Annotated in this window: 45 protein-coding genes and 1 tRNA gene (2 of these 46 running past the window's edge); 23 read left to right on the top strand and 23 right to left on the bottom strand. The window is 60.6% G+C overall.

Annotation, left to right across the window (positions count from 1 at the left end; all coding sequences use genetic code 11):
* Positions 1–620, bottom strand: partial view of an RNA polymerase sigma factor RpoH gene (gene rpoH / locus HPY65_14870; GenBank protein ID NPU85756.1) — the 5' portion only. The gene continues 241 nt to the left of window position 1, outside the view; 620 of the gene's 861 nt are visible here — the first part of the coding sequence; the start codon lies at positions 618–620; the stop codon falls past the left edge of the window.
* Between the two features lie 142 nt (positions 621–762).
* Between rpoH and HPY65_14865 the strand changes: the two genes are divergently transcribed.
* The 10 genes from HPY65_14865 to HPY65_14820 all read left to right on the top strand — a co-directional run bounded on the left by HPY65_14865 (position 763) and on the right by HPY65_14820 (position 11,472).
* Positions 763–1,632, top strand: a complete 870-nt coding sequence (locus HPY65_14865; protein ID NPU85755.1) for a hypothetical protein — start codon at positions 763–765, stop codon at positions 1,630–1,632.
* A 143-nt stretch (positions 1,633–1,775) separates the two neighbouring features.
* Positions 1,776–4,388 carry an ATP-dependent chaperone ClpB gene (gene clpB / locus HPY65_14860; protein NPU85754.1) on the top strand — a complete coding sequence of 871 codons (2,613 nt, stop codon included), beginning with the start codon at positions 1,776–1,778 and terminating at the stop codon, positions 4,386–4,388.
* Complete coding sequence (gene htpX, locus HPY65_14855; GenBank protein ID NPU85753.1) at positions 4,385–5,233, top strand: zinc metalloprotease HtpX; 849 nt, start codon at positions 4,385–4,387, stop codon at positions 5,231–5,233. Before clpB ends, htpX begins: the two co-directional genes overlap by 4 nt.
* A 78-nt stretch (positions 5,234–5,311) precedes the next feature.
* Positions 5,312–5,773: a DUF1844 domain-containing protein gene (locus tag HPY65_14850; protein NPU85752.1), complete on the top strand. Its 462-nt coding sequence runs from the start codon at positions 5,312–5,314 to the stop codon at positions 5,771–5,773.
* The gene (gene ispE, locus HPY65_14845) at positions 5,770–6,606 is read left to right on the top strand and encodes a 4-(cytidine 5'-diphospho)-2-C-methyl-D-erythritol kinase (protein ID NPU85751.1); all 837 of its coding nucleotides are present in this window, start codon (positions 5,770–5,772) and stop codon (positions 6,604–6,606) included. The genes HPY65_14850 and ispE overlap by 4 nt, the downstream gene beginning before the upstream one ends.
* A 77-nt stretch (positions 6,607–6,683) precedes the next feature.
* Positions 6,684–6,758, top strand: a tRNA-Gln gene (locus HPY65_14840).
* A gap of 56 nt (positions 6,759–6,814) precedes the next feature.
* Positions 6,815–7,756 carry a ribose-phosphate pyrophosphokinase gene (locus HPY65_14835; protein NPU85750.1) on the top strand — a complete coding sequence of 314 codons (942 nt, stop codon included), beginning with the start codon at positions 6,815–6,817 and terminating at the stop codon, positions 7,754–7,756.
* A gap of 12 nt (positions 7,757–7,768) precedes the next feature.
* Positions 7,769–8,413, top strand: coding sequence for a 50S ribosomal protein L25/general stress protein Ctc (locus HPY65_14830; GenBank protein ID NPU85749.1), 645 nt, complete (start codon positions 7,769–7,771; stop codon positions 8,411–8,413).
* Positions 8,414–8,428: 15 nt separating this feature from the next.
* A complete protein-coding gene (locus HPY65_14825) occupies positions 8,429–9,022 on the top strand; it encodes an aminoacyl-tRNA hydrolase (protein NPU85748.1) in 594 nt (197 codons plus the stop codon).
* A complete protein-coding gene (locus tag HPY65_14820; GenBank protein ID NPU85747.1) occupies positions 9,022–11,472 on the top strand; it encodes a sodium-translocating pyrophosphatase in 2,451 nt (816 codons plus the stop codon). Before HPY65_14825 ends, HPY65_14820 begins: the two co-directional genes overlap by 1 nt.
* Positions 11,473–11,778: 306 nt before the next feature.
* Here the strand turns inward: HPY65_14820 and HPY65_14815 are convergent, their stop codons facing one another.
* Entirely contained in the window at positions 11,779–14,640 is a 2,862-nt protein-coding gene (locus HPY65_14815) for a PAS domain S-box protein (GenBank protein ID NPU85746.1), read from the bottom strand.
* 320 nt (positions 14,641–14,960) lie between these two features.
* Between HPY65_14815 and HPY65_14810 the strand changes: the two genes are divergently transcribed.
* Together HPY65_14810 and HPY65_14805 are read left to right on the top strand one after the other, a co-directional pair.
* Positions 14,961–15,938, top strand: a complete 978-nt coding sequence (locus HPY65_14810; protein ID NPU85745.1) for an HD-GYP domain-containing protein — start codon at positions 14,961–14,963, stop codon at positions 15,936–15,938.
* 116 nt (positions 15,939–16,054) lie between these two features.
* Positions 16,055–17,941, top strand: coding sequence for a hypothetical protein (locus HPY65_14805; GenBank protein NPU85744.1), 1,887 nt, complete (start codon positions 16,055–16,057; stop codon positions 17,939–17,941).
* 35 nt (positions 17,942–17,976) lie between these two features.
* On the opposite strand, the gene hemW is transcribed toward HPY65_14805, so the two are convergent.
* The 5 genes from hemW to HPY65_14780 form a co-directional block, all read right to left on the bottom strand.
* Positions 17,977–19,098: a radical SAM family heme chaperone HemW gene (hemW, locus tag HPY65_14800; GenBank protein NPU85743.1), complete on the bottom strand. Its 1,122-nt coding sequence runs from the start codon at positions 19,096–19,098 to the stop codon at positions 17,977–17,979.
* A 15-nt stretch (positions 19,099–19,113) separates the two neighbouring features.
* Positions 19,114–20,910, bottom strand: coding sequence for an elongation factor 4 (gene lepA / locus HPY65_14795; GenBank protein ID NPU85742.1), 1,797 nt, complete (start codon positions 20,908–20,910; stop codon positions 19,114–19,116).
* Between the two features lie 275 nt (positions 20,911–21,185).
* A complete protein-coding gene (locus HPY65_14790) occupies positions 21,186–22,100 on the bottom strand; it encodes a hypothetical protein (GenBank protein NPU85741.1) in 915 nt (304 codons plus the stop codon).
* A 181-nt stretch (positions 22,101–22,281) separates the two neighbouring features.
* On the bottom strand, positions 22,282–22,956 hold the full coding sequence (locus HPY65_14785) for an adenylate kinase (GenBank protein ID NPU85740.1): 675 nt from the start codon (positions 22,954–22,956) through the stop codon (positions 22,282–22,284).
* Positions 22,957–23,134: 178 nt separating this feature from the next.
* A complete protein-coding gene (locus HPY65_14780; protein ID NPU85739.1) occupies positions 23,135–23,326 on the bottom strand; it encodes a zinc ribbon domain-containing protein in 192 nt (63 codons plus the stop codon).
* Positions 23,327–23,604: 278 nt separating this feature from the next.
* Here HPY65_14780 and HPY65_14775 point away from each other — a divergent pair, with 278 nt between their 5' ends.
* The 4 genes from HPY65_14775 to HPY65_14760 all read left to right on the top strand — a co-directional run bounded on the left by HPY65_14775 (position 23,605) and on the right by HPY65_14760 (position 29,590).
* Positions 23,605–24,786 carry a pyridoxal phosphate-dependent aminotransferase gene (locus tag HPY65_14775; GenBank protein NPU85738.1) on the top strand — a complete coding sequence of 394 codons (1,182 nt, stop codon included), beginning with the start codon at positions 23,605–23,607 and terminating at the stop codon, positions 24,784–24,786.
* Between the two features lie 232 nt (positions 24,787–25,018).
* Positions 25,019–27,109: a ribonucleoside triphosphate reductase gene (locus tag HPY65_14770; GenBank protein NPU85737.1), complete on the top strand. Its 2,091-nt coding sequence runs from the start codon at positions 25,019–25,021 to the stop codon at positions 27,107–27,109.
* Between the two features lie 31 nt (positions 27,110–27,140).
* Complete coding sequence (locus HPY65_14765) at positions 27,141–27,827, top strand: anaerobic ribonucleoside-triphosphate reductase activating protein (protein NPU85736.1); 687 nt, start codon at positions 27,141–27,143, stop codon at positions 27,825–27,827.
* Between the two features lie 68 nt (positions 27,828–27,895).
* Positions 27,896–29,590 (top strand): HD domain-containing protein, encoded by a 1,695-nt coding sequence (locus tag HPY65_14760; protein NPU85735.1) that lies wholly within the window; start codon positions 27,896–27,898, stop codon positions 29,588–29,590.
* Here HPY65_14760 and HPY65_14755 read toward each other — a convergent pair.
* From HPY65_14755 to HPY65_14680, 16 genes are all read right to left on the bottom strand, one after another.
* On the bottom strand, positions 29,524–30,978 hold the full coding sequence (locus tag HPY65_14755; GenBank protein ID NPU85734.1) for a M48 family metalloprotease: 1,455 nt from the start codon (positions 30,976–30,978) through the stop codon (positions 29,524–29,526). The two genes, HPY65_14760 and HPY65_14755, sit on opposite strands and share 67 nt — an antisense overlap.
* Positions 30,979–31,025: 47 nt before the next feature.
* Entirely contained in the window at positions 31,026–32,183 is a 1,158-nt protein-coding gene (locus HPY65_14750) for a hypothetical protein (GenBank protein ID NPU85733.1), read from the bottom strand.
* A complete protein-coding gene (locus HPY65_14745) occupies positions 32,180–32,572 on the bottom strand; it encodes a hypothetical protein (protein NPU85732.1) in 393 nt (130 codons plus the stop codon). Before HPY65_14745 ends, HPY65_14750 begins: the two co-directional genes overlap by 4 nt.
* A gap of 130 nt (positions 32,573–32,702) precedes the next feature.
* Positions 32,703–33,758 carry a [FeFe] hydrogenase H-cluster radical SAM maturase HydE gene (hydE, locus tag HPY65_14740; protein ID NPU85731.1) on the bottom strand — a complete coding sequence of 352 codons (1,056 nt, stop codon included), beginning with the start codon at positions 33,756–33,758 and terminating at the stop codon, positions 32,703–32,705.
* Positions 33,751–35,148 carry a [FeFe] hydrogenase H-cluster radical SAM maturase HydG gene (hydG, locus tag HPY65_14735; protein ID NPU85730.1) on the bottom strand — a complete coding sequence of 466 codons (1,398 nt, stop codon included), beginning with the start codon at positions 35,146–35,148 and terminating at the stop codon, positions 33,751–33,753. Before hydG ends, hydE begins: the two co-directional genes overlap by 8 nt.
* A gap of 14 nt (positions 35,149–35,162) precedes the next feature.
* Complete coding sequence (locus HPY65_14730) at positions 35,163–35,411, bottom strand: CopG family transcriptional regulator (protein ID NPU85729.1); 249 nt, start codon at positions 35,409–35,411, stop codon at positions 35,163–35,165.
* 208 nt (positions 35,412–35,619) lie between these two features.
* Complete coding sequence (locus HPY65_14725) at positions 35,620–37,428, bottom strand: PAS domain S-box protein (protein ID NPU85728.1); 1,809 nt, start codon at positions 37,426–37,428, stop codon at positions 35,620–35,622.
* A gap of 165 nt (positions 37,429–37,593) precedes the next feature.
* Complete coding sequence (hydF, locus tag HPY65_14720) at positions 37,594–38,862, bottom strand: [FeFe] hydrogenase H-cluster maturation GTPase HydF (protein ID NPU85727.1); 1,269 nt, start codon at positions 38,860–38,862, stop codon at positions 37,594–37,596.
* Positions 38,863–38,864: 2 nt separating this feature from the next.
* Positions 38,865–40,265, bottom strand: a complete 1,401-nt coding sequence (locus HPY65_14715; GenBank protein NPU85726.1) for an aspartate ammonia-lyase — start codon at positions 40,263–40,265, stop codon at positions 38,865–38,867.
* Positions 40,266–40,475: 210 nt separating this feature from the next.
* Positions 40,476–42,506: a DUF4387 family protein gene (locus tag HPY65_14710; GenBank protein NPU85725.1), complete on the bottom strand. Its 2,031-nt coding sequence runs from the start codon at positions 42,504–42,506 to the stop codon at positions 40,476–40,478.
* Between the two features lie 221 nt (positions 42,507–42,727).
* Positions 42,728–43,711, bottom strand: coding sequence for a UDP-glucose 4-epimerase GalE (gene galE / locus HPY65_14705; protein NPU85724.1), 984 nt, complete (start codon positions 43,709–43,711; stop codon positions 42,728–42,730).
* The gene (locus HPY65_14700; GenBank protein ID NPU85723.1) at positions 43,651–44,769 is read right to left on the bottom strand and encodes a UDP-glucose--hexose-1-phosphate uridylyltransferase; all 1,119 of its coding nucleotides are present in this window, start codon (positions 44,767–44,769) and stop codon (positions 43,651–43,653) included. The genes galE and HPY65_14700 overlap by 61 nt, the downstream gene beginning before the upstream one ends.
* Positions 44,769–45,932 (bottom strand): galactokinase, encoded by a 1,164-nt coding sequence (gene galK / locus HPY65_14695; GenBank protein NPU85722.1) that lies wholly within the window; start codon positions 45,930–45,932, stop codon positions 44,769–44,771. Before galK ends, HPY65_14700 begins: the two co-directional genes overlap by 1 nt.
* A gap of 38 nt (positions 45,933–45,970) precedes the next feature.
* A complete protein-coding gene (gene araH / locus HPY65_14690; GenBank protein NPU85721.1) occupies positions 45,971–46,990 on the bottom strand; it encodes an L-arabinose ABC transporter permease AraH in 1,020 nt (339 codons plus the stop codon).
* A gap of 17 nt (positions 46,991–47,007) precedes the next feature.
* Positions 47,008–48,498, bottom strand: coding sequence for an L-arabinose ABC transporter ATP-binding protein AraG (gene araG, locus HPY65_14685; protein ID NPU85720.1), 1,491 nt, complete (start codon positions 48,496–48,498; stop codon positions 47,008–47,010).
* 88 nt (positions 48,499–48,586) lie between these two features.
* On the bottom strand, positions 48,587–49,561 hold the full coding sequence (locus HPY65_14680; protein NPU85719.1) for an arabinose ABC transporter substrate-binding protein: 975 nt from the start codon (positions 49,559–49,561) through the stop codon (positions 48,587–48,589).
* A 475-nt stretch (positions 49,562–50,036) separates the two neighbouring features.
* On the opposite strand from HPY65_14680, the gene HPY65_14675 reads away from it, so the two are divergent.
* The 7 genes from HPY65_14675 to HPY65_14645 form a co-directional block, all read left to right on the top strand.
* Positions 50,037–50,636, top strand: a complete 600-nt coding sequence (locus tag HPY65_14675) for an NAD(P)H-dependent oxidoreductase (protein ID NPU85718.1) — start codon at positions 50,037–50,039, stop codon at positions 50,634–50,636.
* Positions 50,637–50,725: 89 nt separating this feature from the next.
* Positions 50,726–51,367, top strand: a complete 642-nt coding sequence (locus tag HPY65_14670; protein ID NPU85717.1) for a DUF2238 domain-containing protein — start codon at positions 50,726–50,728, stop codon at positions 51,365–51,367.
* A gap of 120 nt (positions 51,368–51,487) precedes the next feature.
* Positions 51,488–52,564, top strand: a complete 1,077-nt coding sequence (locus tag HPY65_14665) for an acyltransferase (GenBank protein NPU85716.1) — start codon at positions 51,488–51,490, stop codon at positions 52,562–52,564.
* A gap of 107 nt (positions 52,565–52,671) precedes the next feature.
* Positions 52,672–54,054, top strand: coding sequence for a 2-methylcitrate dehydratase (locus tag HPY65_14660; protein ID NPU85715.1), 1,383 nt, complete (start codon positions 52,672–52,674; stop codon positions 54,052–54,054).
* Positions 54,051–54,449: a nuclear transport factor 2 family protein gene (locus HPY65_14655; protein ID NPU85714.1), complete on the top strand. Its 399-nt coding sequence runs from the start codon at positions 54,051–54,053 to the stop codon at positions 54,447–54,449. The genes HPY65_14660 and HPY65_14655 overlap by 4 nt, the downstream gene beginning before the upstream one ends.
* Before the next feature lie 213 nt (positions 54,450–54,662).
* A complete protein-coding gene (locus HPY65_14650) occupies positions 54,663–57,116 on the top strand; it encodes a PAS domain S-box protein (protein ID NPU85713.1) in 2,454 nt (817 codons plus the stop codon).
* A 54-nt stretch (positions 57,117–57,170) separates the two neighbouring features.
* A protein-coding gene (locus HPY65_14645) for a hypothetical protein (GenBank protein NPU85712.1) crosses the window boundary here: on the top strand, positions 57,171–57,671 show its 5' portion. Its footprint extends 354 nt past the window's final position; the window shows 501 of its 855 coding nt (coding positions 1–501); it begins with the start codon at positions 57,171–57,173; the stop codon falls past the right edge of the window.

Raw genomic sequence — 57,671 nt, 5'->3', positions numbered from 1 at the left:
TTGATCAGTGAAATCTCCTGGTCATCCCCGTCATAGGTCAGGTAATCCAGGTGCGACACCTCCCCGTCGTCGCTGATCGTCGCGTCCAGGGAGAGGTCGCGGTGACTCAGCCGCAGGTCCATCTGCTCGATGTCGATCTCCTTCACCCCAAGGGATTCGGCGATTTCCGCAAACTCCGGGTTTTTCTGGGAGAGAGCTTCGAGCTTCTTCTTTGCCTGGCCAAGTTTGAAGAACAGTTTGCGCTGGGCCTGAGTCGTTCCGATTTTGACGACGCTCCAGGTCTTGATGATGTAATTCTGGATGTAGGCGCGGATCCACCAGACGGCATAAGAGATGAGGCGGTATCCCCGATACGGATCGAATTTCTTGACGGCATGCATCAGGCCGATGTTTCCCTCCTGGATGAGGTCGGCCAGTTTCATGCCGTAATTCCTGTATTCATGAGCGATTTTGACAACGAACCGAAGATTGGACACGACCAGATGCTGGGCCGCCTCCATGTCGTTGTATTTTCGGAAACGGACGGCCAGCCGGAATTCCTCTTCCGGAGTCAGGAGCTCAAACTGATTGATCTCCGAGATGTATCGATCAAGGGTTCCCGTCAGGGTGGGAAGTTCCAAGTGTCCTCCTGCAAAACATTGATATCATGTTAAAATATCCTGTAGATGGGACCCCTGTCAAGCGTTTTGTATCCGGTCGCGTCCTTGACAGGAAGAGGCTTTGTGCTTAATTTAACGCCGATTTTGGATGAAAGGTGATGCCATGAATTCAATCAGCCAGATTATTCTCGAAGCAGCCTGCAAGATAGCCAAAGAGGCGGAAGCGAAAGCGATGCTTCTGTATTCCGACCTGGTGGACCACATGCCTATTTCCGAAAAAGGAGAGTGCTGTTACGACCTGATCGTCGTTACCCGGGGGGATGAAGAGATCCCCGAGCACATCCGGAACAGGAGCATCCTGATCAACGTGCCCGACGTCAAGCTGACCCGCCTCGGCCAGATCAAGATCGCCATCACCAAAGGGATCGCCATGGGCATTTTCCAGAAGGGGGACAAGGTTGTGTGCCTCAGCGGGGTATCCCGCTTCGGGTATGCCGACAGCCTGTTCGTCATCGACGTGGGGAAGGAATTCGAGATCCTCACCTCCGAAAACATGACGGGACTAACCGAAACGGTTTATCCGGAAGTCTTCGGCACCGTTCTGAATCTGGCTCTGGAACTGGCCGCCCAGGGAAGGGAAGGCCGGAAAGTGGGAACCATCTTTATCCTGGGGGATCACGAGCGGGTGCTCCAGCTTTCCCGGCAGATGATCATCAACCCCTTCATGGGCTATGCCGAGGAACAGAGGAATATCCTGAATCCGGACCTCAAAGAGACGATCAAGGAATTTTCGGCCATCGACGGGGCGTTTGTGATCCAGGACAACGGTGTTCTCGTCACGGCGGGGAGACACCTGAGCGCGGCTCTGGAAGGCAAAGATTTTCCTCATGGACTCGGAAGTCGCCATATCGCGGCGGCCGGCATCACGAGCATTACCGATGCGATTGCCATCGTTCTGTCCGAATCATCGGGCAACGTGACGATTTTCAAAAGAGGCAAGATCCTCGTTAGCATTGAAAAGCCCACAGAATAGGAAAGGCAGTATCGCCGGGGGCTTCGGGAAGCCGCCGGCCTGTCCGGTCAATTGGAAAAAGGGAACCCGGATACGAAGGATGTTTCCCGGCTGCTTCCCGCGCGGATAAAGCGATCGGTTGAATAAGCATAGCGGAGGTTGTCATGCGTTTCGACAAATTCACCCTGAAAGCCCAGGAGGCCCTGCAGGACGCGCAGACCCTGGCCCAGAAGAGCGGCCACCAGGCCGTGGAAGTGGAGCATCTCCTCCTGACTTTGCTCCGGCAGACGGAGGGAGTCGTCGGGGAGATCCTGGGCAAGCTCGGCGCCGATGCCGGGAAACTGGAGAAGGATCTCGACCGGGCTCTGCAGAAGATCCCAAGAGTGGAGGGGGCGGGAAGAGGACAGACGTACCTTTCCCCCCGGCTGGGCCGGGTTCTGGATCAGGCGGTGTCCGAAGCGGCGCGCCTGTCCGACGAATACGTGAGCGCCGAGCACATCCTGGTCGCCATGACGGAGGAAAAGGAAGGGGCAACGGCGGGTATATTGAAGGATCAGGGGATCTCGCGGGACAGCATCTTTAAAGTCCTTGTGAATATCCGGGGAAACCAGCGCATCACCGATCCCAATCCGGAGGAAAAATACCAGGCCCTGAAGCGCTACGCCCGAGATTTCAACGAGCTGGCCAGAAAGGGGTCCTTCGATCCGGTCATCGGCCGGGACGACGAGATCCGTCGCATCATGCAGGTCCTGTCCCGCCGGACGAAGAACAACCCGGTCCTCATCGGAGAGCCCGGGGTCGGCAAGACGGCCATCGTCGAAGGCTTGGCCCAGCGGATCGTCAACGGCGACGTTCCGGAAAACCTGAAGGACAAGCGCGTTGTCGGCCTCGACATCGGAGCCCTCGTCGCCGGCGCGAAGTACCGCGGCGAGTTCGAGGAGCGCCTCAAGGCCGTACTGAAGGAAGTCATCGCGGCTGAAGGGGAGATCATCCTTTTTATCGACGAGATCCATACGGTGGTCGGCGCGGGGGCGGCGGAGGGGTCCGTGGACGCTTCCAACATGCTCAAGCCCGCCCTGGCCCGGGGCGAGCTCCGCTGCGTCGGCGCCACGACCCTCAACGAGTACCGGAAATACATCGAAAAGGACCCGGCCCTGGAGCGCCGCTTCCAGCCCATTCTGGTGAAGGAGCCTACCGTGGAGGACACCATCGCCATCCTCCGGGGACTGAAGGAGCGCTATGAAGTCCATCACGGGGTCCGGATCAAGGACGATGCCCTCATCGCCGCGGCGACCCTGTCGAACCGCTACATCAGCGACCGGTTTCTGCCCGACAAGGCGGTGGACCTGGTCGACGAGGCGGCCTCACGCCTGCGGATCGAGCTGGACAGCATGCCCGCCGAGATAGACGCCATCGACCGCCGGGTCATCCAGCTCGAGATTGAGCGTCAGTCCCTGAAGAACGAGACGGATCCGACGGCGGTGGAGCGAAGGGAAAAGATCGACCGGGAACTGGCGGACCTGAATGAGTCCATGGACCGGATGAAGCTCCACTGGAGCGCCGAGAAGGAGGCGATCAAGCAGATCCAGACGATCAAGAGCCAGATCGAACAGCTCAAGCTGGAAGAGGCGGATGCCCAGCGGTCGGGAGACCTGGCGAAGGCGGCAGAGATCCGCTACGGCCGCCTGGTCGAGCTCAACGGCGAGATTCAGAAGGAGCAGACACGGCTGGAAGAGGCCCAGAAGGGCGAGCGGATGCTGAAGGAGGAGGTGGACGCGGAGGACGTGGCCGAGGTCGTGGCCAACTGGACGGGGATTCCCGTGTCCAAGATGCTCGAGACGGATGTCCACAAGCTGGTCCACATGGAAGAGCGGTTGCGTCTCCGGGTCGTCGGCCAGGACGAAGGCGTTGCCGCCGTTTCCAGCGCCCTGCGGCGTGCCCGTTCGGGCCTTCAGGATCCGAACCGGCCCATCGGCTCCTTCATCTTCCTCGGTCCTACCGGCGTTGGCAAGACCGAGCTGGCCCGGGCCTTGGCAGAGTTCATGTTCGACAGCGAGCAGGCCATGATCCGGATCGACATGTCGGAGTATATGGAAAAACATTCCGTGGCCCGACTGATCGGGTCGCCGCCCGGATATGTCGGCTATGACGAAGGAGGGCAGCTGACCGAGGCGGTCCGGCGCCGTCCCTACGCCGTTCTCCTGTTCGACGAGATCGAGAAGGCGCACCCGGACGTATTCAACGTGCTGCTCCAGATTCTCGATGACGGGCGTTTGACCGACGGTCACGGCCGGACGGTCGATTTCAAGAATACGGTCGTGATCCTGACGTCCAACGTGGGGAGCCAGTGGATCCAGGACCCGAACATGAGCGAGGAGGACAAGAGGGCTCAGGCCATGGATGCGCTCCGGGCTACGTTCCGTCCCGAGTTCCTCAACCGGGTGGACGACATTATCATGTTCCGCGGGCTGGCTCTCGAGGACATCCGCCGGATCATCCTGATTCAGATCGGGCTGATCGTAAAGCGGCTGGAGGAGCGCAAGCTGACCCTCGAATTGACAGACCGGGCGAAAGATACTATAGCCGAGGCCGGATACAGCCCCGTATACGGCGCGAGACCGCTGAAGCGGGCGCTTCAGAAACTGTTGCTGGATCCGCTGGCCATGAAGATTCTGGAGGGGACGTTCCGGGAGGGCGACACCATCCGGGTGGACGCGTCCGAGGCCGGCGAGATCACCATGCAGAAACCGGAGACGAAAAAAAGGAGGTCCATATGAACTCGTTCCGAACAGCCCTCCTGCTGGGGGCGCTGACGGGACTCCTGATGCTCATCGGGGGATATTTCGGAGGGCGGGGCGGGGTTGTCCTGGCCTTCGTCTTTGCGATGGTCATGAACTTCGGAAGCTACTGGTTCTCCGACAAGATCGTCCTGAGAATGTACCGTGCTCAGGAGGTTACGGAAGCCCAGGCCCCGGAGCTCTATCACATGGTGAAGAACCTGGCCCTGAAAGCGTCCCTTCCCATGCCGCGGGTCTACATCATCCCGGGGGATACGCCCAACGCGTTCGCCACGGGCCGCAACGAGCAGCATGCCGTAGTGGCCGTGACGGAAGGGATCCTCCGGATTCTGAACAGGGATGAGTTGGAAGGGGTCATCGCCCACGAGCTGACCCATATCAAAAACAAGGACATTCTCGTCGGTTCCATCGCCGCGACACTGGCAGGGGCCATTGTCATGCTGGCCAACATGGCCCAGTGGGCGGCCATATTCGGCGGCGCCAGCCGGGACGACGACGAAGGGGGAGGGGGTATTCTCGGCCTGATCGCGATGGCCATCCTGGCCCCCATCGCCGCGACGATCATCCAGATGGCCATCTCCCGATCCCGGGAGTACCTGGCGGATGAAGGAGGAGCCAAGGTGTCCGGTAAACCGTACGGACTTGCGGGAGCCCTCGAGAAGCTCTCCCGGGCATCCCAGGCCGTTCCGATGGACGCCAATCCGTCAACGGCCCACATGTTCATTGTCAACCCCCTGACGGGGCGGTCCCTCATGAGCCTGTTCAGCACCCATCCGCCGATTGAAGAGCGGATTGCCAGGCTCCGCAGCATGAGGATTTCCTGAATTCGGTAGAGGACTTCCGGCGGGGCGGATATTTTACCGGGCCTCGCCGGAAGTCCTTTCCTATCGGAGGCATTCGCCATGACGGAAGAAAAGGAAGGAAAAGGTTTTGTGGTCCGGGATCGGCGCCTTTTCGACGAATCGGGAGCGCCGAAAGAAGAGACGGCCCCTCCGGAGGCTGCTCCCGCCTCCTCGGATGAACGGGCGGCCGCCGGTGACGAGTCTCCTCCCCGGCAGGAAACTCCCCGCGAAGAGCCCACTGCGGCCGATTCCCAAGGGGGGGAGGCCTCGTACCCGGAAGTCTCGTTTGCCGGCTTCGTCGTTTCCCTGAGCACGTCGGTTCTCTATCATTTCGGTGACATTCCCGACCCCGTGACCAACCGCACGGAGCGGAACCTGCCGGCGGCCAAGCAGTCCATCGACATCCTGGGGATGCTGCAGCGGAAAACGGAGGGCAACCTGGATGAGGGAGAAAAGGCCCTTCTGGACAGCGCGCTGTTTGAACTGCGGATGCGGTATGTGAAAGAGAGCGGCAGCCGATGATCCGGAGACTGTCTCCGGCCAAGGTGAATCTCGTTCTCCGGGTCCTGGGAAAAAGAGGGGATGGTTATCATGAGATTGCCTCCCTGATGCAGGCCATCAGTCTCCATGATGAACTGATCTTCCAGCAGAAGCCACAGGGCATCAAACTCCGCTGTCCCGGGAGCGACCTGCCGGAGGATGAGCGGAACCTGGTCTACCGGGCCGCCCGGGCCTTTTATTCCCGATCCGGCATCTCCGGGGGGGTGGAGATCGAGCTTCACAAACGGATTCCCATGGCCGCCGGATTGGGCGGCGGCAGTTCCAACGCCGCCGTCACCCTGTCCGTCCTGAATGAGCTTTATGGATATCCTCTCCCGGCAGATGAATTGAGCCGCCAGGCGGCTTCCCTGGGGGCGGATGTTCCTTTCTTCCTGTCAGGAAACCGTGCCTGGGCCTTTGGAATCGGCGAACGGCTCGAGCCGGCGGATCCCCTTCCTCCCTTTGACCTGGTTCTCCTTCATCCTCCCCTCGAAGTACCCACCGGACCGGTCTATCAGGGACTGAATTTGAGATTGACAAACAACCCTATCCATTATAGCATCCCGCGATTTTATACGATCTGTGACGTGGCGCAGGGTCTTTGGAACGATCTGGAGAGTGTGACCCTGAAGCGTCATCCGGAGCTTCGGGAACTTAAGAATCTCCTGCTTCGAAGAGGCGCTTTGGGTGCCCTGATGTCCGGCAGCGGTCCCACCGTCTTCGGCATTTTCGAAAAGGGAGAAGATGCCCGGAGAGCCGCGGCGGCCCTGACGGGATCCGGGAAATGGGACGTGTACACGGCCTGTTCACTGTGACTTCCTGTTGCCTTGTTGTCGTCCGCCGGTTCGACAGATCCCGGGTCCGGACATGCATGAAGGTCTGGATGGTATACTGGGGCGTCGTCAAGCGGTAAGACACAAGAATTTGGATCTTGCATACGGAGGTTCGAATCCTCCCGCCCCAGCCATGTTCATAACCGGTTAACCCATCGGGGAGCGATTCCCCGCCGATTGAGAGTCTATCATGCTGGAAAGAATCAGGGTTTTCTCCGGGAATGCCAATCCGGAGCTTTCCCAAAAAATCTGCAATCATTTGGGAGTTCCCCTCGGCAAGGCCCATGTCTCCACATTCAGCGATGGTGAGACGCGGGTGGAAATTGATGAAAATGTCCGTGGAATGGATGTTTTTATCATCCAGTCTACCTGTCCGCCGGTAAATCTAACCTGCATGGAACTGCTGATCATGATCGATGCCATGAAGCGGGCCTCGGCGGACCGGATCACAGCAGTCATCCCGTATTACGGATATGCCAGACAGGACCGGAAGGTGGCTCCCAGAGCCCCCATATCGGCAAAACTGCTGGCCGATCTCATTACGACGGCCGGCGCCAGCCGTGTCCTTTCCATGGACCTTCACGCCGGCCAGATCCAGGGTTTCTTCAATATCCCCGTCGACAACCTCTTCGCCACCCCCATTCTTCTCGATTATTTCAAAGAGCGCTATACGGATAACACCGTTGTTGTTTCGCCTGACACGGGGGGCGTCGAAAGGGCGAGGGCTTTTGCCAAGCGCCTCGGGGCGAGCCTGGCCATCATCGACAAGCGGCGGGACGGTCCCAATGAAGCGCAGGTAATGAACATCATCGGAAACGTTGAAGGAAAACGCGTCATCATCCTGGATGATATGATCGATACGGCAGGAACGGTTGTCCAGGGCTGCAACGCCCTGAAGGATGCCGGTGCCCTCGAAGTGGCGGTTTGCTGCACCCATCCCGTTCTTTCGGGTCCGGCCATCGAGCGAATCGAAAGCTCGTCGCTCAAGGAAGTGGTCGTCACCGACACGATCCCGCTTCATGAACGGGCGAGGGGATGCAGCCGGGTCCAGGTGCTTTCCGTGGCCAGGCTGTTAAGCGAAGCGGTGCGGCGGATTTACTATAACGATTCCATCAGTTCACTATTCATATAGCAGGAGGAAGTCATGGAAGTCATGGAGTTGAGGGCCGAGGCCCGGACAGGATCGGGAAAGGGGCCGGCCCGGCGTCTGCGCAGCCAGGGGAAGATTCCGGCCGTATTTTACGGCGGCGGGGCCGACTCCGTGCCTATCTCCGTCAATTCCCGCGATCTGCTGAAACTTTTGAAGACCGCGGAAGAGAATATCTTCGTGAAGCTGGTCATCCATGAAGCGGGGAATAAAGCGGAAAAACTGTCCCTGATCAAGGATCTTCAGATCGATCCATCCAGCCGGAAGCTATTCCACGCCGATTTCTGTGAAGTCAGCATGGACCACAAGATGACCTTTGACGTTTCTCTTCACTTCACGGGAACGCCAGTCGGCATTCAGGATGGCGGTGAGATGCTCCATCTCAAAAGAGAGGTGCGCGTCAGTTGCTTGCCCGGTTTGCTTCCTCAGTTCATCGAGGTGGACGTGACCGGTCTCAAGATCGGTGACTCCCTGAAGATTGCTGACCTCAAGGTCCCGGAAGGGCTCGTGCTGGTCGACGGCGAGGATACGGCCATTGTAACCGTTATGGCCCCGAGAGTCGCCGCAGCGGCCGAGACGGAGGCCGGCGAAGAAGGTACGAAAGAACCGGAAGTCCTGAAGCAGAAGGCGCGCGAGGAGTAAGGATCGGGGAATCCGATGAAGCTCATCGTGGGGCTGGGCAACCCGGGGGAGAGATACCGGTTCAGCCGGCACAACATGGGATTTCTGGTGATCGATGGGCTGGCCGACAGCGAGGAGATAACCCTCTCCCAGAAACGGTTCGAGGCGATTTACGGAAAGGGATTCATCGGTCCGTCGCCCGCCCTTCTCGCCAAGCCCCAGACGTATATGAACCTCAGCGGAATGTCTGTCCGCAGGCTCTTTGACTTTTTTAAAATCGACCTGGAAAACCTCATCGTCGTCCATGACGATCTTGACCTGCCCTTCGGAACCCTCCGCCTGAAAAAAGGGGGAGGTTCCGGCGGGCACAAAGGTTTGATCTCCGTCATACAATCCCTTGGGGAGGACGATTTTATCCGTGTTCGCATGGGGATTGGCAAGCCACCCCATAAAGGAATGGTGGAAGACTATGTTCTCCAGATTCTCCCCCGGGAGGAGGCGGAGAGATTGTCCGAGGTCATTACTGAAGCGGCGGAAGCCATTGGCTTGCTCGTGACGTCCGGACTTCCGGCGGCTATGAACAGGTACAATGGCAGAGCCAAGAAAAATTTTGAGGAAGAGGAGGTTTAATGATGCGTAAAGGTAAACGAAGTATTTTTTCCCTTACCTTGGCCATTGCGCTCATGCTTTTGTGCATGGCGCCTGCGGCCTTTGCCGGTGAGGCGGACATCAAGCTGCCTGACCTGAGCCAGGTTTCCTTCATGGCCGGCTCGCTGAGCGGCATGCTGATCCTGAACCTGGGTCTCGTTGTTTGCGTGATCGGTTTGATTTTCGGCTGGATGCAGTACGCCCAGACGAAGAATCTGCCGGCCCATCAGGCCATGCTGGATGTTTCCCAGACAATCTGGGAGACCTGCAAGACGTATGTTCTTCAGCAGGGTAAATTCTTGGCGGCGCTGTGGGTCCTGATCGGCGCCTGTATGGTTTATTATTTCGGCGTTCTGTCGCATATGGGCGCAATGGAAGTGATCGTCATTCTAGCTGCTTCCGTCCTGGGAATCCTGGGTTCCTATGGTGTGGCCTGGTTCGGCATCCGGATCAATACGGTGGCCAACTCCCGGGCTGCTTTCGCCTCCCTGAGCGGCGATCCCCTCAGCATCGTCAACATCTGTCTCCGGTCGGGCATGAGCGTGGGCCTGCTCCTGGTCAGCATCGAGCTCTTTTTCATGATCATCATCCTGGCCTACATCCCGGGCGAACTGGCCGGTCCCTGCTTCATCGGCTTCGCCATCGGTGAGTCCCTCGGCGCCTCCGCTCTCCGCATCTGCGGCGGTATCTTCACGAAGATCGCCGACATCGGCTCCGACCTCATGAAGATCATCTTCCACCTGCCGGAAGACGATCCGAAGAACCCCGGCGTCATCGCCGACTGCACCGGCGACAACGCGGGTGACAGCGTCGGTCCAACGGCGGACGGCTTCGAGACCTACGGCGTCACGGGCGTGGCCCTGATCGCGTTTTTGGCCCTGGCCCTGGCAGACAACCCCGCCATGGGCGGCAAGCTGGTCGTCTGGATCTTCGCCATGCGTATCCTCATGATCCTGACGTCCCTGGCCTCCTACTTTGTGAACGACGTCGTCAGCAAATCCGCCTTCAGCGGCAAGAAGGACTTCAATTTCGAGCACCCCCTGACCAACCTGGTCTGGATCACCTCGATCGTGTCGATCATCGTGACCTTCGGCGCCAGCTATCTCCTGCTGGCGGAACTCCCCCCGGTGGGTGACTCCATGGCTCTCTGGCTGGCCCTGTCCATCATCATCAGCTGCGGGACCATCGCCGGCGCGCTGATTCCCGAATTCACCAAGGTCTTCACCAGCACGAGTTCCCGTCACTGCGAGGAGTGCGTCAACGCCTCCCGCCAGGGCGGTGCTTCGCTGAACATCCTCTCCGGTCTGGTTGCCGGTAATTTCTCCGCCTTCTGGGAAGGCCTGACGATCCTGCTCCTCATGCTTGTTGCCTATCTCGTGTCCCAGGCACCCGCGGTCATGGCCATCCTGCCGGATGCATTCAAGTTTGCGGCCCCGGTCTTCGCGTTCGGTCTGGTGGCTTTCGGCTTCCTCGGCATGGGTCCCGTGACGATTGCCGTGGACAGCTTCGGCCCCGTTTCCGATAATGCCCAGTCCATCTACGAATTGTCCATGATCGAGTCCCGTCCCGACGCCAAGGAAGTAGTGAAGAAGCACTTCGGCGTCACCCCCGACTTCGAGCAGTCCAAGCACTTCCTCGAGTCCGGTGACGGCGCGGGCAACACCTTCAAGGCAACCGCCAAGCCGGTGCTCATCGGAACGGCCGTCGTCGGCGCCACCACCATGGTCTTCGGGATCATCATCCTCCTGGAGAAGATGTTCGGGAACGTCATCGCGAAACTCAGCCTCGTCCAGCCGGAGATCATCCTCGGTCTTCTCATGGGCGGCTGCGTGATCTACTGGTTCACCGGCGCCTCGATCCAGGCCGTCGTGACGGGTTCCTACCGGGCCGTTGTCTACATCAAGGAAAATATCGACCTCAGCAAGGCCGAGGCCTCCATCGAGGACAGCAAGGAAGTCGTCCGGATCTGCACGGTCTATGCACAGAAGGGGATGATCAACATCTTCATCGTCGTCTTCTTCATGGCCCTGGGTCTGGCCTTCTTTGATCCCTACTTCTTCATCGGCTACCTCATCGGGATCGCGTTCTTCGGGCTCTTCCAGGCCATCTTCATGGCCAATGCCGGCGGTTGCTGGGATAACGCCAAGAAGATCGTCGAAGTCGATCTCAAGATGAAGAATACGCCCCTCCACGAAGCGACCGTTGTCGGCGACACCGTCGGCGACCCCTACAAGGACACTTCGTCGGTCTCCATGAACCCCATCATCAAGTTCACGACCCTGTTCGGTCTGCTGGCGACGGAAATCGCCGTCACGATGACCAGCAAGGGAATGAAGCTTGGTCTAGCCTCGCTGTTTGTCGTCATCGCCCTGATTTTCGTCTACCGGTCCTTCTACGGAATGCGGATCTCGGCGGAGAAACTGGCCGATTGATGAGGGTTTAAGAGAATCCTGAGCAGATTCGGCAAGGCGCCCCGGATTCCGGGGCGCCTTTTTTATCGATATTGCGGGCAGAGTCTCAATTACAGTACCTCTTCGCCAGGGAGGCACCGATACTACACGTCAACTTGGTGATGGGGGCCCTTTCCGGCAAGGATTGTGTGGAAGCGGAGTGCGCCCCGTCTCGCGGGAGACGGACGGTTGAATGTCTGGAAGGAGAAACGTGAAACCGGTGTGAAGCAACGCAACGAGGCGGTCCTTCTTCTTCCGGTATCGGGTGCGGCCGGCCGGGGACAGATGTCAGGATGATACGGTTTCGTGGGGGTGGAGGATTCGCTCGATTTCCCGATTCAGTCTGTCAAAGCTGTACGGCTTTTCGACATATCCGGCGGCTCCCTTCTCAATGGTCGACGCCAGGGCGGCATCGGGAAGGCAGCCGCTGGAAATGACGATCTTCGCATCCGGTTTGAGATTCAGTAGTTCGATCATGCATTTGGCCCCTCCCATTCCGGGCATGATCAGATCCAGGACGACCAGGCCGATCCGGTCGCTGTGATCCCGGAAGATGTCGAGCGCTTTTTCCCCGCTGTCGGCTGTCAGCACATCATATCCGTAGTATTGAAGCATGTCCTGACCGATTTCGCGAAGGTTCTGATCGTCGTCGACGAACAGGAGCGTCGTTCCGGTTCCGGCAATGACCGAGGTCCCGGATTCTTCCCGTTGTTTGTACTCCGCCGCCTCTGTACAGTAGGGAAGATAAACCTGGAAGGTGGATCCCTTCCCGGGCTCACTGCTGCAAAGGATCGAACCTTCGTGATGCTTTACGATGCCGTACACGACGGACAGGCCGAGTCCCGTTCCCTTGCCCGCTTCTTTCGTGGTGAAAAAGGGCTCAAAAATGTGGTCCAGCGTCGTCTGGTCCATGCCAAAACCGCTGTCCTGAATGCTCATCCATACATACATGCCGGGTTTCAGGAATTTCATATCCGCTTCGTGAGGATCCTCCAGACGGACTACATCCGTACGGATTTTGATTGTTCCGCCCTCCGGCATGGCGTCCCGTGCATTGACGATAAGGTTCATGATGACCTGTGAAATCTGGACGGGATCCGCATGAACGGTACAGGGGCGCTCGGAAGGCACGAACTCGACGGCGATCATCTTCGGTATGGTTCGGTAAAGCAATTCGCAAAGGGAATGAATTTCTCCGTTCAGGTCGATCCGTTCCGGCCGGCTTTCCACCCGGCGGCTGAAGAACAGGAGCTGCCGAATCAGGTCTGCCGCCCGCTCTGTCAATTCGTGAATGCTTTCCAGGTGTTTCCAGTCTCCAGAGATTCCGTGGTTCCGCATGAGGATCTGGTTGTAGCCGCTCATGGCATGGATGATATTGTTGAAATCGTGGGCGATTCCGCCGGTCAGCGTGCCGATGGCTTCCATTTTCGACGCGTGATTGAGCTGCTCTTCCAGGCGGCGCTGTTCCGTAATGTCCTTCAGGGATCCGACGATTCCCTTTACGTTTCCTTCGGAGTTGAAATCCGGTGCGACGTTGGCAATGAACAGGCGCCCCCTTCCGGAGCGGTCCAGGATTTTGCCCGTGGCATCCCGCATGATGTACAGTCCGTCCCGGATTCTCTTGAACTGTTCGATGTAAAGCCGGTGATCCGCATCGCTCACAAAGTCCAGAAAAAATCTTCCCAGCACCTCCTCCGCCCGATGACCGAGGATCTTTTCCCAGGCGGGGTTAACATAGTTGATCCGCCCGTCCGAATCGAGGGTGAAGATGATATCCGGTGAGTTTTCACTGAGGTTGCGGAATCGTTCCTCGCTCTCCTTGAGGGATTGGTAGACCCGGCTGAGCCGGACGCTGAACGCGATGGAGGGGGCGATCCCCAGGAGGAGGTTCAGGTCGCTCTGGGTCAGGTTCCGCTTTGTCCGTTTGTTGTCTACGGCAAGAATTCCCTCCACCTCTCCCTCGTAGGCGATGGGGACACAGATGAACGATTGCACGCCCATTTCCCGTGCATATTCCATGCTTTTGGGAGAGAGATCTTTCCGGATCGAGTCGATGTCGTTGACGAGCAGCGGTTTCTGTTCCCGGAAACAGACCACGAAAGGTCCCCGGGAGGAGGGGCTGTTGGTAAAGAACGATTGTCCCATGAAAAAAAACTGCTGTTCCTCCGGAGTGTATCCGTAACCGTCTGCAAAAACGAGCTTGGTCTTGTTATCATCGGCGAGCAGGATGAGCCCCCGGTCGAAATCAAGCAACCCTTCCATGCTTTCCATGATTGTTCGCAGGAACTGGTTGGTCTGGAGCGTCTGAGAGGTTCCTTCGCCGATCTTCTGTACCAGAAGCAGACTCTTGTATGTCATGTTGATCCGGTCCATCAGATCGCCGGCGGTCTCTCCCTGTTTTTGCAGGCGATTCCGAAGTTCCCTGTTTTCCAGGTGCTTGACGAGCAGGGACAGGATGGATACGGCGGCGGCAAAAGTGAGGGACAGATTCAGCCAGCCCGGTGGCTCTGTTGCGGGGATCAGGGCTGCGACGATAATGAAGCCGATCAGAATGGCCCAGTTGCGGACCTGCTTCCAGAAGATGGCGGGCGGTCTTTTCCACGAGACAATGTAACGGCAAACAGGATCGCCCCGGTGAATGCAGGATGTGTGGTCGATCGAGGCATATTCTCCCGTGAACAACTGGCCGATCGCCTCCAGAGTGCCCATCCTGTTTGCGCACTGGTAAGGCTTTTCCCGGATGCCCTTGTTAGGACGCGCGATCACCTCGACCCGGTTCTTGTCGAGGTCTCTGGTCGAGACGGTGAACGATTTTGATGCCTGGCTGAATATTCTGCCCAGCATGCGGTAGGAACGTGCGGGGGTCATGAATCCCAGAGCCAGCCGCTGGACGTCGCCCGCCGCTGCGGACAGTGCGGTATACCGTCCGACTTTCCGCGGGAGATCATGGTCCTGCAGGATATCGAGGAGGGTTTCCTGGAATCGGTCCACCTGCTCCTGGGTAAACCAATGCCCCCGGTCTTCAATCTGTCCCGCTGTGATCCCCGCGGAATCGAGAACCGACTCGATATCTACATCCGGATTGTGCGCCTTCAGATATTCGATGTAACCTTTTGTAATCCGGCTGTTATAAAGGGGTTCGTCACTCATCGGTCCTTGAGGCTCACTTGTTGTCTCCTGCAGCATTGATGCGCGAATCTATATGATTTATTTTCGTTTTTCAACATGGAATTTTATGATGTGCTTTCGGAGGCTTGGCACGACCGGTTCGTCCGAGCCCGCGGGAGCGGAGGCGAGGGAGGTAAAATTGTAATAAGGTAATGAATACGAATATATAAAAATGTCCGACAGTCTAAAGAATTTCAGGCGGTCGTTCGATATGATATATAGAACACCAGAATTCAGGGATCTGCGATCAAAACGGTATCGACATGCATAGGACAGTTTCCACGGAAGATCTGAAAGTTGGCATGAAGATCATTCTGCCCGGGCCATGGTATAGGCATCCTTTTTTCTCCAGCAAAATCTGCCTCGAAACGGAAAAACAGATCGAAAAAATCAAGGATTATGGAATCAGGACGGTGATCTTTAACTCCGAATGCGGCCAGCCCCGGAAAGAGGGTGCCGGAGATGCGGTCGATGCCCCGGAGAAAACCGGCCAAACCATCGCTGGTTATGGGGAATCGGCGGACCCCTCGCCGGAGCAGATGGAGATCCGGCAATACATGGAAGAGGTCATCCACGATCGCACAATGCCTTCCCCGGAAAAAGCCCGGGCCGTTCAGAAGGTGTCCATGTTCATGATGAAAAACCTTCTGGAGCAGCCAACGTCCTCCAATATCGAGGAAGCGAAAAAAAGCATCGGTAACGTCGTGGACCTGATCATCCGCGACGATTCGACAACCCGACACCTGTTGCAGATTACGTCACATGACTATCAAACGTACACCCATTCGGTGACGGTCGGCTTCCTGGGAATCGCTCTTTCCAAGGTTCTCTTCAAGGGATCGGATGAACACAACCTCCATGAACTCGGTGCCGGATTCTTCCTTCATGATATCGGAAAGGTACGCATCGATACGACCATCATCAACAAGCCGGCGCGGCTTACGGCAGAAGAGATGGCGGTTATGCGCCGGCATCCGCCGTACGGGTATCAGATTCTTCGGGACACCAGGCAGCTGACCCATGAATGCAGGCAGATCGTCCTTCAGCACCACGAGCGGGATGACGGGAAAGGATATCCTCTGAAGCTCAGGGGCGATGAAATCCACCTTTATGCAAGACTCTGTTCCATCGCGGACGTATATGAGGCGTTGACTGCATTCCGGCCTTACAAGCGCCGGATGACAACCTTTGAGGCCCTTCGGTTGATGAAGGATGAAATGTTGAACCATTTCCATAAAGATCATTTCGATCAGTTCGTTCGTCTGTTTACCGATACATGAAGGCATTGTGATTGCCGGTTCCGCCTACTCACCGCGTGTCCCGTCCGGCGTGCCAGGATGTGAAAGACCCGCAGCCTGCGCATCCGGGGATTCTTTCCAGTAAGAAAGACAGAAGCATGCTGCCGAAAACATTCATTCAGAACAAGAAACAATATCTTGCCTACAATCAGTTCCGGAAATGTCTCTTTGCCGAGCTGGCCCCGAAGGACAGCGAAGCCATCCTGTATCTTCTCCCGTGGATGCTGAACGAAAACAATCCCCAGGTGCCCGGATATGTCCCTCACCTGTCCCGCCCCATCTGCGTCCACAATCTGGACAACGACCCGGAGATCCGCAAACGGGAGGCCTCCTTCAGTTTTCTGTTCCACATCGACAAGGCAAGAAGGAAGGTGAAGGTCAAGCCCGATTCCTGGATGATCCAGGGCATCTACACGATCGGGAGCGTCGGCTCCGTCATGCAGACCACCTGTTCCGACTGCGACATCTGGCTGTGCGTGGACCGGGAGCGGTTCGGCGAGGAGGGCATGGCGCAGTTGCAGCAGAAGGTCAACCTGATCAAGGACTGGCTCGATGCGAACATCCGCATGCCCGTCTATTTCTTTCTCTGTGACGTGGAAGACGTTCGGAAAGGTCATTTCGGCGATGTTTCAGGCGAAAGCAGCGGCAGCACCCAGAAAAATATCCTGAAGGAGGAGTTCTACCGAACGGCGGTCCTGATCGCCGGCAAGATTCCCCTCTGGTGGCTGGCCTTCGATCCGGAAGGTGACGTCGATTACCGGAAGCTGGCCACCGATTATGAGCGGGACATCTTCGGTGACTATGACGCCATCGATCTGGGAATTCTGGAGCGGGTCGAACAGGAGGAGTACTTCGGCGCCGCCCTCTGGCAGTTCAACAAGGCGCTCACCCATCCCCTGAAATCCATCACCAAGATGCTGCTCCTGCAGATGTTCCTGGCCTTTCCGCCGGGGCATCTTCTCTGCCATCAGTTCCGGACGGAGATCCTGGGCCGAAGGGACAACCGGACGTTCCTCGACCCCGGAACCTTTACGATCCGATCCATCCTGGACTTCAACCGAGACGGCAACCGGGGGGACTTTGAATTCGTCCAGAAATGCATTTATCTCCGCTGCGACGCGAAGATGCATTCCAGGAAATCAGGACTGCGGGAAGAACTCCTCCGCGAAGCCTTCCACCAAGACCCCCTTTCGAGGGAGGAAATCCACAGCCTCAACCGATTCAAGACTTGGCATTTCCATGACCAGGTTCGCATCGGAAATAGGACGCTGTCGCTACTCTTGAAGATATACAAGGACATTACGAGGGTGCAATCGAATACCGAGCCGAGCCGGGTCAGTCCCGGGGACCTCCGGATCATTGGCCGGAAGCTTTCCTCCTGTCTGGAGAAAAAGCCCAGCAAGATTCCCGTCATTCACAAACCGACCGATTCACTGAACCAGCCGACCCTTGTTTTCCGTTTCAACGGGAAAAAATGGCAGGTTCTTCCTGCCGACGATCAGGAGACCGTAATCGTCGAGGACATTCACGTCATTCCCTGCATCGCCTATCTTGTCTGGAACGATCTCTTCCGGCCCGGGGAAATCCGTATGCTTCCGAATCCCACATCCGTAACCCTCCAGGAAATCCTGAACCTGGGCAACAAGGTGCGCGATCTGTTCGGGATCTACGATATCTCCGCAGTCGACTTCCACAATTTCAGCGTCCAGGAGCAACTGGAGAAAATGCTTGTAATCGTAAACTTCGAGGATGCATCGGGAGGAAGGAGCGGCGATGCGTACACCATTCTGTACGGGAACAACTGGGGGGAGCTTTTCCTGCAGCGGGTCGGATCTCCGGAGGCGTTCCGTGGGGCCTTCAACGGCCGGAGCAGAAAACAGCGGTCTCTCAACGTGCATTATCACGTTCAGCGAACCAGCCTGCAGTATGAGAAGATCATCGAACGGGCAAAGCGGATGGTGATCGAAACGCTTGGGGAAGGATAAGGCGGCGCGGCCGTGTGCAGCTCACGCCTTTTGCCTCAAAGCAGAGCCAGACGGTCCGCCACGGCCAGTCCCGCCCGGGTGGGACGGAGGAATCCCCGGGACATCTCCACGAGGCCCTCTTCCGCCAATTTCCGGAGAAGGGGGCCGTTCTCTCCTTTCAGATCCGTCCCGTATTTCCGTCGATAACTTTCCATGTGGAGCCCCCGGGCAGTCCGAAGGGCCAGGAATCGGGCTTCCAGGGCCATCTGCTCCCGGGACAGGGTCTCCGCTGCGGAGACGGGGGGGCGTGCCGAATCGACAGCCGCCAGGTAATCTGTCAGAGAGCGGACGTTCCACCAGCGCCGGGTTTCCCGGAACGAATGGGCAGAGGGCCCCAGGCCGAGATAGGGGACATGCCGCCAGTATTTCGAGTTGTGGCGGCTGACGTGCAGAGTTCCCCGGGCGAAATTCGACACCTCATAGTGGAGATACCCTGCTTCGGCCAGGAATCGGGATGTGGCGAGAAAAAAATCTGCGGAACGGGATTCTCCCGCCGGTTCGGGGAGTTTCTTTGCATAGCGACGGCCGAGGGTTGTGTCGGGTTCGACGGTCAGCTCATAACAGGACAGATGGGCGACGGGGAGGGCAACCGCGGCCGCCAGCGTCTCCAGCCATGTTGCCGGGTCCTGGCCGGGGATACCGTACATCAGGTCGATCCCCAGATTTCCGAAACCTACCTGCTCCGCATCCCGGACCGCCCGCAAAGCCTGCTCCGCCGTGTGCCGTCGCCCCAGGAAGGCCAGGATGCCGTCGTCCAGGGACTGGACGCCGATGTTGAGCCGGTTTACTCCGATCTCGTGGAGTTTCCGCAGGTCCGCGGCTGTCCAATCGGCGGGGTTCATTTCTATGGTGATCTCGGCGTCAGGGGCGATGCGGAAGGAATGCCGGACGTCTTCGATCGTCCGTCCGACCTGTTCCGGCGTGAGCAGGGACGGTGTCCCGCCCCCGAAATAGACCGTGTCGAAGGACCGGAAGGTGCGCCGGTGAAAGGCCATCTCGCGGCGCAGGGCCTCCAGGAACCGGGGGATTTCCCGTTCCGCCTCCGGGAGGGAGTAGAAACTGCAGTAGGCGCACTTGGAGCGGCAGAAGGGGACGTGAATGTAAAGGCCCGCGGCCATGACCCTCAGCTCCGATCAGTCCGTGTCGGACTTCAGGACCGCCAGGAAGGCGCTCTGGGGGATGCTGACGTTTCCCACCATCTTCATGCGCTTCTTGCCCTTTTTCTGCTTCTCCAGGAGCTTCCGCTTCCGCGTGATGTCGCCGCCGTAGCACTTGGCCGTAACGTCCTTCCGGAACGCGGAGATGGTGCTCCGGGAGATGATCTCGCCGCCGATGGCCCCCTGGATGGCGATTTTGAACATCTGCCGGGGGATCTCGTCCTTCAGCCGGTCGCAGGCCTGGACGCCCCGAACACGGGCCTTGTCCCGGTGGACGATCTGGGAGAGGGCATCGACCTTTTCCCCGTTTACCAGGATGTCGAGGAGGGCCAGGTTGCTCTCCCGGTAGTCGATCAGGTCGTAATCGAAGGAGCCGTATCCCTGGGTGACCGACTTGAAGCGGTCGTAGAAATCATAAATGACCTCCGCCAGGGGCATTTCGTACGTGAGTTCGGCCCGTCCCGGGGTGGGGTAGTTCAGGCTCGAATTCACGGCCCGTTTTTCCATGCAGAGCTTCATGACGGCGCCCAGGTAGCGCTCCGGGAGCATCATCATGGCCCGGATGTAGGGCTCCTCGGAGCCGTCAATGGAGATGGGGTCCGGATAGTGGGACGGGTTGTCCACGTCGACGACGGATCCGTCCCTCAAGGTAAACCGGTAGCGCACCGAGGGGACCGAAAGGATGATGGAGAGGTCGTACTCCCGCTCCAGGCGCTCCTGGACGACGTCCAAGTGGAGAAGCCCCAGGAATCCGCATCGGAATCCCTGCCCCAAGGCGACAGAGGAGTCTTTCTCGTAGACGAACGAGGCGTCGTTGAGCCGGTATTTCTCCAGTGCGACGGCCAGGTCCTCGTAATCGTCCGAGGCGATGGGATAGATGGAGGCGAAGACGACGGGTTTGACCTCCTTGAAACCGGGAAGTGGGCCGTCGCAGGGCCGGGCGTCCAGGGTGATCGTATCGCCCGTCCGGACGTCGGCGACGGTCTTCACGCCGGCGATGATATAGCCCACCTCGCCCGCCGAGAGGACGGACCGCTTTTCCCGACTCAGGAGAAAGCGCCCGACTTCTTCCACCCGGTAGGTTGTCCCGTTGTACATGAATCGGATCGTGTCGCCGCTTTTCACCGTGCCGTCGAAAATCCGGCAGTTAATGACGGTGCCCCGGAAGGGGTCGTACTTGGCGTCGAAGATCAGGGCCGCAAGGGGGGCCTCGGGATTTCCCCCGGGTGGCGGAATTCGCTCCACGACGGCCTCGAGGATCGCTTCGATGCCGATTCCCTCCTTGGCGGAGCAGCGCAGCGCGCTGTCCGAATCCAGTCCCAGCTCCGCGTCGATCTGTTCCAGAACGCGCTCCACGTCCGCCGCGGGCAGGTCGATCTTGTTGATGACCGGAATGATCTCCAGGTTGTGCTCCAGCGCCAGGTAAAGGTTGGCCAGGGTCTGGGCCTGGACCCCCTGGGCCGCGTCGATCAGGAGAAGTACCCCTTCGCAGGAAGCCAGGGAACGGGAAACTTCATAGGAGAAGTCGACGTGTCCCGGCGTGTCGATCAGGTTGAGCACGTAGTCCCGGCCGTCCTTGGCCCGGTAGGGCAGGGTGATGGCCTGGCTTTTGATCGTGATGCCCCGTTCCCGCTCGATGTCCATGTTGTCCAGGATCTGATCCTGAAAGTTCCGGTCGTCGCAGACGCCGGTATGCTGGATCAGGCGATCCGCCAGGGTGGACTTGCCGTGGTCGATGTGGGCGATGATACTGAAATTGCGTATGGTTTCCATAAACTCCCTTCGAAGCGCCCTTCCTTACTAGAGCCGCGGGGTTTTGTCAATGCGTCCGGGAGGCGGGATATCGTGCGACCCGCGAGTGCGACGGGAAGGTCCCCTGTCGGTCCGTTTCGGAAGGGAAACGGCTCTCGGGGCAGGGAACACCATGACAAGAAGACGGGCAGACGCGGCGATACCGGCAGCCGCAGTTGCGAACGCGACACTGTCGGCGGCGGTTCCGCTTCGCTGCGGAATGGAACCCGTCCGCCCGCTGTAGCCTTGCGGCGGGATCAGGGTGCCTGCTGAAAGCTCACCGTCATGGGATTCTGCAGTTCGAATTTCAGCCCGTCCACCTTGTGGAACAGAGCCTTCATGTCCGCGAAGGATTCGGGTTTCCCGGTGGTCATCTTCTGCATCAGGTCCCTGTTTCCGAGGATCTTCTCGAAATCGAGGTCCATGAGGGTGATATCCGCTCCCTGCCGCCAGGTGGCGTTGGTCTTGGAGATGGAGCCTTCGATCCGGACGGAGACGCTCATCCTCATGCCCTTGAAGAGGGTCTGCATCATCTCCAGGGTTTTGGGATCCATGGGCTGCTCCGGTGCGGCGTTTTCTTTTTCCCCGGAGTCCTTGGCTCCCTTCTCTTTGCTCTGGTCCCTGGACTTCTCCGGCAGGTGGACGGTCAGCATGGCCGGAGCGCCGGCAGCCGCCCTGGTGAACTCGAAACGAATGGCGTCGTCCGCATTCTCTTTTTCTTCCGCTTTGCCCTCCGGGGCGGATTGTTTGCCGCTTTTTTCCTTGCCGATCCGTATCTGGCGGATGTCGTCGAAGGCATAAACGGCGCGGTAACCCGCCGCGTCCCCGGTCTTCTCCGGTACGGCCGACACGAAGCGGACGCCCGTCCCGAACTGGGTCGACTTCTTCTTCGCGTCCTCCATCATCTTCGCGATTTCGTCCGGCTTCTCGGGCTTTGTCTCTTTCAGGCTGTCCTTGTTCGGGCCGCCGTCCGGCTTCTCCTCCCGGCTTTCCTTCTCTGCCGCATTCGTCATGCTCTCCATGAATTCCCTGACGGTATTGGAGATGAGAAGCTTCTCCTCGATGGTTCCGGTTCCGTCGGGACGCACGGAAACGCGGATGTCATCCTGGACGCATCCCTGCAGCAGCAGGGGCAACAGGGCAATGAAACCGGCGGCGATCAAGCGTTTCATGGAACCTCCCGGGACCTTCGGTATTTTTTAGGAATGGAATACCGCTTCTTTCATCACAAAACCATGATGCGGGCAAGAAAAGAAAAGCCCTCCCGGTTTTCGGGAGGGCCTGTGTTTCTTCGCATGAGGCCCGGGTGGCCGTGCTCCATGCCCCGGGCCGCCTGTTCTATCGGAATGCGGATTACGCCAGCTTTTTGAGCAGGTCTTCGGATACTTCCTTGACGCCGGCCGTCCCGTCCACTCCGATGACCTTCGTGCGCTCCTTGAAATAGTTAACCGCCGCCAGGGAGCCGGTCTTCGTGTCGTAGTAGATGCCGTGACGCTTGTCGATGGCGTCCTCGTCCTGGTCGTCGGCCCGGGCCGTCAGGGTCTCGCAGCCGCAGACCCGGCACACCGGCTTGCCGTCTTTTTCCGCCGGCTTGATCGCGTCGATGAAGATGTTGTTGGGATGGTTGTTGTCATTGGCGCAGAGCCTCCGGCCCATGATGCGCTGTTTGGCGATCTTCCTGTCCAAGAGGATCTCGATGACGAAGTCGAGCTTCATGCCCGCCGCCTGCAGGGCCTTCCAGAGGGCCTCCGCCTGGGCCAGGTTCCTCGGGAAGCCGTCCAGCAGCCAGCCCTTCTTGCAGTCGTCTTCCTGCAGCCGGCTCAGGATCATGGGAACGGTGATCTCGTCGGGGACCAGTTCGCCCTTGTCGATGAAGGCCTTCGCCTTCATGCCCAGTTCCGTTCCCCCCTTGATGTTCTGGCGGAAGATAACGCCCGTCTCGATGTGGGGCACGCCGAACTTCTTCTGGACGATGGCGCCCTGGGTGCCCTTGCCGCTGCCGTTGGGTCCGAAAATAAGAATGTTCATGCGGGAACTCCTTTCGTCTTTATGAGACTCCGGAACGCCGCCGGCTCCGACTCGCGGCGTCGGTTCTTTTTCGCTTTGGCTTCTCCGGAGGGACTCTGCAGTGCGCGAGCCTTATAACCAATCCGGGTCGAGTTGGCAACGGGAAAATGCGGCGGACCGCCGCATCGGCTCAGTGCCCTCAGCCGGGGCTGCAGGAGGTTGCGGCACAGGAAGAGCACCCCGATTTTCCTCCGGCGGAAGCGGACATGAGCTTATGGATCCGCTTCGACCGGCAGGACGGGCAGGCAAGATCCGCTTCCCTGTCGCTCGAACGGACCAGGAGTTCAAAGCGATCCTTGCATTTTTTGCATTCGTATTCGTAGATGGGCATGGTGGTTTCTGGTGTTCCTTCGGATTTCCCCTGTCTGCCGGTATCGGTTACAACGGGTCCGGAAGCCGGGAGATGGTGGCAATGTAGGGCAGGGCCGGCGAAATGTCAAGAATTCCAGGTTCCGGCGGGGCATGACCTCACGTTGCCTGGGAGGTGGCTGCCAGATGAGGGTGCACCCCCGCGTTGACGCCGTCCAACCCCTGTGGTACAAAGCTTCCGGCGCAGCCCGGACCACATCATACAGGCATATCGGGCAAACTCCAGCCAGGAGGTATTTCATGGCCATCTCCCGGAAGATCCAATCCTTCATTTCCCAGTCTTCCTGGATCCGCAAAATGTTCGAGGAGGGTGTCCGCCTCAGGCAGATCCATGGCGCCGAAAACGTCTTCGACTTCAGCCTCGGGAACCCGAACGTGGACCCCCCGGCGGTCTTCAAGGAAGAACTGAGGCGGCTGGCCGCCCAGGAAACAGAGGGAATGCATGGCTACATGCCCAACGCGGGCTACCCGGATACCCGCCGGGCTGTTGCAGACCATCTCTCCGGGATTCACGGCGTCGCGCTGACGGCGGATCACCTCGTCATGACCGCCGGGGCCGGCGGAGCACTCAATGTCATCCTGAAGTCGCTCCTGGATCCGGGGGACGAGGTCGTCGTCCCGACCCCCTTCTTCGTGGAATATCGTTTCTACGCGGACAACGCCGGCGGCGTCCTGAAGCTCGTCCCGACGCGGCCGGACTTTTCCCTCGACCTGGATGCCCTGTCCGAGGCCATCACCGACAAGACGAAGGTCGTCCTCATCAATTCACCCAACAACCCGACAGGGCGCGTTTATGACAAGGCCTCCATCGACGCGCTTGCAGGAATGCTGGCGGAGAAAAGCCGGCTTCTTGGAAAGACGATCTACCTGGTATCCGACGAGCCCTACCGGGAACTGGTATACGATGGCGTGAAAGTTCCCAGCATTCTGGCGGCCTACGGAAACAGTCTCGTGGCTTCCTCCTACTCGAAGAACCTGTCCCTGCCGGGGGAACGGATCGGCTACATCGCCGTCAACCCTTCCGCCGAGCCGATGGAGGATCTCCTGGGAGCCCTGGTCCTGTGCAACCGCATCCTCGGTTTCGTCAACGCGCCGGCCCTGATGCAGCGGGTGATCAGCCGCCTCCAGGGCATTCAGGTGGACGCGGACATCTACAGGAAGAAACGGGACCTCCTGTACGAGGGGCTCGTCAAGGCCGGCTATGAGGTGACGAAACCGGAGGGGGCCTTCTATCTTTTCCCCCGCAGCCCCATCGAGGACGACGTGGCCTTCGTGCGGGCCCTGCAGGCGAAGCGGATCCTGACCGTGCCCGGAAGCGGTTTCGGCGGTCCGGGGCATTTCCGCATCGCCTACTGCGTCGACGACCGGACCATCCTGGGAGCCCTTGAAGGGTTCGCCGAGGTCCGGCGCGAGTATCGCTGAAAAAATCCGGGAGCGGTTTCTTCCGCCGCTCCCGGATACAACAACCCCCTGACTTCCTTTTAAAAAAGAAACCTCCTCCGTTGTTCCTGAGGGGTGCCGTTCCTCCCCTTACCCCATTTTCCTCTTGATTGCACCAATATGTAGTGGTAAAAGGGAACCTCCACCCCAATATGTTGGGTAATTCATCGTCGTTATAATAATCGGTTCATACAAGAAAGCGGAGGGAATTTCCATGCGTGGAAAGATCAGGAAACGGGACGGGCGGCTCGTCAAGTTCAACGCCGAGAAGATTACGAACGCCATCGCCAGGGCCGGGGAGGCGACGGGGGAATTCGACGAGAAGGCAGCCCGAAAGCTCACCATCCGGGTCCTCAACCTGGCGGAAAAACTCTACAACGGCAACATCATGACCGTGGAGGACGCCCAGGACATCGTAGAGGAAGTACTCCTCGATTCCCCCTACCGCAAGACAGCCAAGGCCTACATCATCTACCGGGACCAGCACGCCCGGTTGCGGGAAATCACCCAGAAGATGGAGGTGGACCTGGTCGACCAATACCTCAAGAAGAAGGACTGGAAGATAAACGAAAACAGCAATATGGACTATTCCCTCCAGGGGCTCAACAACTACATCTCTTCGGAAGTGAGCAAGGTCTACTGGCTGAACGAGATCTATTCCCCGGAGATCCGCAAGGCCCATTCGGACGGAGATTTCCACATCCACGACCTCTCCCTCCTGTCGGTCTACTGCGTCGGCTGGGATCTCTACGACCTGCTCCTGGAAGGCTTCCGCGGCGTCTCCGGGAAGGTCGAGAGCCGGCCCGCCAAGCATCTCAGGAGTGCCCTGGGACAGATCGTCAATTTCTTCTACACCCTCCAGGGCGAGGCGGCGGGTGCCCAGGCCTTTTCCAACTTCGACACCCTGCTGGCGCCCTTCATCCGGTACGACGACCTCGAATACATCGAGATCAAGCAGGCCCTCCAGGAATTCATCTTCAACATCAACGTTCCGACCCGGGTCGGCTTCCAGACGCCCTTCACGAACGTCACCCTCGACGTGACGGTGCCCCGGTACTACGCGGATCAGTCCGTCATCATCGGCGGCCAGCCCCAGGAAGACGTCTACGGAGACTTTCAGAAGGAAATGAATCTCTTCAACCGCGCGTTCCTGGAGGTGATGGCGGAAGGGGACGCGAAGGGAAGGGTCTTCACGTTTCCCATCCCGACCTACAACGTCACCAAGAATTTCAACTGGGAAGACCCGAACCTCGCCAGTCTCTGGGAGATGACGGCCAAGTACGGCGTTCCCTACTTCTCCAACTTCATCAACTCCGACATGAATCCGGAGGATGCCCGAAGCATGTGCTGCCGGCTCCGCATCGACAACCGCGAGCTGGAAAAGCGGGGCGGCGGTCTGTTCGGCTCCAACCCCCTGACGGGCTCCATCGGCGTCATTACCATCAACATGCCCCGGATCGGTTTCCTGTCCAATTCGGAGGACGAGTACCTCCAGCGCCTGGAGCGGCTGATGAGCGTAGCCCGGGAGAGCCTGGAGACGAAGCGCAAGGTCCTGGAGAACTTTACCGACGGGAACCTTTACCCCTACACGAGGCACTATCTGCGCAAGATCAAGGAGCGCTTCGGCGAATACTGGAAGAACCACTTTTCCACCATCGGCCTGGTGGGGATGAACGAGGCCTGCCAGAACCTGCTGGGCGTAAACCTGGCCAGTCCCGAGGGCCAGCGGTTCACGAAGAAGGTCCTCGACTTCATGCGGGACCGGCTGGTCCACTTCCAGCGCCAGACGGGAAACAACTACAACCTGGAATCCACCCCCGCCGAGGGGACCAGCTACCGGCTGGCCAAGATCGACAAGGAAAAATATCCCGAGATCCTCTGTGCCAACGAGGACCGCATCCGGGAGGAGAAGGCGGAGCCCTTCTATACGAATTCGACCCAGTTGCCGGTGAATTACACCGACGACATCTTCGAGGCCCTGGACCTGCAGGACGAGATTCAGTCGAAGTACACCGGGGGCACCGTCTTCCATACGTTTGCCGGGGAGCGTGTCGATGACCCCGAAGCGGTCAAGAGCCTCGTCCGGAAGGTCTGCACCCGCTATCACCTTCCGTACATGACCTTTACACCCACCTTCAGCATCTGCCCGTCCCACGGATATCTGAAGGGGGAGATGGAGGAATGCCCGGAATGCCAGTCGCCCTGCGAGATTTACTCCCGGGTGGTGGGATACCTGCGGCCGGTCCAGCAGTGGAACAAGGGAAAACAGGCGGAGTTCCAGCTGAGAAGGGAATACGGGTTCTGAGCATGCGGGCATTGGGAGTATCGCTCTCTATATGAAAATCGGTGGTTTTCAGAAGGTTTCCCTGATCGATTATCCCGGGCGGATCAGCGCCGTCGTATTCACCCAGGGGTGCAACTTCCGCTGTCCCTTCTGCCACAACCCGGAGCTGGTCGATCCCGGACGGTTTGAACCGCTCCTGGACGAGGCGGAGATCCTCGGTTTCCTGGCAAAGCGGCGGGGTAAGCTCGACGGAGTGTCCATCACCGGCGGCGAGCCGACCCTCCAGCCGGACCTTGCGGCGTTTGCCGGGTGCCTGAAAGAAATGGACTTCCTGGTGAAGATCGACACCAACGGCTCCCGGCCGGAGGTCCTGAAGGAGCTGGTCGAACGGCGGCTGATCGATTTCCTGGCCATGGACGTCAAGGGCCCCCTGAAAAAATATGACGCCCTGACGGGCGTCGGTGACAGCAGCCGGGGGATCCGGGAAAGCATCGCCCTCATCGTGGCCTCCGGTCTTCCCTGCGAATTCCGCACCACCGTCGTTCCCTCTCTCCTCGCTGAGCGGGATTTCCGGGAGATCGGGAAACTCGTGGAGAACGCCCCCCGTTTTGTGCTACAGAGATACGCGCGAACGAAACAGCTCGATCCCGCTGTTCCTCCCCCCGGAGCCGAACCGCCGGACCTGGAGAAATGTGCGGAGATCCTGAAACAGCATGTATCCCGGGTCCGGATCCGTTGAGCTCCGGTTCTGTCCCGCCGGGCCAGGTCCGGCCGATAGCGCCGACAATCCCCGTTGAGGTTTTTCCCATGAACGAGACAAGCGAACGGAAGCCCGAAATCCGGTTCACTGCCTATCCCCAGTTGAACCACCTGCTGAACCATCTCGTTGCGGAAGTCCAGGACTTCACCGAGGCCCAGCTTGGCCTGATACGCCGTCTTACCCAGATCGGCTCGGCCCTCTCGGCGGAGCGGAACCTGGGGAAGCTCCTGGAGATGATCATCGACGAGGCCCGGGAGTTCACCACCGCCGACGGCGGGACGCTCTACATCATGTCCGACGACGAGAAGGAGCTCCAGTTTGCCATCGTCCAGAACGGAACGCTGGATGTCCGCATGGGTGGAACCGGGGACCGGATCACCTGGCCTGCCGTTCCGCTTCACTGCCCTGACGGATCGGAGAATTTCTCGAACGTCTCCGCCTTCGTGGCTCTGACGGGCAAGGCGGTGAACATCCCCGACGTCTACCATGCCGAGGGGTTCAACTTCGAGGGGACGAAAAAATTCGACGAGCGGACGGGGTACCGGTCCAAGTCCATGCTTGTCCTTCCCATGCGCAACCATGAGAACGACATCATCGGCGTTCTGCAGCTCCTCAACCCCCGCGACCCCGAGACGGGCGAAACGATTCCGTTCAGCAAGGAGAGCCAGGAAATGACGGAATCCCTGGCCTCTCAGGCCGCCGTGGCGCTCACCAACAACCGCCTCATCGGCGACCTGGAAGAACTCCTCGAATCCTTCATCCGGACCATCGGCAGCGCCATCGACGAAAAATCGCCCTATACGGGCGGCCACATCCGGCGCGTCGCCGAGCTGACCATGGACATCGCCGAGCGGATCAACGCAACAACGCAACCGCCATATGACAATTACCACCTGAACAGCGACGAGATGCGGGAACTTCGGCTCGCGGCGTGGCTACACGACGTGGGCAAGATCACGACGCCGGAGCATGTCGTGGACAAGGCCACGAAACTGCAGACGATCTGCGACCGGATCGATCTCCTGAAGGCCCGCGTCGAGATCATCAAGAAGAACCACATCATTGATGTTCTTCGGCGGAAGTCGCGTGGTGACGGCGCCGGAGGGAAACTGCCGGATGAGGATTACGAAGATGACTTTACCCGGAATCTTGACGAAGACCTGAAATTTCTGGAGACGACCAATCTGGGCGGAGAATTCCTGCCGGACGACAAGGTGAAGCGGCTGAAGGAACTGACGGAAACGAAGTATTGCCTCAACGGCGAGGAACTGCCGGTCCTGACGGAGGACGAGTGTGCCAACCTCAGCATCCGCCGGGGCACCCTGAACGATGCGGAGCGGGAAATCATCAACAACCACACGGTTGTGACCTTCAAAATGCTCTCCCAACTGCCGTTCCCGAAGAAGCTCAAACACGTGCCGGAATATGCATCGTCCCACCATGAGCGCCTCGACGGCACCGGCTACCCGCTGGGTCTCAAAGAGGCCGAGATACCCATCCAGGCCCGCATCCTGGCCCTGGCGGACGTCTTCGAGGCCCTGACGGCCCGGGACAGGCCCTACACAAAGGGCAAGACCCTGGCGGAAGCCCTCAAGATCGTGGGGTTCATGGTGAAGGACCGGCACATCGACGGGGATATTTTCGATCTGTTCGTGCGGGAGAAGCTTTACTCGGCTTACATCCGCCGGGAGGCTCCCCACCTCTTGGCGGAATTGGATGGCGGCGAGTCAGGGTTGTCCTGACCCTTCTTGAGGGAATCGATTGCCTTCTGGACGCGCCGGGACTTTTCCGGGTCCCGCCCAAGAAGCTTTCGGGCCTCTTCAAGGTGGTAGAGGGCGTTGTCCTTTCGGCCGTTTTTCTTCAGGAACAGGCCGTAAAAATAGTGGTAGTCCCCGGTACGGCCCGTTCTGCCATAGGCCATGGCCATATTGTAGAGGATGTCCGCTTCCTGGGGAGGATCGTTTTCCAGCCGCCGGTACAGGTCTACGGCGGCTTCATAATTTTCCATCGTCCCGTAGGCCCTTCCCAGGTAGAGCAGGGTTTCCCTGTCGTCCCGGTCAAGCTGCAGGGCCTTCCGCAGCGGTTCGATGGCCGCCTGTGTCCGTCCGGTCTTTACATAGACGATACCGGTTTCTCTCAGGATATCCGCGTCGTTCGGGGCTTCCTGCAGGATCTTGTGAAAGATCTCCAGGGCCTCGGCAACGCGGCCGGTTCTTTCCAGGGAGACCGCCAGGCCAAGCCGGTCGTCCAGGGAAGCCGGATTCTTCTTAACCCGGTCCCGGAAATAGGCGTAATTCGCCTGCGCGTCCGGCCTGGACAGGGCCATCTCGATCCTGATTCTGTCGAACCGCTTCGAGAGGTTGTCCTTACCCTGCTGCTTCCGGTAAACCGTCTGAAGCATGCCGTCGAGGTAGTGGATCCGGTCGTCCGTTCCCGGGTGGGTTTTGAAATACGAGGGGATGGTGCTCGAGTAGTATTCGTATCGCCGCATCAGGCGCAGCATTTCGACCGAACCCTGGCCATCGTATCCTGTTGAAATAAGGTATGAAAGTCCAAGGCGGTCCGCTTCTTCCTCGTGCTCCCGGCTGTATTTCAGGTTGAGGGTTGTGGCGGCGGCCAGGGAGAAGGCCATGGCCCCGGCGGCCAGGTCGCTGCCTCCGCCCAGGAACGCCCCGGCAAGAATGGCCGCCAAGGCGGCCACGTTCACCTTCGTTGATTTCTCGATGATCCTGGCGATGTGACGGGCGTTCACATGGGCGATTTCATGGGCCATGACACTGGCCAGTTGGGCCTCGTCCTCTGCGATGGCGATGAGACCCCGGGAAACGTAGACATATCCCCCGGGCGTTGCAAAAGCGTTGATGGCAGAGTCCTTGTAGACGGAGAAATGGAAGTCAAAGGGAGCCTTGTTGCTGTGCGAAAGGATGCTGTTGCCCAACTCTGTTATGTAGGACTGGACGCGCTTTTCCTTGTACAGGGCGTTGCTCTTTTCCATCTTTTCGTAGAATTCACGTCCCACTTTCCGCTCGTCCTCCAGGGTGAAGGCGGCCCGGGCGGTGCCGGCGGTCGTAATCGCAAAGCAGACGATCAGACAGATCATCGGAACGGTCAGACCGGAACGGTGTTTCATGAAAGATCTCCTCATCGCTCTTTCCTTACGCGGCGAAATGAATCCTTTCACTTGGCCGGGGGCAGCGTGATCACCTGAATCTCCACCCTCCGGTTCTCATCTCCGCTTCCTTTCGGGAACAGGGGGGCCTCTGTCCCCGCGCCGGAGGCCTCGACGGCGGAGTCGGAGATCCCGGCGTTCAAAAAGGCCTTCCGCAGCAGCTGGGCCATGGCGTCCGTACCCTTCCGGTTTTCCGTCCGGGTCGGTTTCCCGGAGCCGTGGACCGTCATGGACAGCCGCGTTCCCGGATGGGTCTTTACGATTTCTGCAAGGCGCTGAATCTGCCGCTCCGCCTGCGGGGCAAGGGAGGATCCCCTGCTCGTGGCCCGGATCAGATCGTTCCGGGGGATTACGACGACCGGCCCCTTTTCGGACGGGCGAAGCAGGTACCCCAGCCTGTCCAGGGACTTCTGGAACTCGGCCGTCCTCGTCAGGGAGCGGACCTGCCCCTCCATCTGGACAATATCGGCCCCCTTCCGGTTTTCCAGGGCCTTGAAATCATCCTTCAAGCGGCGATTTTCCGCGGACAGCTCTTCCGTCGAACGGATCTTTTCGGCCAGGTCTTTGCGGAGGCCTGCCGCCACGGCATTGAGCGCTTCCACCTGTCCGTTCAGGTTCGCCCGCTCGGTTTTAAGCTGGGCGACATCCTTCTCCAGGCCTGTCTTGGCCTTCTTCAATGCGGACAACTCTCCCGACAGACTTTTCATCTCCCCCTGGGGCTTTCCCACTTGTTCTCGAAGCCTCCGAATTTCCTCGTTCTTGTCTTCGAAGACCTTGATCTTGGCCTCGGTTTCCGGGATTGCCTTTTCCAGCCTCAGGTTTTCCCGTTCATGGGAGATCTTGTCCAGCCGGGCCATGCCGGTGGAGGCGGCGATTTCCGCCATTTCCGCCCAGTAAAGAATGTCCGGGAGGACCTCCGGCTTCAGCTTGCCCCGCCAGGAGAGATTTCCGTCCAGGGCGGCCTGGGCGTTTCCCAGGAATGCCCGGGCTTTTTGAAGCTCCCCAGCCGGGACTTTCAGCTCATCGCTTCTGGCGGTTGTCTTTTCAATGATCGTCCGTGCCTTCTGGATGGCGAACTGGCCCTGCTCTCTTTCGTCGGCCAGTGCGGGAAGGGCCAGGGCGGCGCACAGGATGGAGAACAGCAGGGAGAAGAGAAACCGTTTCATGGCTTTTCTCCTTTCCCGGCCAGGATGTCATCGAGCCGTTTCTGCAGTTTGTCCAGTCTGGCCCGGGTCACGGCGGTTTTCTCCGCCGCTTCCCGCTCCTCGGTCCGGGCCCTGGCCAGATCCATCTGGAGAACAGCTTTGTCCAGTGCCGTCTTCACGGCTCCTTCGTTTCCGCCATCGGCGGCCTCCCCGGCTTTTGCCAGGGTCTGCTGGGTGGCTTCCAGAACGTCCCTGGCATAGATGCCTGCCTTGGCCTGACGCATTTCCTCCAGTGATGCTTTGGCCTGACGGTACCGATCCATGGCGGCGGGGGACACCCCTCCGGCGCTTGCGGCAAGCGGGCAGGCCAGGATTCCCAACAACGTAAAGAAGACGATCAACGGGCGCATGGTTTCCTCCTGCTTGGGAAAACCGCCGGCGGATGGTGGCCGGCGGATGTGGCGGTGAGTTTTTTTATATGCGCGAAGGTTATACCTTTTCGGGGGGGACCGTCAACGGATTTGTCATTTACGGAGGGATTCAACGCGGGACGACGCGTCCGCCCGGCCCCTTGCCCGTGTGACGCTCCAGCAGGACCAGGTCTTCCCGCAGGCGCGCCATGAGGATGTCCCCGTCCGGCACGGTGGACTTGCCGGGATAGATGTCATACCGGGCACGGAGGGTTTCGGGGGTGAAATCGGGCATGACGATGTTGGCTCCCGCCCGGAGGGCCCGGATCCGGCCTTCCGGATGCAGAGTCCCCAGGGCCGTCGTGGCGGGGATATTCGTGTCCCGGGTCAGGAGGCGGGCCAGGGCCAGGACCCGGAGCGTCCTTTTCAGGTCGCCTCCCGGCGCGCCGGCGAGGGGCGTTCCCGGGTGGGGGATGAAGGGGCCGATCCCCAGCATGTCCGCATCGAGGGAGCGGATCAGGAGCAGGTCGTCCGCCAGGATTTCCGGCGTCTGTCCCGGGAGGCCCACCATGTTCCCCGTTCCGACCTCGTAGCCCAGGTCCCGGAGGTCCTTCAGGCAGCGGAGGCGGTCCTCCAGCATGCATCCGGGCCGGAGCCGCCGGTAGAGGTCCGGAGAGGCCGTCTCGTGCTTGAGGAGATACCGGTCCGCTCCGGCCTCGCGGAAGGCCCGGTAGTCTTCCAGGGGCCGCTCTCCCACCGAGAGCGTCACGATCAGGCCCGTCTCGTTCCTGATCCGGCCGACGATGCGGCACAGGTCGCCACGGGTGTATGCGGGATCCTCGCCGGACTGAAGGACAACCGTGCCGATGTCCCTGTCCCGGATCCGGCGGACGGCGGCGAGGACGGCGTCCTCGTCCATCCGATAGCGAATGATGTCCCGGTTGTCCCGGCGGAGGCCGCAGTAGAGGCAATTCTGCCGGCAGAAATTGGAGAACTCTACGATGCCGCGAAGATAGACGGCATCCCCGACGGCTTCCCGGCGGACGGCGTCGGCCGCCGTGCCGAGCGCCTCCAGGGACTCCTCGTCCGCCAGGTTCAGAAGGAGGGTCAGGTCTTCCCGGGAGAGAGACTCCCCCCGGCGGGCCGTCCCGATCAGCCCGGCGATCCGGTCCGGCGATTCAGACATAGAGATCCCGCTGCCCTTCCTCGATCTTCCGCAGGCGTTTCTCCAGATTTTCACGCTGGCGGCTGCTTTTCGTCTCCGCCAGGAGACGGTCGATCAGGGCGTCGCCCACGGCCTTGGTCTCCGGAGATGCGTAGTCCTGCAGGTATTCCTTGTAGGTGAGGATGGCATTGGTTCGGCAGAACTTCTGGATCAGCCCCGGTTTTGCCAGGTCCATGAAATCCGCCCCCGTCCGGCCCAGCCGGTAGCAGGCGGTGCAGAAGCTGGGAATGTGCCCGTGGGTGCTGATGTCGAGGATCACCTCGTCGAGGGTCCGCGTGTCCCCCAGGTTGAATTGGGCCGCCCGGAACCCCTCGCTGGAATCCTCCCGGTAGCCTCCCGGATTCGTCCGGGATCCCGCGCTGATCTGGGAAATCCCCAGGTCGAAAACCTCGCTCCGGAGGGCTGCTGTCTCGCGGGTGGAGAGGATCATTCCCGTGTAGGGGACGGCCATGCGGATCACCGCCACGAGTTTCTTGAATTCCTCGTCGGAGACCGGGTGGGGCGGCTTGATAGCCGCCGGCGCGTTGAGGGCCGGCTCCAGCCGTGGAATCGAGATGGTGTGGGGGCCCACGCCGCAGTCCCGCTCGAGCTGCAGGGCGTGGAAGAGGAGCCCGAGGACCTCGAACTTGTAATCGTAGAGGCCGAAGAGGGCTCCGATGCCCACGTCGTCGATGCCGCCCTCCTGGGCCCGGTGCATGGCCGTCAGCCGCCGGACGTAGTCTTTCTTGGGGCCGCTGGGGTGCATCCGGCGGTACGTCCCGTGGTGATAGGTTTCCTGGAACAGGACGTAGGTCCCGATCTTCGCCGCCTTGAGCCGCCGGAACTCCTCGACTTCCAGCGGGGCGATCTCCACATTGATTCGCCGGATCTCTCCGCCCTTCTCCGTCTTCACGGAATAGGCCGTTTCAATGGCCTCAACGAAGTAGTCCAGGCTGGATCGGCCGGGGTGCTCGCCGCAGAGCATCAGGAGCCGCTTGTGCCCCTCCCGCTCCAGGACGCTTACTTCGCTTGCAATCTGCTCCAGGGAGAGGGCCACGCGCTTGAGGTCCTTGTTGTCCTTGCGGAATCCGCAGTAGAGGCAGTTGTTGCTGCAGAAGTTCGCGATGTAGAGGGGGGCGAAAAGAACCAGGCGGTTCCCGTAGATGTCCCGCTTGATCTGCCGGGCCGTCCGACCGATTTCGGCCAGGAGCTCCGGGTCCTCCGTCTGCAGGAGAACGGCCGTCTCCTCCGGCGTCAAGCCTTGCAGCTTCTTCGCTTTTTCAATCAGTTCCTCAACCCGCCGACGGGACGGGTTCTTCGATTCGTCAAGCAGTCGCTCGATCTTTCCGTCGTCGATGAAATCTGCGGTCATTTGGTCTTTCCCTTCTATGCTTTGGTCAGGGCCGACTTCACCTGCACGCCCTCCAGGGCGCCCAGCTTTCCCGTCAGGGAGCCGATCTCGTCGGTGGTGGCGTGAACGATGAGCGAGATGATGTGAAGGCCCTTGGGCGGGTAGGGCAGCCCCATCCGGCCGATGACGGCCTCGCCGTGCTCGCTCAGGATGGCGTTGATCCGGTTGGCCTGGTCGGCCCGGTTCGTGATGATGATGGTGATGGTTCCGATGCGACGGTTCATGCATGCTCCTTCCATTGCAAAAAAAAGAGGTCCGCTCCTGAAGGGAGCAGACCTCTCGCGATGGCTCGTTGCGCTCCCCCTCGAGGTCAGACGGCGTCCTTCCTCTCAGGACCGGCCGGATTCACCAGCCGCGCGCTATTCATCACAGATCATCGGGAATGTCAACGGGTATGTCGGCAAGCGTATCGCGGCGCCTGACGGCAAACGGTTATTCCAGTCGATAGCCTTTCTCACGAAAAAGCCGGAGGCAGACGTCGACGACCTCGGAATCGTAGAAAACACCGCGGTTGGCAACGATTTCCTCCAAGGCGGACTCGATTCCCATGGATGGACGGTAGGGGCGGTGGATGGCGATGGCCTCGACTACGTCGGCCACGGCCAGGATTCGCGCTTCCATGAGAATTGCATCGCCCTTGAGGCCAAGAGGATAGCCGGATCCGTCCATCCGTTCGTGATGCTGAAGGATCATGCCTGCCAGGTCCCAGGGGAATTCGATTTCCTTGAGGATGTCGGACCCGACACGCGAATGGGTTTTGACGAGCTGAAACTCGACCTCCGACAGCTTTCCGGGCTTGCTCAGGATTTCAGAGGGGATTCCAATTTTTCCGATGTCGTGGATGGCGCCGGCCAGGCGGATGGCCTTGATTTCGTCGGGGCTCCGGTTCATCTCGACGGCGATGGCTTCGGCCAGTTCCGCGACACGTCGCTGGTGGCCCGCCGTATAGGGATCCCTCATTTCCACGACGTTGACCGTCACCTGGATGATGCCTCCGATGGCGGCCTTCAACCTGTCGAGGCTGGACCGGATCTGTTCCTCCGCCTGCTTGCGATCGGTGATGTCCCGGGCGAAGACGAGGGCACCCCGTTTTCCCTGAAACACAATGGGAACGGCGGAGATTTCCACCGTTACGGAGGATCCGTCCATCCGGAGGCAGACCTCCTCGATCCGCGGCACCGGTTCCTGTTCGACATAGAGCCGATGAACCCGCCGCCTCACGCTCTCATGGTAGTCCGGGTGAAACCGGTCGATGACGGGCCGCCCCAGGAGCTGTCCCGCCGTGTCCGCGCCGAAGAGCTTTACGGCGGCGCGGTTCAGATAGGCGAACCGCTGCTCCGTCGATACGAAAATGACGTCGGGGGCGTTGTCCACCAGGAGCCGGAAGCGCGTTTCGCTTTCCAGGAGAGAGGCTTCCACGTGCTTGCGTTCCCGAATGTCCCGGGTGTTTCCCTGGAGTCCGATCACCTCTCCATTCTCGTCCAGGAGCCAGGATGAACTGACCTCGATGTCGATGATGCTGCCGTCCTTTGCGTACTGCCGGAGCTCCAGGGTCCGGACCCGGGCCCGCTCGGAGGGCGGCTTGGCCAGCTCCGCCGCAATTTGTGCCATGACGGCATCGTAATCTTCCGGGAAGACGTATTTGCCGAAGGGGATCGCCATGGCCTCCTCCGGCGTGAATCCGGCCAGCTCCCGGATCGACGGGCTGATGTAGGTAAAACGACCGTTCAGGTCCATGGTCCAGATGACATCGGTGGAATTTTCTGTCAGGAGCCGGTATTTCCGCTCCTGTTCCTGAAGGAGCCTTTCCATGCGCTTCCGTTCCGTGATGTCTCTTGATACGCCGTGCAGTCCGACGGGCTTTCCCTCGGTATCCCGGATGCCGCTGACCAGGTTTTCCATCCACACGGTGGAGCCGTCCTTATTGATGTACTCCATCTCCACCGCCATGGTGCGGTTGCGGTCGGCGTCGCCCCTCTGTTCCCGCTCGATCTCGGCGGCCATAAGTTCCACGGCCCGGGCGTACGACTCGGGGGTCACCTGATCCCCGGCTTTCTGACGGATTCGTTCTTCCGGTGTGTATCCGTGGACCTTCAGTACCGAGGGGCTGACGTAGGTGGTCTGCAGGTTGAGATCGACCGTCCAGATGACGTCGGTCATCTGTTCCGTCAGGAAGCGGAACAGGGACTCCTGCTCGAAGGGAGGTGCGCCGGTCCCGCCTTTGGTGTCCTGGTCGTCCATGTCGAGGTCTCCTGGAGATCGGCCGCCCGTTGGGGCCGGGGCCCCGATCGGCCTTAAGTGCCGGGAAAATCTCTTCCGCCGGGGCAGAGGATTGATTTTATATGGAAGATAGCCTTTGCTGTCAAGGCAGCGGGAGTGTTGTGGAGGGGCAGAATGCAGAGCCGATCAGCTTTTCCGGCCCAGGCCTGTTCCGGCCGCCGCGGCCCGCTCGTAGGCCAGGAGTGCCGAGGGGAAGGGCGTCAGGACCCGGCGGATGACCCCCTGGGTGTAGGAGATGGCCAGGCCGTAGTTTGTGACGGGAACGCCGGCCTCGCGGGCCTTGTGGAGGCGGCTCAGCATCTCCCGGCGGTTGAGCATGCAGGCGCCGCAGTGGATGACGAGCCGGTACCGGGAGAGATCCTCCGGATAATCCCTTCCCGCCGAGACGTCCACCGCCAGCTCGCCGCCGACGTACTGCCGCAGCCAGCGGGGGATCTTCACCCGGCCGATGTCGTCCTGCAGGGGATGGTGGGAGCAGGCCTCGGCGATGAGGACCGGGTCCCCCGGGCGGAGGCGCTCGATGGCGGCGACCCCGGCGGCGGCCGTGGCCAGGTCGCCTTTCTGCCGCGCCATCAGGATGGAGAAGGTCGTCAGGGGGACCGATGCCGGCGTGTCGCCGGAGACCTTGAGGATCGCCTGGGAGTCCGTCACCACCAGGTCGGGCGGGCGAACCAGGCGGGCCAGCATGGCCGCCAGCTCCCGCTCCTTCACCATCAGGGCCGCGGCGTCACTGTCCAAGGCGTCGCGGATGGTCTGGACCTGCGGCAGGATCAGGCGTCCCTTGGGGGCCTGGAGATCGATGGGCACCACCAGCACGGCCAGGCCGCCCGGGGGCAGGAGGTCTCCCACCAGGGGCGGTGGCTCCAGGAAGTGATCCGGCGCCGTCTCCAGAAGGTGCCGCTTCACCGCCTCCAGGGCCGCTTCCCGGCCCGCCCCGTCCGTGCTGGAGACGGCCAGGACCCGCCCGGCCTTCTCCCGGAGCGAGGTGAGGAACGCCTCCGACGGTGCGCGAAGGTCCGTCTTGTTCACAACCGGGATGACGGGGATTTTTCGTTCCTTCGCTTCATTCAGAAGGTTCTCCTCGAACTCCGTCCAGTCTTCCGCCTCCGTCACAAGGAGGATTGCATCGGCCCGGTCGAGGATCCGCCGGGTCTTCTCCAGCCTTTTGGCCGCCAGTTCCGTGGCGTCGTCCAGGCCCGCCGTGTCCAGGAACAGGACGGGGCCCAGGGGCAAAAGCTCCGCCGCCTTCTCCACCACGTCCGTTGTCGTCCCCGCCACGGGGGAGGTGATGGCCACGTCCTGGCCCAGCAGGTAATTGAGGAGGCTCGACTTGCCTACGTTCGTGCGGCCGAAGAGGGCCACGTGGAGGCGGTTTCCCTTGGGGGTGGTGTCCATGTTCACTTCTCTTTCCGGTATCCCAGGGCGGTGAGCGACCAGGGTGACAGGATCCGGTCGATCATCTCTTTTCCCAGTTTTTCTTCCAGGAAGGTTCGCATCGTCCGGCTCTCCGAAAGGCCCTGCCTTTCCAGTTCTCGGTATTCCCGGATCAGTTCCGTGGCCCGCTCGTATCCCAGGTGGGGCACCAGGGCCGTCACCAGCATGGGACTCCGGTCGAAGGCTCTCCGGCAGGCCTCTTCGTCCGCTTCAACGCCCCGGACGTGCCCCGCCAGAAGCGTGTCGGCCTTCTCCAGGAGGTCCAGCGACTCGAGGAAGGCGTCCGCCGCCAGGGGCAGGAATTCGCTGATCTGGCCGGTGCCCCGGCTCAGGGCGTCGGAGACGATCGCGTCGTTGGCGAAGACCTTGAGTCCCGCCTGGATCGCCGCCTCCGCAAGGACTGGATTCACCTTGCCCGGCATGATGGACGAACCCGCCTGGAGGTCCGGCAGGCGGATCTCTCCGAGAAGGTTGAGGAGGCGCAGATCCCCGGCGATCTTGACGAGGTTGGCCGCGTGGGCCTTGAGGATGCCCGATACCTCCACGAGGGGATCGGCGAAGGCCGTCTCGCCCGTCAGGTTCTCTCCCCGGGAGAGGCCCATCCCCGTCGCCTCCCGGAGCTTCTCGATGACCAGGAAGATGTAGTCCCGCGGGGCCGCGAGCCCCGTTCCCACGGCCGTTCCGCCGAGGTTGACCACTCGGAGCCGCTCTTCCCCCTTGAAGGTGCGCCAGCGGTCCCGGGAGATCGCCTCGGCGAAAGCGGCGAACTCCGCCCCCAGCGTCATGGGCACCGCCTCCTGCAGCTCCGTCCGTCCGACCTTGACGATGGCGCCGAAGGCCTTTTCCTTCTCCTGGAAAGCCCCCTGGAGGTCTGCCGCTCCCCGGCTGAGTCCCCGCAGTCCAAAGATCCCGGCGATCTTCACGGCCGTGGGGTAGGTGTCGTTCGTGGACTGGTGGAGATTGACGTGCTCCAGGGGGTGGACGAGGGCGTAGTCGCCTCTCCGTCCCTCCAGGATCTCGATGGCCCGGTTGGCCAGGACTTCGTTCAGGTTCATGTTCGTGGACGTGCCTGCACCGCCCTGGAGGGCGTCCACGGGGAACTGGCCGTCGAGCACGCCCCCCGCGACTTCATCGCAGGCCTGCTCGACGGCCCGGGCCCTCTCCGCATCCAGGTAACCCAGTTCGGCATTGGCCCGGCAACAGGCCTTCTTGACCAGGGCATAGGCCCGGATCAGCCCGACGTTGACGGTCCTCCCGGAGAGGGGAAAGTTGCGGACCGCCCGGTGGGTGTGGATTCCCCAGTATGCGTCCGCCGGGATCTCCAGTTCGCCGAGGAGGTCTTTTTCGAAGCGCGTCGAGTTCATCAGTTTTCCTGAAACGTGCCCGGAGTTTGCGTTTGTTTCGCTTCTCAATGCCGGCGGCCGGATGATAACAGGCGGCGGTCCGGATCGGCCACCGCACAATGCGCGCCGCCTGTGGTTTATATATGACCCTCCCGCCACTGTCGAGGGGGAATCGACCCGGAACGATGAACGGAATCGGCGCAGGAGCGGAAGAATGGGGCAGCCGCAGACCTACCGGTAGATCGGCACGCTCATCCGCTCGATCTTCATCTGCTGCTGGGCGCCGAAGACGTCCGGGCTGCCGGGGGTGCCGGAAATCCGGTCCCGGTAGCGGGAGATCTTGACGGCGAAGCACGGGTCGGCGCGGAACGTCCCCATGATGCGGTCTTCCGGCACGCCGAGCGTTTTCGCGATCGCCTCCTTCGTGAAGGCGTTCGATCGGAGGGCCTGCCGGTACTCCTCCTCCGACTTGAAAAAGACGTCGTAGGTGATCGTGTTGATCCCCGCATCCTTGGAGCGCAGGACCTGGATCATGTCGAGGAGCGGCCGGTATTCGACGGGCTCTCCCGAGTGCGCCACCGGCTCGATGGCGTCCACGCTGCGGTCGTCCAGGCTGCCGGGATAGTCCGTGAGGCCGATCGGCAAATACGCGGGCCGCATCTCCCGGATCGGAGTCCAGTCCCGACCGTTTGCCTCGTACAGCCGGATCGGAAACAGGTGTTCCCGGATCGCCTTCTCGTTGTTCCAGAGGTGAAAGACGCTCCAGGCATAGCTGTCGGCTCCTTCCAGGCGGAGAAAGGACGGACGGCCCGGATCGAGGTATGCCTCCGCCTGCTTCAGGTCCTCTTCGTGCCGCCTTGCGGCTTCCTCGGCGGTCTCCGCCACGGTCTCCAGGAACAGCAAGGGATGCTCCGGGCCGGCGATGATGAAATCGACGGTGCATCCGGCGTAGATGGCCGGATACTCCTCAGCGGCGAGGGCCAGGATCGTCCGGAAGATATCTGCCCTTTGTTCGATGAAACGGGGCTCCCTCGTCCCGGCCAGGACGAGAGCGGTATGGGTGCCGTCCGCTTCCCGGAATACGACCTCGCTGGGTGACATGGGGAACGCCAGGTTGCCCGCCGTCGTGATGCGGCCGGGATACCCAAAGTGCAGCATGAAGCCCTTCAGGACCGTGGAGAGCGCCTCCACGCCGTCCCCGTCGGAGCCGTTGACCTTGAGCAGGATGCCGATCTCCTGTTCTCCCGGGAGGAGGCGGCTTCGCTCCACGGCGTTCAGGCCGTAGACAAGGTGCCGGTCGAGGAGGGGATCGCGGGAGAGGGCGGCTTCCTCTTTCAGGGGCAGGAAAGAGACCAGCCTTTTGCCGATCTTCCGGCTGCCCTCGATCTTGACGGTCAGCGGGCTGTGTACGAAAGCGGCGTTCCGGATCCCGGCGGTCCGGTCGCTGTCCTGGAAATACTCCGTTCGCTGCATGACCAGGACGCCCTCGGGGTAATACTGCAGGCAGGGGTGGCTCTCTTCGTAGAGCGCGTGGGCGGCGACGGAATAGACCGTGGCCTTCCGCTCCGGGTTCGGGGGGATGAATACGACGCTCCCGTCGTCCCGGAACTCCGCGATCAGGTAGTCGCTGGCCGAGCCGGGATCGCAGGCGATGGCGCCGCATTCCAGGATGTGGGCCGCCTGGAAGGCCAGGCCCGGGTCGATCCCGCGCCGGACCGGGTCCGCGGCGAAGATGGACACGTCGCAGGAGCGGCCGCAGAGAACGATCTGTGCCCCCGCGTCGAGGGCGGTGATGTACGGGGCGATGCCCATCTGGGCGACCAGCCGGCTGTTCCGGACATCGTCTTCGGCCAGCGCCGGCATGGACCCCAGGGGCCGCAGCTCGTCGATGCGGCCGATCAGAAGACCGTTGTCCACATGCCCGTCCACGACGGCCACCCGGAGGTCCCTCGCGTTCTCCTCCTCGAAGATCTCCCGGATGAGCTCCAGCATGAAGGCCAGGTGGGGCTCGTCGCCGGCGAGGCCGAGGCTGCCGATGAGGAGCGGGCAGTTCATCCGGAGGGCGGCCCGGAGGAGCAGTGTGAAGTCCCGCTTCAGGGAGGCCGGCTTCATGTAGGATTTCCCCGTCCCCAGGTAATAGGGGCCCGGGTCCATGGAGCCCGCGTCGGCCCCGATGAGGTCGATCTTCATCTTCATGGCTTCTTCCCAGGAGGATTCGGGACAGCTGTAGCCCAACTTGGATGCCAGGATGCGGTAGCTCATGATGTCTCCTTTCGTTTCCCGGTAGCTCGGGCGGATTCGCCGTCCATTTTGTCCGAAGGTCCGGCGGGCGGCTGAAAACGGGTCGCCGCTCTTTTTCGAAACGCGGCATGAAGGTCAGGGATCACGATATAGGACCGTTTGGCGATTTGCGCAACGGGTTTGCGTTCGGGTGTCCCGATCCGCGAACGATGCGAAGGATGCGAGCGACGCCCATGAGGACATCAGGCATCCCCGTAGCCCATCGGATTGGCCTGTCGCCAGAGCCAGGCGCTCTCGATGATGTCCTCCAGATAGGGGCGTTTTGGCTCCCAGCCCAGCTCCCTGCGGATGTGTTCGCTCCCGGCCACGAGGATTGCGGGGTCGCCGGGACGACGGGGCTCCTCCACGACGGGGACCGGGTGGCCCGTCACCCGGCGGGCGGCCCCGATGACCTGCCGGACGGAATATCCCCGGCCGTTGCCCAGGTTGTAGCGCAGGGAGCGCCTGCTTCCCAGGGCCTCCAGGGCCAGGAGGTGTGCGGCGGCCAGATCCTCGACATGGATGTAGTCCCGGATGCAGGTTCCGTCCGGGGTCGGATAGTCCGTCCCGAAGACCTTGATCTGGGGACGCTTTTCCAGGGCCGTGTCCAGCACCAGGGGGATCAGGTGGGTCTCGGGGCGGTGGTCTTCCCCGAGGCGGTCGGAGCAGCCGGCGGCATTGAAGTAGCGAAGGGCGGCATAGCGCAGCCCCCGCTGCCGGCCCAGCCAGTCCAGAGCCTGCTCCACCATGAGCTTGGCCTGGCCGTAGGCGTTGGTCGGCCGTTGGGGATGGGCTTCATCGATGGGAATGTATTGCGGCTCGCCATAGGTGGCGGCGGTGGAGCTGAATACGAATTTCCCGATCCCCGCCCGGAGCATCGCCTCAAGGAGGATCATGGTCCGGGCCGTGTTGTTCACGAAGAATCGTTCCGGGAAGGCCATGGATTCGCCGGCCTCGATATAGGCCGCGAAATGCACAATCGCCTCCACACACCCCTCGCTGAAAATCTGTGACAGAAGGGCCGCATCGCCGCAGTCTCCCCGGACAAAGGCCGCCTCGGGGCGGACCGCTAGACGGTGCCCCTTCTCCAGCGTGTCCAGAACGGTGACCCGGTGGCCTTCCCGGATCAGCAGGTCGACGACATGGCTCCCGATGAATCCGGCTCCGCCGGTGACGAGAACGTGCATTCGGAACTCCCGGATGAATCCTGCCGCTGTTTATAGTGAATCTCGGAGCATTCCCGCAGCCTGGCCGCAGCCTGCTCCGCCGTGATGTCGCGCCCGGGCATGCCGAGCATTTCAAATCCCACCATGAATTTCCGGACCGTGGCGCTCCTGAGGAGTGGCGGATAGAAATGAAGGTGGAGCACCCATTCGGGGTGTTCCTCGCCGTCGAAAGGCGCCTGGTGAAAGCCCATGCTGTAGGGGAAGCTGATTTCGAAAAGGTTGTCGTAGCGGGTGGTCAGGCGCTTGAGGAGATCCGCCAGGGCCAGCCGCTCCGCCGCCTCCAGTTCCGGCAGGCGGGACACGGGGCGGCGGGGGATGAGCAGCGTTTCGAAGGGCCAGAGCGCCCAGAAGGGCACCAGGGCCGTCCAGTGCTCGTTTTCCACTACAATGCGCACGCCGGCGGTCCTTTCCTGGATCAGCACGTCCAGCAGCAGGGGACGGCCGTGCGTCTGAAAATACTGCCGCTGGCAAACCAGCTCTCTGGCGGGCTCCGTGGGAATGTACTCCGTGGCCCAGATCTGGCTGTGGGGGTGGGGATTCGAACAGCCCATGATTTCGCCTTTGTTCTCGAAGATCTGGACGTAACGGATGGAATCCCGGGCGCCCAGGGCGGCGGTTTCCTCGGACCAGGCAGCGAGAACGGCATCGATCTCCTCCATGCCGAGTTCCGGCAGGCTGAGATCGTGGCGCGGGGAAAAGCACACGACCCGGCAGACTCCACCTTCTGCCTCCGCCGTCAACAGGCCGTATTCAAATCGTTCGGGCCTTCGATGCAGTCTGGGCTGGAGTGCCGCAAAATCGTTGTCGAAGGCGAATGTCCCTTCATAAGTCGGATTCATGCGGCCTCCCGCCCGGGTGTTGCCGGGGCAGAGATAGCAGTCCGGATCGTAGGCCGGGCGGCCGGCCTCGGGAGTTCGTTCCCGGAGTCCCTGCCAGGGACGCTGATTGCGATTGGGACTCACCAGGATGTATTCACCGGTCAGGACATTGAGCCGGCGATGGGAGCGGTCTGAGAACATCAGGTTTCCTCCGTTGTACCGTTGTCGATGCAGCAGACGTGAATGACGGGGGATTTCTTCAGGCGGTCGCGAAAAACGGCCGCCATGGCCTCCCGGAAACGGTCCAGGGCGGTTTCTTCCACCAAGTTGATCGTGCAGCCTCCGAAACCGCCGCCCATCATGCGGCTCCCCAGGACGCCCGGCACTGCCATGGCCGCCTCCGCCAGGACGTCGAGCTGCGCGCAGGAAACCTCGTATTCGTCGCGCAGGCCCTTGTGAGTGGCGTTCATGAGGGTGCCGACGGCCTGCGGATCGTTCCGCTCCAGGGCCTCGCAGGCCTCCAGTACGCGCAGGTTTTCCTCCACAGCGTAGCGGCATCGACGGTATACAAGGGGATCCAGCCGATTCCGGACCGCCTCCAGCATGTCCGGAGTGGCGTCCCGGAGGCTCCAGACTTCCGGAAAAGCCTCCGCCAGCACGGTTACGCCCGCCTCGCACTGGGCCCGTCGCACATTGTACTCGCTGTTCCGGAGGGTTCGCCGTATCTGCGAATCGCACAATACAACGCGTATGTCGTCCCGCTTGAAGGGCACGTATCGGAAGCTGTAGGTCCGGCAGTCCAGATGAATCAGGTGATCCTTCCTCCCGAGCAGGGAGGCGAATGGATCCATGATTCCGCAGGCCACGCCAACAAACCGGTTCTCTGACCGCTGGCAGAGACGGGCCAGGGCCACGGGGTCCAGGACCAGGCCGAAAAGCGAGTTGAGGGCAAAGGCGAAGCCGCATTCCAACGCGGCGGAAGAGGACATGCCGCTGGCGATGGGTACGTTTCCCCCGAATGCACAGTCCACGCCCGGGACCTTCCTGCCGTCCGCGGCCAGCTCGGCGTAGATTCCCAGCAGGTAATTGGCCCAGTGAGACTCGGAATGGGAGAGCTTGTCCAGGTCCAGGACCAGCGTGTCGTTCAGATCCACGCTGTAGAAACGGCAGAAACGGTCCCGGCGGGGGCTTGCGGCAAGCCATATGGCCCGGTCCACGGCGCCGGGAAGCGCGAAGCCCAGATTGTAGTCCGTGTGCTCGCCGATGAGGTTCACGCGGCCGGGGCTGCGAACCATCATGGCGGGCTCGCCGAAGTGGCGGCGGAAGGCCCCGCGAATTCGGCCGGCTTGATCCCCGGCGGCCATGGACGGATGATTCCCGGGAGAGAGGGCCAGAAGCGCCATCACCGCATCACCGCCGACTGGTTGCGCTGTTTGAACTGATCCAGAAGGATGGCGATGATCAGAATGGCGCCTCGGACCACGTACTGGTAGAAGGTCTCGACGTTCAGCAGGTTCAGGACGTTCTGGACCGTTCCCATGATGAGGACGCCCGCCAGCAGCCCTTCGATCGTGGCGATGCCGCCCAACAGGGAGACGCCGCCGAGAACGCAGGCCGCGATCACGTCCAGCTCCAGCCCCAGGCCGACGTTGGGCTGCCCGCTTGTCATGCGGGACGACAGGATGACCCCGGCGATTCCGCAGACGACCCCCTGCAGGGTGAACGCCGCGTTCTTCATCCGGGAGACATTGATCCCGGCCAGGCGGGACGCCTCTTTGTTGCCGCCGATGGCCAGGATGTTTTTCCCGTAGGACGTGCTGTTCAGCAGGATTCCGAACACGATGAAAATCAGGATGGTGATCCAGATGGGGTTTGGAATCCCGAAAACCGACTCGTTGCCCAGAGCAAAGAATTCCGGGATGGTGATGCCGATGGCGATGCCGTCGGAAACGATCATGGCTCCGCCCCGGACGATCTGCATGGTCGCCAGGGTACAGATCAGAGGGTTCAGATTGAAGACGGCGATCAGGGTCCCGTTCAGCAGCCCCACGGCCCCCCCGCCGATCACTCCCGCCAGGGCGCCGATATAGACGTCGCCGGTCTGGTTGATGACCGTGGCGGCGATGATGCCGGAAAAAGCGACAATGGAGCCGACGGAGAGATCCAGGTCACCGGCGGCGAGGATGAACATCATGGTGCAGGCGATCATGCCGATCGTCGTGATGGAAAGGGCCAGCCCGATCATGTTGCGCAGCGTGAAAAAGTAGGGCACGAACACCGAGCACGCAATGAACATGACGACATAGACCACCACCATTCCGGAATTCGCCCAGATGTTCTGCAGAAACCGGTTGATCCGCACCTTCTTCAAATCCCATACGGCTTTTGCCGATTCCGCCTGTTGCTCAACGATCCTGTTCATAAAGCGAATATCCTCGATTATCCTTTGGGTAATGCCATCGAAAGAAGGGTTTCCTCGCTGACGTCTCTCCGGTCCACCTCACCGATGATGGTGCCGCCGCACATGACCACGACCCGGTCGGCGACGCCCATCACTTCCGGCAGACTGCTGGACGCAAAAATGACCGTTTTCCCTTCTTCCGCCAGTCCGTACATGATCTGGTAAATCTCGTACTTCGATCCGACGTCGATGCCGCGGGTCGGCTCGTCCAGCAGGAAGACGTCGACTTTTTCGCTGAGCCACCGCGCCAGGATGGCTTTCTGCTGGTTTCCGCCCGACAGGTTGCCGATGAACTGGTCTCTTGACGGGGTTCGGATGTGAAGCTTTTCGATGTAGCTGTCCGCCCGTTCCCGCTCGCGCCGCTTGTTCAGGAAAAGGCCGAGTTTCAGGAAATGCCGCCGGGAACTGATGTTGATGTTCTCGCTCAGGGACCGGACGGCGATGATTCCCTCGTATTTCCTGTCTTCCGGGCAGAGGCACAGACCCTGATTGATGGCGGAAAAGGGATTGTGGACGGCGATGGGTTTGCCGTCGACGCGAATATTGCCGCATCGCTTCTCGATGGCGCCGAAGATGTTCTTCATCAGCTCCGTCCGGCCCGAACCGCTGAGGCCGAAGAACCCGACAATTTCGCCCCGCGCCGCGGAAAAGGAAGACTTTTGCTTGATTCCGGGGCCTTGAAGGCCGGATACCTCAAACAGCGTGGAGCCTTTTTCCCGGGGACGGTAACCGTACATATCCTTCATTTCACGACCGACCATGCGCTGGATCAGGGTATTGTCCGTCACGCCGTCCATCGACTCGAAGGTCTGGATCCTCCGGCCGTCCCGGAAGACGGTGACGGCATCACAGAGCGTGAAAATCTCTTCGAGCCGGTGCGACACGTAGAGAATGGTTTTCCCCCGTGCGCGGAGATTCCGGATGATGCGGAAAAGCTGTTCCGTTTCCTTCCTGGAGAGGGAGCTGGTCGGCTCGTCGAACGCGATGACCTCGGCGTTATGGAGGAGGGCCTTGCTGATCTCGATCATCTGTCTCTGCCCGATGGGCAGATGCTTCAGCCTGGTGTCCGGATCGATGTCCTCCAGAAGTTCCGCGATCTGGGTCCGGGACCGCTCCAGCAGTTTTTTCCTGTCCAGGAAGAAACCGCGCTGCGGCCATTTCCCGAGAAGCAGGTTTTCCGCCACCGTCATCTCCGGGACCAGGTTCAGCTCCTGGTAGATGATGGCGACCCCGGCATCGATTGCATCGCGGGTTCTGGTGAAAACCTTCGGTTCCTGATGGATGACGATTTTCCCTTCCGTGGGAGTGTATGCACCGCTCAATATCTTCAGCAGCGTGGATTTGCCGGCGCCGTTCTCTCCGACCAGACCGTGCACCGTTCCTTTCGCTACACCGAACGAGACGTTGTCGAGGGCCTTGACTCCGGGAAAAGTCTTGGTGATGCCTTGAAACTCCAGAAACGAACTCATGATTCCATCGCCCTGCAGGTTGGGATCGGGCGGAACCGCGGCGGTGCCGTCGTTCCGCCCTTTTCCTGTTTCCTTGCGGTCCCGGTTCCTACTTGAGACCCATCAGGTTTTTGTAGTTCTTGCGCGTCATGACGGTGCCCGCCGTCCAGGTGATTTTCGGGGGCTCCTTCCCGTCCCGGATCCAGAAGAACATGGTTCTGGCCGTGTCGTAGCCGTGCTGCCTGGCGTTCAGAAGGATGGATGCTGTGAAGGCCGTTTTGTTCTTCTTCTGGAACTCCGCGACCGCCTCGGTTCCGTTGATCCCGACTCCGATCGCCCTGTCGGCGCCGAACCCGTGTCCTTCCAGGGCTCGAATCGCTCCCAGGATGGAGTTGTCGTTTCCCCCCGCCACGACCCAGAGGGTGATGTCCGGATGTTTGGTGATGGTGATGTTTGCGGCATTGAAGCTCCCTTCGACGTCGAGGGTCTTCATGGGTGAATCGAAGATGCGCGCTTTCGGAACACCGGCGGCGACAAGCGCGGCGGTGGCTCCTTCCGTTCGCTCCTTGATGGTGGGCAGAGAATCGAAGCTCATCCGGAGGAAGCCCACGTTTTTCAGGTTCCAGCCTCGTCCCTTCGCCTCGCTGATGATCGTCCAGCCGGCCAGCGAGCCGATGTTGTAGGCGGAGATCCCGACATGATGGACGTCTTCCATGACAGCCCCCTTCGGGCCGATGAAGCGGTCGTCGACACTCATCAGCTTCAGGCGGTGCGCCCGGGCCCTGGCCAAGATGGCCGGACCCAGTTTCACATCGGGGGTGCAGATGATGAAGCCCTTCGCGCCCTGGGTCGCCAGGTTGTCGATTCCGTTCAGGACCTTTTCCCCGTCGGTTCCGCCGATCTTGATGACGTCGAAACCGAACTGCCGGCCCGCCTGGTCGGCATATTTCCATTCGTCCTGGAACCAGGATTCATCGGGCTGCTTGACGATGAAGCCGATTTTGATGCGCTCGGCGGCGGAGACGGAGGAGACAATCGACAACACGCAAAGCCATACGGTCAGAGAAACCAGCACTCTTTTCATAACGCCTTTTCCCTTTCTTTCATCCGGGAGGATGCTGAATGCCCGACGTAGCCTCGGAAGCGGACGCTTCGGCCGTCTGTCGGCCGGTCCAGTCTGCGAGCAGGTTGTGTCTTGCAGGGGAAGAGTTTGTTGCCGGCATGCTCATGCAGGCTGGAGATTCCTGTCGGGACCAGACAAATAGCACCTGCCTCGAACATTGCAACACCTGATAATTATTTAATAATTACTGGCAATAAATAGGCATTGCAACTGTTGTTCGAGGCCCGGTCTGCCTGGTTTATCGGCAGGGCCATGTTGGCAAGGCAATGATAGAAAAGAAGAATTGGATATTTGCTGCCCCCGGTTTGGGTTGTTCATCCTTCTCACGGATACGGTATTGCCTGGAGAGGTACATCAAGATGCAGGCAGAATCAGGCTTGACGCACATCGCGCACCTCGCTAATGTGCGGGCGGCTTGTCATCTTCAGGGAGGAATATGAAAATCCTGCTTGTCCTTGGTCATCCCGATCCCGGGAGTTTCAATCATGCCGTTGCCGCCGCCGCACGGGCGGCTCTGGAGGAAGGCGGCCATGACGTCGTCTTCCACGACCTGTGGGCGGAGGGCTTCGATCCCCTGCTGCCCGCAGCAGAGATCGCCACGACGGCGGTCCTTCCGGAGCCGATCCGGCGGCACTGCGATGAGCTCCGGTCCGCCGACGGGATTGTCATCGTCCATCCCAACTGGTGGGGACAGCCGCCGGCGATTCTGAAAGGATGGGTCGACCGGGTCGTCCGCCCCGGCGTGGCCTACCGGTTCGAGGAGGGAGACAGCGGAGAGGGGGTCCCCGTGGGCCTGTTGAAGGCGAAGGCAGCCGTCGTGTTCAACACCTCGAATACGGTCGAGGACCGGGAGCGGGCCGTCTTCGGCGATCCCCTGGAGGCCCTGTGGAGGCGCTGCATCTTCGACCTCTGCGGCATCCGGAATTTCCACCGGAGAACGTTCCGCGTCGTGGTCACGAGCACGCTCGATGAGAGGCGGGCCTGGCTGGAGGAGGCGAAGACGATTTGCCGCCGCGTCTTCCGGGAGGGCGAATAAAGCCGAACGGCGGCGGCGTCACGTGCGATTCCAGGACCGGGGTGGGTGCATCCGGGATGAAAACGTCTGGAAGACGGGGAAAGGAATTCATGAGCGATCTGAAACTGCGTGTTGCCGCCGGGCTGTTCGTCTTCGCCGCGCTGATTGTCTCCGGGCTCGATCCCTACGACCGCGCCACCTGGCTCATGGAAGTCGCCCCCGTTCTGATGGCGGCGCCGATTCTGCTCGCAACGCACCGCCGCTTTCCCCTGACCTCCCTGCTTTTCTTCCTGCTCTGCGCCCATGCGCTGGTCCTGATCCTGGGCGGCGCGTACACATACGCGCGGGTTCCCCTGGGGGCCTGGTTCCAGGAGTTCTTAGACTTGAACAGAAACCCTTACGACAAGCTCGGCCATTTCATGCAGGGATTCGTTCCCGCGCTCCTGGTGAGGGAGGTCCTGCTCCGGGGCCGGTTCGTGAGGGGAAAGGGCATGGCTGCGTTCCTGTCGGTCTGTGTCGCCCTGGCTTTCAGCGCCGTCTATGAGCTGATCGAGTGGTGGGCGGCCCTCGCCCTGGGGCAGGGGGCTGATGAGTTCCTGGGGACCCAGGGCGACCCCTGGGATACCCAGTCGGACATGTTTTTCGCGCTGATCGGCTCGACCATGGCAATGCTCACCCTGTCCTCTTTCCACGACCGGCAGATCGGCTTTCTGGAACAGGAGGTTGACGGGGAGGCCCGGCGGAAGGGCTGATTCTTGCGAGCGCTCACCCCGGGGTGATGCGAGGAACAAGGCATCGGTGCCTTGCCGTCAGGGCCGAGCCCGCAGACGGGCAACGGTCAAACCGATGATTTGATTTCACCGGAGAGAGACTTGAACAGGCGGATCGAGTGGATTGAAATCGCCAGAACCGGCTGCATGCTGCTTGTCGTCCTCAGTCATGTACTGGACATTTTTCTCTTCCACGGCGGTGAAGCGGCACAGCCACGGGAACTGGCCTTCCTCTGTTTCTCGCGCTTTGCGGTGCCCCTGTTCTTCATCATTTCCGGCTTCCTGCTCCGGATCGAGTTCGATCGCTCTCCGGGGCCGGTCCGGTACGGCGAATTTCTCCGGCACAAGGTTGCCACGGTCCTGGCGCCGTTTTTTGTCTGGAATGCGATTTACCTGGTCTTTGCCAGGGTGCTCATGGGCTGGCCCCTGTTCTCGGGGAGCGCGCTGTTTGCCTTCCTGACTGGTTTCGTCCACCTGTATTTCGTCTTTGTCCTGTTCCAGTTTTTCCTTCTGTATCCGCTCCTGCACCGGCATCTCCAGGGCCGAGGCCTGAACCGGGCCCTCATGGTCTCCATCGTCCTGTCCCTGGGGTTTTATGCGGTTTCGGAGTACGCCCTCTGGGTGTCCGGCATCTCCGAGCCGACCTTCGAGTGGCATTACGGAAAACTTTTTTTCGGGTGGAGCGCCTTCTTCATGACCGGCGTCTGGCTGGGAGCCCGGCCGGACCGGGTCGAGCTTCTGGCCGGGCATACGCTCTCGCTCTTCGTTCTCGGTTCGGTTCTCCTGGTGCCGTATTATTATGAAACGTCCCGGCAGCTGGAGGTTTTTCACGTCTACGGCCGGGGATATTTTCTCCTCTCCGGCTTTCCCTTCCATCTGGCGGGCGCCCTCTTCATGATCGGGCTGTTCCGGAACGTCGAGCGGTCGTTCCGGAAAGGGCGCATCCTGAACTATCTGATCCGGAGCGGCGTGGACACCTTCGAGATCTACATCGTGCATTACCTGTTCCTGCTCCTGCTCGTGGCCGCGTGGACGGGTCTCGGCCTGCCGAAGGCCCTGGCGGTGAAGATTCCCATTCTTTTCCTCTGCGTGTGGCTCCTGTCGCACGGGTTCGCCGCACTTCGCCGGCGGCCGTCCCTGGCCGGGGCGGGAAAGCTGTTTTTCGGCCACAGGGACTGAACGATCCGGCGCCGGAGGCGCGGGTACCTGTTCGATCTAAAAGGGAATCAGGTATGTTCCGGAACCGGAGGGTGAGATAGAATCGTCGAAAAAAACGAGGAGGAAACATGCTGGAGGAGAAGCTTGCCGCCCATGTCGCAAAGACCGCATTTTCAGAAATGGACGAACAAAGGGTCCATATCCTCAAGCGGAACATTCTCGATTCCTATGCGGGAATCTGCCTGTCCCTCAAGGATGTCGACATGCTCAAAAAATTCGACACCATGACCTCCCTGACCCCTACGGAGAAAGGGCTGGCCGTCTGGGGACTTCACCGCAAGGCGAACACGTCGAATGCCGTTTTCATGAATACGATCCTGGGGCGCCGCAGCGACCTGGTCAATACGTATCTTCCTCCGAACGGAATGGGGGGGTGCCACCCGTCGGACAACGTGTCGCTTGTCCTCTCCATGGCGGACTGGCTGAAGAAGAGCGGGAAGGAAGTCCTCTCCCTGACGCATGTCGCCTATCTTCTGTCGTGCTCCTTCACGGATTATTATCACCCCGAGGAAAACAGCTACGATCACGACGCCCCGTCGCTCTTTTACCTTTCCCTGACCATCGGATGCGCCATGGGCCTGTCCGTCGCCCAACTGACGGAGGCGCAGCGGATCGCCGGCATGCTGGGGCTGGACATCAACCAGGCCGCCATGGGTGAGGTCACGGACTGGAAGCACTGCACGTACGCATCCTGCGCCATGCGCGCACTCCATGCCGTCAAGATGGCCTACGCCGGCTTCGAGGGGCCGAGAAACATCTACGAGGGCGAGGCGGGGATCAACCGGTTCCTTCCCCATTCTGGGTCCATCCTGGATCCTACGCCCGACCTGGAATCCATTGTCTTCAAGCGCTGGCCGGCGCTCGTTTTCTGCCAGACGCCCATCGACGCGGCCGTTGAAATCGCCGGACGGATCGACGATCCGGAGGCGATCGACCGGGTTCTGGTCCACACATACAAAAAAGCGATCGAGGAGGCGGACGGCGAAACCGCCTATCGGCCTGTGAGCCGGGCCGGCCGTACCCATTCGCTTCCCTATTGCGTGGCGGCGGCGCTCGTGAAGAAAACCATCGAGTATGAATATTTCAATGACGACTTCCTCGAAAAGGAAAAGGCTGTGGCCCGTCTGATCCCGAAGATCGCCGTGGCCGAAGACGCCCACATGACCCGGACCTATCCCGATGGCTCGCCCTGCCGGATTGCGGTGACGCTGAAAAACGGGGAGACGATCCGCCTCAGCCGCGATTTCCCCCGCGGGGATCCCCACGAGCCGTTGACGGACCGGGAGATCGAGGAGAAGGTGGAAAGGAGCATGTCCCACCTCGCGAGCCGGGATGAAGTCCGCTCCATCATCGGACGGGTCTGGGAACTGGAGAGGGAGGACTCCGTCGACTGGCTGGTGGCGCCCCTGAAACAGCGTATTCTGAAAACAGACGGGAGGGAGGATCCATGAAGAAGCCCGCAATCGGGTCGGTGGCCGACATCGAGAAATTTTTCAAGGCCTTTAACGGACGAGACTGGGAAACGGTGTTTCAGTTCGTCCGTGACGACTGCGTCTGGGAGGCGTCGGAAAAGCGCCTGGAAGGCAGGCAAGACATGATTGCTTACTGGACGCGGGACCATGTCTCCTTCCGGGAAACCCTGGGCATGCCGGAAAAGGTTGTATTCGGTGATCGGACGGTTTATCTTCAGGTAAAAATTCGCCTGGATTTCCTGGCGGACGGTCTTTTTTTCGGGAAGTCTTACCGGAAAGGGGAGACGCTGGACTTTTCCTGCGCCGATTTCTACGAGTTAGACGAGGACGGGAAAATCGGGGCCGGCCGCGTTTTTACCCGGTTCAATCCCTGAATCCTCCGGTTTCTCCTTCCCGGTCCCGGCGGCCACCTGTGACCGCATCACCCGGTTTATGACGGCTAAGGGCTTGAGCCGTGGGCCGGGACGTTACGGGAGAGGCAAACCGGAGCGGATCATCGTGGATGGACGACGGTTTGAACCACGGACTCTGCGTCAAATCAGGCAATCCTGATAAACAAAGAAGTGGATGAGAAAGGTACCAGGGCATTGGACGATTCCGTTGACGGGCATTCCGACGAGACGACTCGTAAAAAGACCGCGAATTCCGGGAAAGCTGCGGATGTGGCCTCGTCCGACCTGCAGGCGCTCGTTCACAGGCTGGAGCAGGAGATCGCCGAGCGAAGGCGTGCCGAGAATGCGCTCCGGGAGAGCGAGGAGCTGTACCGCCGGGCCTTCGAACAATCGAATGACGGCATCGTCATTACCCAGAACGGCCGCTATGTTTTCGTCAATCAGCCCTTTCTCCGGACCGTCGGCCGTCGCATGGAGGATCTCCTCGACAAGACCCTGGGGGCTTTCGTCCACCCCGACGACCGGGAAAGGCTTGCCGATTATACCCGGAGGCGGCGGGTCGGGGAACCGGCCCCGTCCAACTACGGGCTTCGGATCATCAAGCCGGACGGGACGCTGGTGCACGTGGACATCAACGTCATCGAGGTTGTCTACCGGGGAGAAAAGGCATTCCTGGGTTATCTTCGTGACATTACGGAAAAAAAGAGAGCCGATGAGCGGCTCCGGGAAAGTGAGGATAGATACCGCCGCCTGGTTCAATTTGCACCGGCCGGGATCTATCAGGTTGATTTCCAGTCGCGACGGTTCATCGATGTCAATGACGTCATGTGCCATTACACGGGTTATACGAGGGAAGAATTTCTCGCCCTGGACCCGCTCCAGATCATAGCCGAGGATTCCCTGGAACTCTTCCTGAAAAGGGCAGCCGACATCATGGCGGGAATCCCGATCTCCGATAAGGTGGAATACAAGGTCCGGGGCAAGAACGGCCGGGAATTCTGGGTCCTGCTTCACAACAGCTTCTTTCATGAAGGGGGGAAACCCGTCGTCTCCACGGTGATCGTCCACGACATCACGGAACGGAGGCAGGCGGAGCAGGCCCTTCGGGACAGCGAGGAACGCTACCGCACCCTGGTCGAGACGTCGCCCGATTCCATCCTCCTGTATTCGTTGACCGGAGAGATCCTCACTGCAAGCGGCCAGACTGCTGCAATGTATGGTGCGTCGAGCACAGCGCAATTTATGAAAGAAGTCAGGACGGTCTTCGATCTCCTGACGGATGAAGGCCGTGAGAAGGCAGCGGCAAACTTCAGCCGTACGCTGGCAAAGGGGCATTCGGAGAAAAACGAGTACCGCATCCGGCTCCGCGACGGGAGCCAGATCGACGCGGAGATCAACTCATCCCTGGTCCGGGACGCCTCCGGGGAGCCGCAGGCCTTCATCAGCGTGGTCCGTGACATCACGGACCGCAAGCGGGCTGAGGAGGAGCGGGACCGGCTCCAGATGCAGCTTCTCCAGGCGCAGAAAATGGAATCGGTGGGCCGCCTGGCGGGAGGGGTGGCCCACGACTTCAACAACATCCTTGCCGCGATCATGGGGTACGCGGAGATGTCCCTGCTCTTGGCCACGCCGGGAACGAAGGTGCACCAGAACCTGCAGGAGATCCTCAAGGCCGCCGGACGGTCGGCGGATCTTACCGGACAGCTCCTGGCCTTCGCCCGCCGGCAGGTGACGAGCCCGAAGGTGTTGAACCTGAACGACACCGTCGGCGGCATGCTGAAGATGCTTCGACGTCTCATCGGAGAGGACATCGATCTGGCCTGGATTCCGGGCCACGATCTCTGGAGTGTGAAGATCGACGCTTCCCAGGTCGATCAGATGCTGGCCAACCTGCTGGTCAATGCCCGGGATGCCATCTCCGGGGCGGGCCGGGTAACCATCGAGACGCGCAATGTGGAAGTGGACGAGGGCTTTATTGCCCGCCATGGAGAGTTTTCCCCCGGCGACTACGTGCTTCTTTCCGTCAGTGATACCGGGTGCGGTATCGACCGGGAGACTCTGGAGCACGTCTTCGAGCCGTTTTTTACGACCAAGGAGGTCGGAAAGGGAACGGGCTTGGGGCTGGCCATGGTTTTCGGGATCGTCCGGCAGAACGAGGGATTCATCCACGCCTACAGCGAACCGCGGCAGGGCACGACCTTCCGGATCTATCTGCCCCGGGTTGCGTCCGCCCGGCCCGAGCAGTCTCAGCCGGGTGAGGCCGTGATACCACGGCGGGGCGAGGAGACGATCCTGCTCGCGGAAGACGACGAGGCCGTTCTCACACTGACCCGGAGCGTGCTCGAGGCCCTGGGCTATCGGGTCATAACGGCCGGTTCGCCGGACCGGGCGATCCAGGTGGTCGGGGAGTCCGAGGAAACCATCCATTTGCTCCTGACCGATGTGGTCATGCCGGGGATGAATGGAAGAGACCTGGCCGAGCGCCTGGTTTCCCTCCGTCCCGGCCTGAAGTGCCTGTTCATGTCGGGCTATCCGGCCGATGTCATCGCCCACCATGGAATTCTGGAAGAGGGCATTCACTTTGTCCAGAAACCGTTTTCGATCCAGGCTCTCTCCGAGGCGGTCCGCCGGGTCCTCGACGAGGGATGACGGGTTCGGGGACCGCGGGCGTTCCGGCGGCTTGCGGGAGATACAGCCGTGCGCATGGCATGGATTATCCTGACGGTATTCGTGGTCGTTTTTACCGCTGTCCTTGTGATCGCCAATGTGCGATGGCAGGCCAAGACGGAGGATCTGGCTGCGCGGGCCGGCGCCTCGCTCGCCGGGGCCCCGGCCTTCTTCAACATATCCGAGCTCGAAGGCCTGCCCGAGCCTGTGCAGCGCTACTTCCGGGCCGTCCTCCCGGAGGGCCGGCCTGTGATCCGCCGTGCACGGCTGAAGCAGGATGGCGAATTCCTCGTCCGGCCCGAATCGAACCGGTGGATTCCCTTCCGGGCCGAACAGACAGTGGGTGTGAACCCCGCGGTCTTCGTGTGGGACGCCCGCATGGCCATGGTTCCGGGAATCGATATCCGGGTACGGGACGCCTTTGCCGCCGGACACGGGTCCATGCACGCGAGCATCCTGGCTCTGATACCCCTGGTTACCGCGGAGGGTACGCCGGGCATCGCCGTCGGAGCCCTGCAGCGCTACCTGGCCGAGGCC

This window comes from Syntrophaceae bacterium (assembly GCA_013177825.1).
Lineage (GTDB): Bacteria > Desulfobacterota > Syntrophia > Syntrophales > PHBD01 > PHBD01.
This window is presented reverse-complemented; position numbering and strand designations above follow the sequence as displayed.

What these genes read in the sequence shown, in the direction of transcription:
- HPY65_14865 (NPU85755.1), top strand. Translation starts at nt 763, where the DNA reads ATGAATTCAATCAGCCAGATTATTCTCGAAGCAGCCTGCAAGATAGCC.
- clpB (NPU85754.1), top strand. Translation starts at nt 1,776, where the DNA reads ATGCGTTTCGACAAATTCACCCTGAAAGCCCAGGAGGCCCTGCAGGAC.
- htpX (NPU85753.1), top strand. Translation starts at nt 4,385, where the DNA reads ATGAACTCGTTCCGAACAGCCCTCCTGCTGGGGGCGCTGACGGGACTC.
- HPY65_14850 (NPU85752.1), top strand. Translation starts at nt 5,312, where the DNA reads ATGACGGAAGAAAAGGAAGGAAAAGGTTTTGTGGTCCGGGATCGGCGC.
- ispE (NPU85751.1), top strand. Translation starts at nt 5,770, where the DNA reads ATGATCCGGAGACTGTCTCCGGCCAAGGTGAATCTCGTTCTCCGGGTC.
- HPY65_14835 (NPU85750.1), top strand. Translation starts at nt 6,815, where the DNA reads ATGCTGGAAAGAATCAGGGTTTTCTCCGGGAATGCCAATCCGGAGCTT.
- HPY65_14830 (NPU85749.1), top strand. Translation starts at nt 7,769, where the DNA reads ATGGAAGTCATGGAGTTGAGGGCCGAGGCCCGGACAGGATCGGGAAAG.
- HPY65_14825 (NPU85748.1), top strand. Translation starts at nt 8,429, where the DNA reads ATGAAGCTCATCGTGGGGCTGGGCAACCCGGGGGAGAGATACCGGTTC.
- HPY65_14820 (NPU85747.1), top strand. Translation starts at nt 9,022, where the DNA reads ATGATGCGTAAAGGTAAACGAAGTATTTTTTCCCTTACCTTGGCCATT.
- HPY65_14815 (NPU85746.1), bottom strand. Translation starts at nt 14,640, where the DNA reads ATGAGTGACGAACCCCTTTATAACAGCCGGATTACAAAAGGTTACATC.
- HPY65_14810 (NPU85745.1), top strand. Translation starts at nt 14,961, where the DNA reads ATGAAGATCATTCTGCCCGGGCCATGGTATAGGCATCCTTTTTTCTCC.
- HPY65_14805 (NPU85744.1), top strand. Translation starts at nt 16,055, where the DNA reads ATGCTGCCGAAAACATTCATTCAGAACAAGAAACAATATCTTGCCTAC.
- hemW (NPU85743.1), bottom strand. Translation starts at nt 19,098, where the DNA reads ATGGCCGCGGGCCTTTACATTCACGTCCCCTTCTGCCGCTCCAAGTGC.
- lepA (NPU85742.1), bottom strand. Translation starts at nt 20,910, where the DNA reads ATGGAAACCATACGCAATTTCAGTATCATCGCCCACATCGACCACGGC.
- HPY65_14790 (NPU85741.1), bottom strand. Translation starts at nt 22,100, where the DNA reads ATGAAACGCTTGATCGCCGCCGGTTTCATTGCCCTGTTGCCCCTGCTG.
- HPY65_14785 (NPU85740.1), bottom strand. Translation starts at nt 22,956, where the DNA reads ATGAACATTCTTATTTTCGGACCCAACGGCAGCGGCAAGGGCACCCAG.
- HPY65_14780 (NPU85739.1), bottom strand. Translation starts at nt 23,326, where the DNA reads ATGCCCATCTACGAATACGAATGCAAAAAATGCAAGGATCGCTTTGAA.
- HPY65_14775 (NPU85738.1), top strand. Translation starts at nt 23,605, where the DNA reads ATGGCCATCTCCCGGAAGATCCAATCCTTCATTTCCCAGTCTTCCTGG.
- HPY65_14770 (NPU85737.1), top strand. Translation starts at nt 25,019, where the DNA reads ATGCGTGGAAAGATCAGGAAACGGGACGGGCGGCTCGTCAAGTTCAAC.
- HPY65_14765 (NPU85736.1), top strand. Translation starts at nt 27,141, where the DNA reads ATGAAAATCGGTGGTTTTCAGAAGGTTTCCCTGATCGATTATCCCGGG.
- HPY65_14760 (NPU85735.1), top strand. Translation starts at nt 27,896, where the DNA reads ATGAACGAGACAAGCGAACGGAAGCCCGAAATCCGGTTCACTGCCTAT.
- HPY65_14755 (NPU85734.1), bottom strand. Translation starts at nt 30,978, where the DNA reads ATGAAACACCGTTCCGGTCTGACCGTTCCGATGATCTGTCTGATCGTC.
- HPY65_14750 (NPU85733.1), bottom strand. Translation starts at nt 32,183, where the DNA reads ATGAAACGGTTTCTCTTCTCCCTGCTGTTCTCCATCCTGTGCGCCGCC.
- HPY65_14745 (NPU85732.1), bottom strand. Translation starts at nt 32,572, where the DNA reads ATGCGCCCGTTGATCGTCTTCTTTACGTTGTTGGGAATCCTGGCCTGC.
- hydE (NPU85731.1), bottom strand. Translation starts at nt 33,758, where the DNA reads ATGTCTGAATCGCCGGACCGGATCGCCGGGCTGATCGGGACGGCCCGC.
- hydG (NPU85730.1), bottom strand. Translation starts at nt 35,148, where the DNA reads ATGACCGCAGATTTCATCGACGACGGAAAGATCGAGCGACTGCTTGAC.
- HPY65_14730 (NPU85729.1), bottom strand. Translation starts at nt 35,411, where the DNA reads ATGAACCGTCGCATCGGAACCATCACCATCATCATCACGAACCGGGCC.
- HPY65_14725 (NPU85728.1), bottom strand. Translation starts at nt 37,428, where the DNA reads ATGGACGACCAGGACACCAAAGGCGGGACCGGCGCACCTCCCTTCGAG.
- hydF (NPU85727.1), bottom strand. Translation starts at nt 38,862, where the DNA reads ATGGACACCACCCCCAAGGGAAACCGCCTCCACGTGGCCCTCTTCGGC.
- HPY65_14715 (NPU85726.1), bottom strand. Translation starts at nt 40,265, where the DNA reads ATGAACTCGACGCGCTTCGAAAAAGACCTCCTCGGCGAACTGGAGATC.
- HPY65_14710 (NPU85725.1), bottom strand. Translation starts at nt 42,506, where the DNA reads ATGAGCTACCGCATCCTGGCATCCAAGTTGGGCTACAGCTGTCCCGAA.
- galE (NPU85724.1), bottom strand. Translation starts at nt 43,711, where the DNA reads ATGCACGTTCTCGTCACCGGCGGAGCCGGATTCATCGGGAGCCATGTC.
- HPY65_14700 (NPU85723.1), bottom strand. Translation starts at nt 44,769, where the DNA reads ATGTTCTCAGACCGCTCCCATCGCCGGCTCAATGTCCTGACCGGTGAA.
- galK (NPU85722.1), bottom strand. Translation starts at nt 45,932, where the DNA reads ATGGCCGCCGGGGATCAAGCCGGCCGAATTCGCGGGGCCTTCCGCCGC.
- araH (NPU85721.1), bottom strand. Translation starts at nt 46,990, where the DNA reads ATGAACAGGATCGTTGAGCAACAGGCGGAATCGGCAAAAGCCGTATGG.
- araG (NPU85720.1), bottom strand. Translation starts at nt 48,498, where the DNA reads ATGAGTTCGTTTCTGGAGTTTCAAGGCATCACCAAGACTTTTCCCGGA.
- HPY65_14680 (NPU85719.1), bottom strand. Translation starts at nt 49,561, where the DNA reads ATGAAAAGAGTGCTGGTTTCTCTGACCGTATGGCTTTGCGTGTTGTCG.
- HPY65_14675 (NPU85718.1), top strand. Translation starts at nt 50,037, where the DNA reads ATGAAAATCCTGCTTGTCCTTGGTCATCCCGATCCCGGGAGTTTCAAT.
- HPY65_14670 (NPU85717.1), top strand. Translation starts at nt 50,726, where the DNA reads ATGAGCGATCTGAAACTGCGTGTTGCCGCCGGGCTGTTCGTCTTCGCC.
- HPY65_14660 (NPU85715.1), top strand. Translation starts at nt 52,672, where the DNA reads ATGCTGGAGGAGAAGCTTGCCGCCCATGTCGCAAAGACCGCATTTTCA.
- HPY65_14655 (NPU85714.1), top strand. Translation starts at nt 54,051, where the DNA reads ATGAAGAAGCCCGCAATCGGGTCGGTGGCCGACATCGAGAAATTTTTC.